This window comes from Pseudomonas sp. PS01298 (assembly GCF_029959745.1).
GTDB classification, from domain to species: domain Bacteria; phylum Pseudomonadota; class Gammaproteobacteria; order Pseudomonadales; family Pseudomonadaceae; genus Aquipseudomonas; species Aquipseudomonas aylmerensis.
The window spans coordinates 1-47,279 of record NZ_JASCPP010000048.1; the positions used below are offsets into that span (position 1 = coordinate 1).

Genomic DNA, 47,279 nt, shown 5'->3' on the forward strand with positions numbered 1-47,279 from the left:
GGGCTTGCTCGCGAAGGCGGCGGGTCAGTCAACACATCGACTGCTGACAGATCGCTTTCGCGAGCAAGCCCGCTCCCACAGTGGATCTGTGGTGCCCAGCCTTACTTCTGTTTTTCCAGCTGATGGTATTTACCGTCTTTGTCCCACTGGTAAACCACGTAGTCGGAGACTTTCAGGTCACCCTTCGCGTCCCAGGCTTTTTCACCCATCACGGTTTTCACCGGGTGCGCCTTGAGCCACTTGGCGGCGTCTTCGCCCTTGTTGGACTTGGCGCCATTGAAACCAGCGGCCAGGGCCTGGATCGAGGCGTAGGCGTACAGGGTGTAGCCTTCTGGCTCGGTGCCGTTTTTGCGGAACTCTTCAACCACGGCCTTGCTGTCCGGCAGCAGGCGCGGGTCGGCGCCGAAGGTCATGTACACGCCATCCACGTACTGCTTGCCACCAGCGGTCGCGACCAGTTCGTCGGTAACCACGCCGTCATCGGACATGAACTTCACGTCCTTGAGGCCGGCTTCACGGATCTGGCGAACCAGAGGACCGGCTTCCGGGTGCAGGCCGCCGAAGTACACGACGTCAGCACCGGTGGAACGGATCTTGGTGACCAGGGCGCTGAAGTCTTTCTCGCCACGGGTCAGGCCTTCTTCCAGCACCGGCTTGACGCCGCGCTTGGTCAACTGCGCCGCAGTGGCGTCGGCCAGGCCTTTGCCGTAGGTGTCCTTGTCGTTGATGACCGCGACTTTCTTGCCCTTGAGCACGTCGACGATGTAGTCGCCAGCAACGATGCCTTGCTGGTCGTCACGCCCGCACATACGGAACATGGCGCCCAGGCCGCGTTCGGTCACTTGTGGGTTGGTGGAGCCTGGGGTGATCGCGATGATGCCCGCCTCGTCATACACCTCGGACGCCGGGATGGTGTTGGACGAGCAGAAGTGCCCGACCACGCCGATGACTTTGTCCTGGTCTGCCAGGCGGTTGGCCACGGCTACGGCTTGCTTGGGTTCGCAGGCGTCGTCGCCGGCGACCAGCACGATTTTCTCGCCGTTGATGCCACCGGCCTTGTTGACCACATCGGCTGCCGCCTGGGCACCCTTCATGTACTGCTCACCGAAAGCGGCGTTGGCGCCCGTCATCGGCCCCGCCACGCCAATCTTCACATCAGCTTGAACAAACGTAGAAACACCCAGCGCCGCTGCAACGGCGAGGGCCAGAAAACCTTTCTTGTAAAACGTCTGGGACATGAGTGGTGCTCCGATATTTTTGATTTTTGGCACGACAACTTGCATTCAAACCTTTCACTGAAAGCCCAGAGCAAGGCGCGTGCCATTACGTTTTTATTCTTCAAAAAGACACGGTGTCATTGGGATTGCTGGCGTTTCGACTCCTTTTGCCAGGACGTGCAACCCTCTAGCGTCAAGAGGTGCAACCGGTGGATCTAAAAAGTACAACCTTGGCAGGTCGCACCTGCAACCAGACGGATAAACGACAGTTCCTGCACCTGTAACAACGTGCGTAACGGAACTGCACATTTACAGTGCGTGATTGCTACGACTTGCACCAATACAGATTAGTAGCCTGCTAAGAAAATGCAGGCTTCTGAGCAGTATTTCGCTGATCAGATCACGATCCTCAGGCATTGTCCGGCGTGATACAGCGAGAATCCGGCTTCATACAGGCAACTGCGCAGGCCCACTCCGGCCAGCGGTTGCATGGGCGCGAACGGAATCGGCAAGGCCTGGGGATTCTGGTGACACAGGTAATCGGCAAACGCCTTGCCGACCACACTGCCGGTGGTCACGCCGCGCCCGTTATAGCCCGTTACTGCCACAAGGCCAGGGGCCGGTTCGAACAGGCGCATCAGGTGATCCGGGGTGAAGGCGATGCAGCCGGTCCAGGTGTACTCCCACTGCACCGATTTGAGGTACGGGAAGTAATGCTGCTGCACCCGATCGGCCCACGCCTTGAGGAACCAGGCCGGTTTCTGGTTCCCGTTGCCCAGGCTGCCGAGCAACAGGCGGCCATCAGCATCGCGGCGGATGCTGCTCAAGACCTGGCGCGTGTCCCAGGAACCCTGGCCGCCGGGCAGGATTTGCTTGGCGGCGTCGTCGGTGAGGGGCGCCGAGGCCACTTGGTAGTAATAGCCGGGGAAAAAGTTGCGGCGCAGTTCGGTCCATTCGCCTTCGGTGTAGGCGTTGGATGCGATCACCACCTGTGCAGCCTGCACCGCACCGTTGGCGGTCTGCACCGACCAATGCGCGCCTTGGCGCTCCAGTTGGGTGACGGGGGAATGGTCAAACAGTTGTCCGCCCAAACCCGCCGCCGCATTGGCCAGGCCACTGGTGTAGGCCATCGGGTTGAGGGTGCCGGCGCGCCTATCCAGCAGGGCGGCGGCGATCTTCTGGGTGCCGGTGGCTTGCTCGCAGGCCTGGCCGGTGAGTAATTCGACCGGCGCCCCACGGCGCTTCCACTGCTCTTCGCGACTGCGCAGATCCGCCTCGCCCCGGGCGTTGTGCGCCATGTGCAAGGTGCCTTCGCGGCGCAATTGGCAATCGATGTTGTATTTGTCGATCAGGCTGAACACCAGCGACGGCGCGGCGCCCAACATGCGGTTGAGCTGGCTGCCCACCGCCTCGCCGAAACCGGCTTCGATCTCGTCCGGTGGAATCCACATGCCGGCATTCACCAGCCCGACGTTGCGCCCCGAACCGCCGTGGCCGGTGCGATGGGCCTCGAGTACGGCGACACTTTTGCCTTGTTCCAGCAAGTGAATGGCGGCCGACAAACCGGTGATCCCGGCGCCGATCACGCACACATCCACCTTGACCTCGCCCGCCAGCGCCGCACGCTCCGGCCGGCCGGGGGTGAGGTGTTCCCACAAACATGTTTCGCGCAATGCCATTGCCAGACTCCGATGAGACCTAACAAACATCTAAATTCAGTTTCGACTTGGTAATCCAATCAACTGTGGGAGCGGGCTTGCTCGCTCCCACATTTTTTCCGCGTTCCGGCAGGTATTTAGTCGAAAGTAATGCCTTGGGCCAGCGGCAATTCCAGCGAGTAGTTCACGGTATTGGTCTGGCGACGCATATACCCGCGCCACGCATCCGAACCCGACTCACGTCCGCCGCCGGTCTCTTTCTCACCGCCAAACGCGCCGCCGATTTCCGCACCACTCGGGCCGATGTTGACGTTGGCGATCCCGCAGTCGCTGCCGACCGCCGACATGAACTGCTCGGCTTCACGCACGTCGGTGGTGAAGATGCACGACGACAAGCCTTGCGGCACGGCGTTGTTCAGGCGCAGGGCTTCGGCGAAGTCGGTGTAGCCGATCACGTACAGAATCGGCGCGAAGGTTTCGGTGCACACCACGTCGCTTTGCTCGGGCATTTCCACAATCGCCGGCGACACGTAGTAGGCGTTGGGGAAGGTGTCTTCCAGTTGGCGCTTGCCGCCGAATACCTTGCCGCCTTCGCTCAGGGCTTGCTCCAGGGCGTCCTGCATGTTGTCGAAGCCGTGCTTGTCGATCAGCGGACCGATCAGGTTGCCTTCCAGCGGGTGGCCGATGCGCACCTTGGAATAGGCGGCCTTGAGACGGGTGACGATTTCTGCCTTGACCGACTCGTGGGCGATCAGGCGGCGCAGTGTGGTGCAACGCTGGCCGGCGGTGCCCACCGCACTGAACAGGATGGCGCGCACGGCCATGTCCAGGTCGGCGCTCGGGCCGAGGATCATCGCGTTGTTGCCGCCCAGTTCGAGGATGCTGCGCGCGAAACGCGCGGCGACTTTCGGGGCGACTTCCCGGCCCATGCGCGTGCTGCCGGTGGCGCTGATCAGGGCCACGCGCGGGTCGTCCACCAGCGCGGCGCCCGCATCGCGGCCGCCGATGATGACTTGGCTGAGGTATTGCGGGGCGTCAGTGAATTTTTTCAGCACGCGCTCGAACAGCGCCTGGCAGGCCAGGGCGGTGAGCGGGGTCTTTTCCGAAGGTTTCCAGATCACCGCGTTGCCGCACACCAGCGCCAGGGTGGTGTTCCACGCCCACACCGCCACCGGGAAGTTGAAGGCGCTGATCACACCGACCACGCCCAGCGGGTGCCAGGTTTCACGCATGTGATGGCCGGGGCGCTCGGAGGCGATGGTCAAGCCATACAGCTGGCGGGACAGGCCGACGGCGAAGTCGCAGATGTCGATCATTTCCTGCACTTCGCCCAGGCCTTCCTGGGTGATCTTGCCGGCTTCCCACGAGACGAGTTCGCCAAGGTCGGCCTTGTATTCGCGCAGCACATCACCGAACTGGCGCACCAGCTCACCACGACGCGGTGCCGGCACTTTGCGCCAGGCCTCGAATGCATGCTCGGCGCGACTGACCTGCTGCTCCACCTCGGCGGCGCCCTCCCAGTGCACACTGCCGATACGGCTGCCATCAATCGGCGAATGCACGGGCTGTTTACCCGCCTGGTACAGCGCCGGGTTTACCCCGAGACGATCAAGCAATGCAGCAACCATGGGTCACTCCTTCAATCTGCAGACAGAAAAATTGCGCCGCGGCCCACACGGCGATCCTGAGCTTATTTGTAGCTGGCCCAAGACTTGCCAACAAACGACGATTAGGCGAGATATCATTCCGTTTATTCATGCAAAGAATAAAAAGAGGCGTGCCGTGCTGAACAAAAGACATTTGCCCTCGATCACCGCCCTGCAGTGTTTCGAAGCCGCCACCCGCCACCTGAGCTTCACCCGCGCCGCCGAGGAGCTGAACCTCACGCAAAGCGCGGTGAGCAAACAAGTGGCGCAGCTCGAAGAACTGCTGCAGCACCTGCTGTTTCGCCGCGTGCGCCGCCGCTTGCAGATGACCCCGGCGGGCGACCTGTACCTGGTGGAAGTGCGCAAGATCCTCACGCAGGTGGAGATGTCCACCCACTACCTGCGCTCCTACGGCGGCGAGACCGAAGTGCTGCGCGTGTCCACGCCATACACGTTCGGCGCCCGCTGGCTGGTGCCGCGCCTCAAGGGCTGGCGCCTGCGTCACCCGCAGATCCACCTGGACCTGTGCAACGAGCAGGAGCCGGACGAGTTGCTGCAAGGCAAGGCCGACATGGCCTTCTACTTCGGCCAGGGCTCACGCCCTGGCACCGAGAGCCTGAAGCTGTTCAGCGAAGAACTGGTACCGGTGTGCGCGCCGGAGAGCCTGCCAGTCCAGCCCTTCACCGACCCGACCCAACTCAGCGAGCTGGTGTTGCTGCAGAACGCCTCGCGGCCCCAGGGCTGGCACGACTGGTTCGCGAGCCAAGGTTTCCACACCGAGCACAGCTACCACGGGCCGCGTTTCGACACGTTCTATATGTGCATCCGCGCCGCGCAGGTGGGCTGTGGCGTGGCCCTGCTGCCGCGCTTTCTGGTGGAGGAGGAGTTGGCCGAGGGCAAGCTGGTGATTCCTTGGCCGCATGCAATGCCGAGCCAGGATGCGTATTACCTGGCGTATCCGGAGCATTCGGCGGAGGTGCCAAAGGTGCGCGAGTTTGTGAAGTGGATGATGGAGCAAGTTGAACCTGTTTGAGCCCCGTCGCCTGACATGCCGCCTTCGCGAGCAAGCCCGCTCCCACATTTAAAATGCATTCCAAATGTGGGAGCGGGCTTGCTCGCGAAGGCGCCAGTGGCCACAACAAAGATCCCAAGATGAAAAAACGCTGGCAAAACCCCACAGGTCTATGCGCCACTAGCCCCCTTCCTTAATTGTGCGTAAAGGTCGGCGCCGATCGCCGACCCGTCTGGAGATTCCCGTTATGAGCGAGAGTGTGTTTGCCGATCGCATCGTGCAGAACCTGCTCGACACCGACTTCTACAAGCTGACCATGATGCAGGCGGTGCTGCACAACTACCCGAACGTGGAAGTTGAATGGGAATTTCGTTGCCGTAACAGCGAAGACTTGCGCCCGTATCTGGCGGAGATCCGCTACCAGATCGAGCGCCTTGCCGAGTTGAGCTTGAGCCCGGACCAACTGGGCTTCCTGGAGCGCATCAGCTTCATGAAGCCGGATTTCCTGCGCTTCCTCGGGCTGTTCCGCTTCAACCTGCGCTACGTGCAGACCGGTATCGAGAATGGCGAGCTGTTTATCCGCCTGCGCGGCCCGTGGCTGCATGTGATCCTGTTTGAAGTGCCGATGCTGGCCATCGTCAGCGAAGTGCGCAACCGCTACCGCTACCAGACCGTGATCCTCGAACAGGCCCGCGAGCAGCTGTACCGCAAGTTCGACTGGCTGACCGCCAACGCCAGCAGCGACGAGCTGTCTGAGCTGCAAGTGGCCGACTTCGGCACGCGCCGGCGCTTTTCCTACCGAGTCCAGGAAGAAGTGGTCAGCGTGCTCAAGCATGACTTCCCCGGGCGTTTTGTCGGTACCAGCAACGTGCACCTGGCCCGCGAGTTCGATATGAAGCCGCTTGGCACCATGGCCCATGAATGGATCATGGCCCACCAGCAACTGGGCCCGCGCCTGATCGACAGCCAGATCGCCGCCCTCGACTGCTGGGTCCGCGAATACCGTGGCCTGCTGGGCATCGCCTTGACCGATTGCATCACCACCGACGCGTTCCTCGGCGACTTCGACTTGTACTTCGCCAAGCTCTTCGACGGCCTGCGCCACGACTCCGGTGACCCGGTGCAGTGGGCGGAAAAAGCCATCGCCCACTACCACAAGCTCGGCATCGAGCCGATGAGCAAGACCCTGGTGTTCTCCGACAGCCTGTCGTTGCCCAAGGCGCTGGAGATTTTCCGTGCGCTGCGCGGTCGGATCAATGTGAGCTTCGGCATCGGCACTAACCTGACCTGTGACATTCCAGGGGTGGAACCGATGAGCATCGTGCTTAAAATGACCGCCTGCAATGGCCAGCCCGTCGCGAAAATCTCCGATGAAGCGGGCAAGACCCACTGCACCGATCCGAATTTCGTCGCCTATTTGCGTCACGTTTTCAAAGTACCTGCCCTTTCCAGCAAGGAGTGAATCATGCAAGCCGTACAGCGTGAGATTGCGCAGCAGCTCAAGGTCCAAGCACCGTTCAAAGACCAGGCGGCCCTTGAAGCCGAAGTTGCGAGGCGTGTGGCATTTATCCAGGACTGCCTGCGCAATTCCGGGCTCAAGACATTGGTGCTGGGCATCAGCGGCGGCGTCGACTCCCTGACCGCCGGCCTGTTGGCCCAACGCGCGATGCAGGAGCTGCGCACCCGCACCGGGGATGAAGCCTACCGGTTTATCGCGGTGCGCCTGCCCTATGAAACCCAGTTCGATGAAATCGACGCCCAGGCATCGGTGGACTTTATCGAGCCGGACGAGCGCCACACCGTCAACATCGGCCCGGCGGTGAAGTCGCTGGCCAATGAAGTCGCGGCATTCGAAGGCAAGGCCGCGGTGTCCCGCGATTTCGTGCTGGGCAATACCAAGGCGCGCATGCGCATGGTGGCGCAGTACACCATCGCCGGCGCGGCCGGTGGCCTGGTGATCGGCACCGACCATGCGGCGGAAGCCGTGATGGGCTTTTTCACCAAGTTTGGTGACGGCGCCTGCGACCTCGCCCCCCTGAGTGGCCTGGTGAAAAACCAGGTCCGCGCGATTGCGCGGCACTTTGGTGCGCCGGAGTCGCTGGTCGAGAAAATCCCGACTGCCGACCTCGAAGACCTGTCACCAGGCAAGCCTGACGAAGCCTCCCATGGGGTGACCTACGCCGAGATCGATGCGTTCCTGCACGGCGAGCCGGTGCGTGAGGAAGCGTTCAAGATCATCTGCGACACCTACCGCAAGACCGAGCACAAGCGGGTCATGCCGTTCGCGCCGTGAACACTGTGGTGAATGGGCCGTTGTGGCGAGCGGGCTTGCCCCGCGTTGGGCCGCGCAGCGGCCCCAGTGAGTTGAACGCGGTCATTCACACAAGCCATGTGGCAGTTTTTGGGGCCGCTTCGCAGCCCAACGCGGGGCAAGCCCGCTCGCCACAGGTTTTCGCCGCCTACAAAAAAAGCGCCTGAAAAGGCGCTTTTTTTCCGACCGGAGTCGGCTTACTTCACGACAACAGTGCCTTTCATCATCGAGATGTGGCCTGGGAACGAGCAGAAGAACGCGTAATCCGTACCGGCGGCCAGTTTCGACACATCGAAGGTTACGGAATCTTTCTCGCCAGCACCGATGATCTTGGTGTGGGCGATGATGCGGGTGTCGCCGTCTTTCAGGTAGTTCTTGTCGATGCCGGCAGCCATGCCGTCGCTGGCGACGCCAGGCATGTCGGCGGCGGAGCTCAGCACCCAGTTGTGGCCCATGACGTTTTTCGGCAGGTTGCCGGAGTGAGTCAGCTCGACGGTGAATGTCTTGCAGCTTTTGTCGATTTCAATGGCCTTGGTGTTGAAGGACATTTGATCAGTGGAGTCGACGGTGACCTTGCACTCTGCAGCAAGCAACTGGCCGCTCGCCAGAGTCAGCAGGGAAACAGCAACGAGTTTGGCAAACATGTGAATCTCCAAGGCAGGGTTAAAAAACGCGTATTGCGACAAGGGTGCCTCATGCAGGCGTAAATTCTTATGATCTGAATCAACAGATTGTATACAACTTTAGGCTATCAGACTTATCAACACAATCTACCAGCTAAAGTAGCGACACCTGCCTATGATCGGCCCATCACCCTTTGGAGTCCGAACCATGCGCCTCAATCACCTGTTCAACGGCCTGCTGGCCGCGTACGCCTGCGGTAAGTGAAGGCCAAGCGCCCCTTGAAGCTGCTACCATGACGGCCCAAGGCAGCTGCGCGCCGCCCACCCTCACCTTCGACCCTAGAGGATCGCCCATGGCCAAACCTAATTACTCCTTCGCCAAACGTCAGAGAGACTTGGCCAAGGAGCAGAAGAAAGAGGAAAAGCTGCAACGCAAGAAAGCCGCTGCAGATGAAGAAGCCGGCGCACTGAACCCGGATGCCGAAGGCGAAGTAGCGACTGACGACACCGAGACACCGAAAGACCCGGCTGAATAATTGATCTGTTGCGCCAGGTCGCGAGCGGGCTTGTCGTGGCTATCGGACTTGCCGTGACAAGCGGGCTTGTTGTGGCGAGCGGGCTTGCCCCGCGTTGGGCTGCGAAGCGGCCCCAATATATCCCCCGTTAGTTCAGATAGACCGCAGTTTCAGGCTTCAGGGCTGCTGCGCAGCCCAACGCGGGGCAAGCCCGCTCGCCACAAATTAAGAAGCCCGATACTCACTCCAGCGGCATCACCGTCACCCGCACTTCCGGGTCATGGCTGCCTCCCCCCAGGATCACCCCGCGCAACGGCGATACATCGGAAAAGTCCCGGCCCCAGGCCAGGGTGATGTGTTCCAGTGCCGGCTGTACATTGTTCGTCGGATCAAAATCCACCCACCCCGCGACCGGGCAATACACCGAAACCCACGCATGTGACGCATCGGCGCCGATCAGCCGTGGCTGGCCAGGCGGTGGCTGGGTCAACAGGTAGCCGCTGATATACCGCGCCGCCAGGCCCCGCGAGCGCAGGCACGCGAGCATCAGGTGGGCGAAGTCCTGGCACACGCCGCGCCGGCGCTCCAGCACTTCCACCAGCGGCGTGGCGACCTGGGTGGCTTCGGCATCGAAGGTGAATTCGCTGAAGATCTTTTCCATCAAGGCCTGCACGCCCAACAGCAACGGCTTGCCGGGAGGGAAACAGCTCTCGGAAAACTCGACGAAGGTTTTCTTCAGGTGCACATAGGGCGATTCGAAGCGATAGCGGCACGCTTCAACCAGCTGTGGCGACAGCGGCTGGCTGCTGTAGGTCAGGCTGTCACGGGTCTGGTCCCAAGGCGGTGACTGCTGGAAATCCAGCGTCGGCCGCGCCAGCACTTCGACGGTGAGCCCGGCATTCACCAGCAATTCATCGTGGGGCCGCTCGAACGCCAGCCGTGTGATCGGGTTGCCGAACACGTCCAGCTCATCGCGACGCGAAGACGGCGGCGGGCTGATCTCCAGCTGCTGCGCGCTGCAGCGCTGCCAGGCACAGGGGCGCGGCCACAGGTGCGCCAACTGCTGGGCCAGGGACACCGGGCTGTCGTAGTGGTAGTGGGTATCGTGGAAAATCTGGTAGCGCGCACTCATCACACCGACACCGTTTGCTGACTGACATCATCCACATGGGCAAAGTGACGCAACGCCAGGCGATCCGACACTTGCCCGCTTTCATCGGCGACCGCCTGCAACAGGTCGGCCAGCCCCTCCAGCGCGGCGCGCACGCTGGACTCGCCAAACAGCGGGTTTTCCAGGCAGCCCAGGTCGAAACGCGCGAGGCGCTCGACCAACGGCGCCAGGCCGGTTTCGCGCGGCACACCGAAGTCGTCGTTGAGGCGACGCAAGGTGCGGCTCACCAGTTTCAGCTGGAACAGCACGGCGTGGGGGTTCTGCTCATCCAGCAGCAACAAGTCCAGCACCGGGATCAGTTGCGGCACCGCCAGGTAGCGCGAACGATAGGTGATGCTGCTGTTGCCTAACTCCAGCAACCACTCCAGCCCCGCCTGGTCGAACACCGCCACGCCGCGCAGGAATGCCGCCAGGCTGCTGCTGAGAAATTGCAGGCGCTCGATGCGCCGGCCCATCATCAAAAAGCGCCAGCCTTCATCGCGGGTCATGTCGTCCAGCGCAAAGCCGGACAGCGCCGCCAGGGACATCACCAGGCGGTTGAGAAAATCCAGTAATTCGCCAAAATCCGGGCTTTCGCTTTCCAGCTCCAAGGCTTCGCGCTGCAGCTCGACCAAGGCCTGCCAGTTCTCGCGGGACAACTTGCCGCGCACCTGCGACGCCGCCCACTGCAGGCGCTGCAGGTTGGCACGCAGGCTCGACGGCCAGTCATCGCCGAGCAACGCCGCGAGCAGGCGCTCGGGCAGCTCGCCTTCCTCAGGCAACAAACGCAAGTTCTCGCCCAGCTCGACCGCGGCCTGCAGTGCCAGCGGATCGTCGCCATCGACGTAGCGTGCCAGCACAATGCGCAGCCAGCGCGCACTGTCATCGCAGCGCTCGCAATAACGCCCGAACCAGAACAGGTTTTCCACCACCCGTGACGGCAGATACGGGTCGCGGCGCACCAGATCATGCGCGCCAATCGCCCGTTGCGCGCGCCAGTGCTCGGCACCAGCAGCCCGTTCACCGAGGACCCAGGTGTCCTTACTGGCACCACCGCGTTGCATCGACACCACCTCGGCATCGGCTTCGGCCGCCACGCGGGTCAGGCCACCGGGCAGCACACGATAGCCATCCTCACTGGCCACCGCATACACACGCATGCCGATGGCGCGGTGTTGCAGGTGATCATCCACGGTGTGCCACACCGGCGCCTGGGACAGCTGCGCCAGCTCTTGGGCGACATACGCGTAAGGCCGCGCGCGCATGCGTTCGGCGAGGGCCTGGCGCTGCTGGTCATTCAAGTCGCGGCCAAATACCGGGGTGAAGCTTTGCGACGGAAACGCCGGTTTGATCAGCAGCTCCGGCAATTTCTCCAGGGCTTCGGCCAGCACCGGCGCTTCACCGCACCACCAGGTGGCGATGGACGGCAGGATCAGCTCTTCGCCAAACAGGAACTGGTTGATCTTCGGCAGGAAACCGAGCAACCCCGGCGACTCCAGCACGCCGCTGCCCAGGGCATTGGCCACCAGCACATTGCCCTGACGCACGGCGTCGAGCAGGCCGGGCACGCCGAGGGCCGAGTCGGTACGCAGCTCCAGCGGGTCGCAGAAGTCGTCATCCAGGCGCCGCATGATGGCGTGCACCCGGCGCAGGCCGCTGAGGGTCTTCAGGAAGACGGTGCTGTCGCGCACGGTGAGGTCGCCGCCCTCCACCAGCGGGTAGCCGAGCTGGCGCGCGAGGTAGAGGTGTTCGAAATAGCTCTCGTTGAAACGCCCGGGTGTGAGCAGCACGATCAGCGGCGGCTGGTCATCGCCGGGCGCTTGGCGGGCCAGAGTTTCCTGCAGCGTGCGGAAGAAACCGGTGAGGTGCTGCACCTGCAGGTCGCGGTACAGGTCCGGGAACGCCCGCGACACGATGGTACGGTTTTCCAGGGCATAACCGGCCCCCGACGGCGCTTGCGTGCGGTCGGCCGTCACCCACCAACGGCCATCCGGGGTGCGCGCCAGATCCACCGCATACAGGTGCAGGAACGCGCCGTCCGGCGGCTGGATACCCTGGCACGGCCACAGGAAGTTGTTGTGCCCGAACACCAGCTCGGCGGGCAGCAAGCCCTCGGTGATCAAGCGTTGCGGCCCGTACAGGTCAGCCAGCACCGCATTGAGCAGGCGCGCCCGCTGGGCGATACCCGCTGCCAGCTGCTGCCACTCATCGGCAGCCAGCACGTGCGGCAACAGGTCCAATTCCCACGGACGGTCGGCGCCCTTGGGGTCGGCGTAAACGTTGTAGGTCACGCCATTTTCCTGGATCTGCCGGGTCAGCAGCGCCTGGCGCTGGGCCAGTTGCGCGGGTGTGCTGCGCTGCAGGTGATCGAGCAGGCGCCGCCAATGGGCACGCACCGCGCCGCTGTCGTCGAGCAGTTCGTGATAAGTGCCCGCAGTCAGCGGGTAACGGTCGAGCAAGTCGGGCATGGAACGCTCGGCAGAGGCAAGGGAAGTCAGATTAACTCAAATTTACTGCGATCCAATGTGGGAGCAGGCTTACCTGCGACAGCGGTTTTCCAGTCATCTTATTGGCTGGCTGATACACCGCTATCGCAGGCAAGCCAGCGCCCACATTTTCCAACCGCGTTCAGTCATTTTTATTGGGGAAACGCCGTAAATCCAGGGTCATCGGTAGCTCATCGTTGATGATCATCGTCGGTACCTGCAGCTTCCCAGGCGTATGCCCCAACCTGAAAAACCGCGCCATCCGCCGGCTCTCGGCTTCATTGGCATTCACCGGCAAGCTGTCGTAGTTGCGCCCGCCCGGATGGGCCACGTGGTACTGGCAGCCGCCCAGGGAGCGCTGCATCCAGGTGTCGAGCAGATCGAATACCAACGGCGCATGCACCGCGATGGTCGGTTGCAGACAGTTGGCCGGTTGCCAGGCGCGGTAACGCACGCCGGCAACGAACTCGCCGACGCGCCCGGTGGGTTGCAGCGGCACCGGGATGCCATTGCAGGTCAGCAGATAACGCTGCGGCGGCAAGCCGCTCAACTTCACCTGCAAGCGCTCCAGCGATGAATCGACATAACGCACGGTGCCGCCCACCGCGCCCTCTTCACCGAGTACATGCCAGGGCTCCAGGGCCTGGCGCAGTTCCAGTTCGATGCCGCTGACTGCGTAGTCGCCGACCTTGGGAAAACGGAATTCCAGGTGCGCGGCAAACCATTCGGCGCGCAGTGGGTAACCGGCGGCATTGAGTTCGACGATCACATCGGCAAAGTCCTGCTCGATAAAGTGCGGCAGCAGGAAACGGTCGTGCAGTTCGGTGCCCCAGCGCGCCAGTTTTGGCGGTGCATAGGGCTCACGCCAGAAGCGCGCGACCAACGCGCGCAGCAACAGCTGCTGGGTCAAGCTCATGCGCGCATGGGGCGGCATTTCAAAGGCGCGCAATTCCAGCAGGCCCAGGCGGCCGGTGGCCCCATCCGGCGAGTAGAGTTTGTCGATGCAGAATTCGGCGCGGTGGGTGTTGCCAGTCACGTCGATCAGCAGGTTGCGCAGCAAGCGGTCCACCAACCACGGCGGACACTCCTCGCCCGGTTCGGGCATTTGCGCGAAGGCGATTTCCAGCTCGTACAGCGCATCGTTGCGTGCTTCGTCGACCCGTGGCGCCTGGGAAGTCGGGCCGATGAACAGGCCGGAAAACAGGTACGAGAGCGAAGGATGGTTATGCCAGTAGCTGATCAGACTGCGCAGCAAATCCGGCCTGCGCAGGAACGGTGAATCCTTGGGCGTCGCGCCGCCGAGTACAAAGTGGTTACCGCCGCCGGTGCCGGTGTGACGGCCGTCGATCATGAATTTCTCGGTGGTCAGCCGGGTTTGCCGAGCCTCTTCGTAGAGGAATTCGGTGCGCTCCACCAACTCGTCCCAGGTGGCGGACGGCTGCACGTTGACCTCGATCACACCAGGGTCCGGCGTAACGCGGAAGTTGCTCAGGCGCGTATCCGCCGGCGGCTCGTAGCCTTCGAGCAGCACCGGGCAATGCAGCTCTTCGGCGGTGGCTTCGATGGCGGCCACCAGCTCCAGGTAATCCTCGACGCGCTCCAGCGGCGGCATAAACAGGTACAGGCGCCCTTCCCTGGCCTCGGCGCACAGGGCGGTACGGGTCAGCCAGTCGGCTGACTCGTCTACCTTCGGCACGCGCTCGTCGCTCGGCGCAGGTTCACCGTGGCTCTGCAGTTGCGCGGTTGTCGGCAGCCCCGGCTGATCCTGGTTCGGGTCGGTGGGATGCACAAAGGGATATTCCGCCGCCGTCACCCACGGTTGCGAGGCCAAGGGCAGGCGATAGCCCAGCGGCGAATCGCCTGGCACCAGACGGCAATGGTTATCGCGCAAGTACCAGCGCCCGCTCTGCCAGCGATCATTGGCGGCGGTGCGCGCCAGCGGCAGCACCTGGCCGATGACTTTATCCAGGCCCTGGCTGAACACTTTGCGCAGGCGTTCGCGCTCAAGGTCATCACTCAGGCGCGGGTCTTGGGCGGTGACGTTTTGCGGCAGCGCGCCTTCGCGCCACAGGTAATAGAAATTGTCTTCGAAGGCCGGGAACACGAAACGCGCCGACAGCTTCAGACGCTCGGCGACGCTGGCCAGAAAACGCCCGGCCAGCGCGCCATCGGCGCCGTAGTCCTGTTGTTCATCGGCGATCAGCGCGCTGTTGTGCCAGATCGGCACGCCGTCGCGGCGCCAGTAACAATTGAGCGACCAACGCGGCAGTTGCTCGCCGGGGTACCACTTGCCCTGGCCAAAGTGCACCAGGCCTTTGGGCGCATAGTGCTTGCGCATGCGCTGGAACAGCTCGGCGGACAGCCGTCGCTTGTCGGGCCCGAGGGCGGCGGTGTTCCACTCGGCGCCGTCGGGGTCGTCGATGGACACGAAGGTCGGCTCGCCGCCCATGGTCAGGCGCACGTCATCCTTGAGCAGGTCGCCGTCAATCTGCCGGCCCAGGGCCTGGATCGCCAGCCATTGCTCTTCGGTGTAGGGCTTGGTGACGCGTGGCGCTTCCCAAATGCGTTCAACCGACATCTCGTGGGTAAATTCGCACTCGCAGGGTTCCACCAACCCACTGATTGGCGCGGCGGATGATGGATCGGGACTGCAAGCGAGCGGGATATGCCCTTCACCGGCGAACAGCCCGGAGGTGGCATCCAGGCCAATCCAGCCGGCACCGGGCAAATACACCTCGCACCAGGCGTGCAAGTCGGTGAAGTCCACCTCCGTGCCGGACGGGCCGTCGAGGGCTTTGACGTCGGCGGTGAGCTGGATCAGATAGCCGGACACAAACCGCGCCGCCAAGCCCAGGTTGCGCAGCAATTGCACCAGCAGCCAGGCCGAATCGCGGCAGGAACCGGAGGCGTTTTCCAGGGTAAATTCCGGGGTCTGCACGCCCGGCTCCATGCGGATCAGATAACCGATATCGGCAGCCAGGCGCTGGTTGAGGCCGACCAGGAAATCCACGGCCGGCAGCGGAGTACGGTCGATGCCGGCAAGGTAGGCGGCAAATCTCGGCGTCAGCGGCAGGGTTTCCAGGTACGGCGCCAGCTCGCGGTGCTCATCGGCGGCGTAGGTGAACGGGATTTTTTCGGCGTAGGGTTCGAGGAAAAAGTCGAATGGGTTGAACACCGCCATCTCGGCGACCAGGTCGACTTCGATGCGCAACTCGTCGGTCTTTTCCGGAAACACCAGGCGCGCCAGGTAATTGCCCTGGGGGTCCTGCTGCCAATTGATGAAGTGCTGCTCGGGCAGCACTTTCAGCGCGTAGGACAAAATCCGCGTGCGGCTATGAGCCGCCGGGCGCAAACGCACGATCTGTGGGCCGAGTTCGACAGCGCGGTCATAGCGGTAATGCGTAACGTGGTGCAACGCGACATGAATCGACACGGCGGCCTCCTGCGAGCCAGGGCATGGACACAACGCGCGCAAGACTTATGCCAGAGCGGCGGTCATTGCGCTTTATCGTGGGACCCGGTGCAGTACAGCACCAAAACGGCGCCGTGGCTGCGGTAATGGTGCGAGGGTTGCACATTTATGTGGCGGTCATGTGAGCGGGGGTGGTGAATCTACCCAGTCAGCGAGCTTTTTGGCGGGCGCTGATGGCTTCGCGCAGGAGGCGAACTTCGACCAGTTTCTGGCGCATTTCACGGTGACGCTTGCTGTTGAACAGCAATAGCCCAAGCAATGGGAACAACAGGCTCAAGGCATACATCAGCGCATTCGGTTGATCATTTAGGGTTGGCAGTACACTCAGAAAGCACACCCCCAAAAGCACCACGACCGGCCACGTCCATTGGGGATGCCCGCGGGCGATCATGAAATTGCAGTGCACGATGATTAGCGTGAGCGCGATACCCACCAGGAAGGCGTACTTGGCGTTATCTGCCATGGACAGGCTGGGCATATAACTGTCGAAGAACACCGGAACCGTAAACACGAGGGTGAAAATCGAGGCAAATATCGCCCCCATGAAGACCGGGAAATACGTCGACAGAAAACTGCGAATGCTGGGCAGTTCGTTCATTGCTCGGCCTCCTCATACAGCCCTACGGCAATTGTGCGCACGTTCCCCGACACTGCGCTGCCGGTAAACCCAATGACTGCGCCCAAGGCATCCTTGATCTGCGTGACTGTTGCATGTTTGACCTCGGTGGGCGTGAACCGCTTAGGCAACTCGCCCGACAACTGCTTCAGCTTGATCATCTTGGACGTCAGGCGTGGATCGTTGATGCTCAACAGTTCTTTGGTCAACTTGGCGCGCTCCTGTCGATTCAGGCCCCTGAGCACCTCCCTCACACTTTTTCCGGTGGCGGCCTTATTCAGCCGCACCAGCTTGACCGTTGCCAGCGCCGATGAACCTACCCCGACCAACGACGCCGCATCCAGGGCAATCATGGTGTATTGGTACCACTCCTCACTGTCGAGCTGATCATTGCGCGCGGGGTTACGGATCTCATTGACCGTGCGATAGCCGCTGGCAAAACACTGCACGGAACTGGCTGCCGCAGCCGTGTAGCCGAGCGCCACGACCACCGAACTGGCGCCTGCCGAAAACGGGACCGCGACGGAACCACTGAGCACCACAATCCAACCGATGACCGCGCCGGCACACGACAGCGTGGTATTGACCGCTTCGCCCACCAGCCGGGACTCCCGCGGGTTGTCTTGCACCTGTTGGGCGAATTGCGTTGGCGCGATGTACTTCTGTGCCTCACGCAGGATCAACCGCTTGGGTGCGATGCTGCAGATAGGCTGGAATTCGCGCAGAGTGACGACGTTGAACTCGGCATCGATATACACAACACCGGCACCAACAATAGCGGGGTCGGCATCGATGGCAGCGAACAGGCGCGGCAGGTTGATCTGGCTTTCGATGCGCTGGCGCGCCATGAATTGGGAGCGGTTGGAGTCCATGCCAATGTTGAGCAGGGGGTTGCTCATGGGTGTTCTTCCTTGAAATGAAGGGTGCCTGAACTGACGCCTTCGCGAGCAAGCCCGCTCCCACATTCGAGCGCATTCTCATGCTGGAACTCGGACAAATGTGGGAGCGGGCTTGCTCGCGAAGGCGATTCAATGGGCGCCACCTTAACAAACAGGTACGCCAGCGAATAGAAAGCAAAACGCCAGCACGAGGCTGGCGTTTGGCATATTCAGGTTGCGATCAGCGCGGCACGACCGGCTTGCGCGCAGGCTTGCCGCCCTTGCCCTTGGCCGCATCCGCGCGCTCCTTGGCTGCCTGCTTGTTGCGCGCCTGGGCAGCGGCCTTGGCTTGCTCGCGCTTGTCCCACGGGTTGCTGCCGTCGCTGCCACGCGGTGGCAGGCCGGTATGTTGGGTGAGGATCCGGGTGGTGGTTTCCTTGGCGACCTTGTGGCTGCCGGCCGGCGTCGAGTTCTTGCGACGCGCGCTCTGGTAGCTGTCGGTGCTCGGCTGATGCAGCGGGATCAGTTGGTCCTTGCCCGGGCCGATCAAATCGGCACGGCCCATGCGGGTCAGCGCTTCACGCAGCATCGGCCAGCCTTTCGGGTCGTGGTAGCGCAAGAAGGCCTTGTGCAGGCGGCGCTGCTCTTCGCTCTTGACGATGGTGACCGCGTCGCTCTTGTAGGTGACCTTGCGCAGCGGGTTCTTGCCCGAGTGGTACATCGCGGTGGCGGTGGCCATCGGCGACGGGTAGAACGCCTGCACCTGGTCGGCGCGGAAGCCGTTGCCCTTGAGCCACAGGGCCAGGTTCATCATGTCTTCATCGGTGGTGCCCGGGTGGGCGGCGATGAAGTACGGGATCAGGTACTGCTCCTTGCCCGCTTCCTTGGTGTACTTCTCGAACATGCGCTTGAACTTGTCATAGCTGCCAATGCCCGGCTTCATCATCTGGTTGAGCGGACCTTCCTCGGTGTGTTCCGGGGCGATCTTCAGGTAACCACCGACGTGGTGGGTGACCAGCTCCTTGACGTACTCCGGCGACTCGACCGCGAGGTCGTAGCGCAGGCCGGAAGCGATCAAAATCTTCTTCACCCCCGGCAACGCACGGGCGCTGCGGTACAGCTGGATCAAGGAGGAGTGGTCGGTGTTCAGGTTCGGGCAGATACCCGGGAACACGCACGACGGCTTGCGGCACGCGGATTCGATTTCCGGGCTCTTGCAGGCGATGCGGTACATGTTCGCGGTCGGGCCGCCGAGGTCGGAGATCACGCCGGTGAAACCCGGCACTTTGTCGCGGATCTCTTCGATTTCGCGGATGATCGACTCTTCGGAACGGTTCTGGATGATGCGACCTTCGTGCTCGGTGATCGAGCAGAAGGTGCAGCCGCCGAAGCAGCCACGCATGATGTTCACCGAGAAACGGATCATGTCGTAGGCCGGGATCTTTTCCTTGCCGTACACCGGGTGCGGAACGCGGGCGTAAGGCATGCCAAACACGTAGTCCATTTCTTCGGTGGTCATCGGAATCGGCGGCGGGTTGAACCACACGTCCACTTCACCGTGCTTCTGCACCAGCGCGCGGGCGTTGCCCGGGTTGGTTTCCAAGTGCAGCACGCGGTTGGCGTGTGCATACAGCACCGCGTCGCCACGGACCTTTTCCACCGATGGCAGGCGGATCACGGTCTTGTCGCGGGTCATCTTCGGGCTGGCCAGGATCTGCACGACCTTGGCTTCTTCCGGATCGTCCTGCGGGCCTTTTTCCTGCTCGATGGCGCAGGCCTGGGTGTCCTGGGTGTTCACGTACGGGTTGATGATCTTGTCGATCTTGCCCGGACGGTCGATCCGCGTGGAGTCCACTTCATACCAGCCTGCCGGCGTATCACGACGAATGAACGCGGTGCCGCGCACGTCGGTGATGTCTTCGATCTTGTGACCCCACGACAGGCGCTGTGCCACTTCGACGATAGCGCGCTCGGCGTTGCCGTACAGCAGGATATCGGCGGTGGCGTCGATCAGGATCGAGTTGCGCACACGGTCCTGCCAGTAGTCGTAATGGGCGATGCGACGCAGGGAGGCTTCGATGCCACCGAGCACGATCGGCACGTTCTTGTAGGCTTCCTTGCAACGCTGGCTGTACACCAAGCTCGCGCGGTCCGGGCGTTTGCCGGCCATGCCGCCAGGGGTGTAGGCGTCGTCGGAACGGATTTTCTTGTCGGCGGTGTAGCGGTTGATCATCGAGTCCATGTTGCCGGCCGCGACGCCGAAGAACAGGTTCGGCTCGCCAAGCTTCATGAAGTCGTCTTTGGACTGCCAGTTCGGCTGGGCAATGATCCCGACGCGAAAGCCCTGGGACTCCAGCAGCCGGCCGATGATGGCCATGCCGAACGATGGGTGGTCCACGTACGCATCACCGGTGACGATGATGATGTCGCAGGAATCCCAGCCAAGCTGATCCATCTCCTCCCTGCTCATTGGCAGGAATGGCGCAGGACCGAAACATTCGGCCCAGTACTTGGGATAGTCAAATAACGGCTTGGCTGTTTGCATGACGGTGACCGGTGTTGAGATGAAAAATCGCGGGCGCGGAATATAGCACAAATTTTGACCAATTCCGACGGCAATAGTCGGAATTGTGCTGAAGCCATCGCGGGCAGGCCCGCTCCCACACTGATTAGTGAATACATCCAGATGTGGCCGCTGGCGTGCCGGCGATCAGGCCCTTGAAGGCGCTGAGGCTTACTCGTCGTCGTCGAAGTTGTAACTGCCCGGAGCCAGGTTCTCGAAACGCGTGTACTTGCCGATGAACGCCAGGCGGATAAAGCCGATCGGCCCGTTCCGCTGCTTGCCGATGATGATCTCGGCAATGCCCTTGTGCTCGGTCTCGGGGTGGTACACCTCGTCGCGGTACACGAACATGATGACGTCGGCGTCCTGCTCGATCGCTCCGGATTCACGCAAGTCGGAGTTCACCGGGCGCTTGTTGGGACGTTGTTCCAGGGAACGGTTGAGCTGGGACAGCGCCACCACCGGGCAGTTGAATTCCTTGGCCAGGGCCTTCAGGGACCGCGAGATTTCGGAAATCTCGTTGGTCCGATTGTCGCCGCTGGAGCCCGGGATCTGCATCAACTGCAGGTAGTCGATCATGATCAGGGCGATGTCGCCGTGCTCGCGCACCAGGCGGCGGGTACGTGCGCGCATCTCGGACGGGCTGATACCGGCGGTGTCATCGATGAACAACTTGCGGTCGTTGAGCAGGTTGACCGCCGAGGTCAGGCGCGGCCAATCGTCGTCTTCCAGGCGACCGGCACGCACCTTGGTCTGGTCGATACGGCCGAGCGAGGAGAGCATACGCATGACCAGCGATTCGCCTGGCATCTCGAGGGAGTACACCAGTACCGTCTTGTCGCTGCGCAACACCGCGTTTTCCACCAGGTTCATCGCAAAGGTGGTTTTACCCATGGATGGACGGCCGGCGACGATGATCAAGTCAGCCGGCTGCAGGCCACTGGTTTTCTCGTCGAGGTCGGTGTAGCCGGTGGAGATACCGGTGATCGCGTTGTCGGTGTTGAACAACGTGTCGATACGGTCGATGGCCTTGGTCAACAGCTCGTTGACGCCTACCGGGCCGCCGGTCTTGGGACGCGCTTCGGCGATCTGGAAGATCTGGCGCTCGGCTTCGTCGAGAATCTCGGCGGCGGTACGGCCTTCGGGGTTGAAGGCACTGTCGGCGATCTCGGTGCTGATGCCGATCAGTTGGCGCAGCGTGGCGCGCTCGCGGACGATCTGCGCATACGCCTTGATGTTGGCGACGGACGGCGTGTTTTTCGCCAACTCGCCGAGATAACCCAGGCCGCCGACCTGGGAGGTCTGGCCTTCCTTGTCCAGCTGTTCGGCCAGGGTCACCACGTCGATCGGCGAGTTCTGGTCGGCCAGCTTGGCAATGGCACGGAAGATTAGGCGATGGTCATGCCGATAGAAATCACCGTCCGAGACTTGATCCAGCACGCGTTCCCAGGCGTTGTTATCCAGCATCAGGCCACCGAGCACGGCCTGTTCGGCCTCGATGGAATGCGGCGGCACCTTCAGGGCAGCGGTTTGCAGATCGTATTGCTCAGGAGCTGAAATATCGTTCATGGCCACTTGGAATTAGGGGTTTGTAGAAAAACAAAAGGCACGACCTGTAAACAGGATCGTGCCCGATGTTAACCGCCTGGCACGCGAGGTGCCAGTCAGTTAGGTGCTGCTTAAGCTGCTACCACGACAACGCGTACGGTGGCTTCAACTTCAGCGTGCAGGTGCACGGCTACGTCGAATTCGCCTACGTTGCGGATGGTGCCGTTCGGCAGACGAACTTCGCTCTTCTGCACTTCAACGCCGGAGGCGGTCAGTGCATCAGCGATGTCGTGGGTGCCGATCGAACCGAACAGCTTGCCTTCGTCACCGGCGGTGGCAGTGATAGTCACTTCCAGCTCAGCCAGTTGGGCAGCGCGAGTTTCGGCCGACGCTTTTTTGTCTGCTGCGGCTTTTTCCAGCTCAGCACGACGCTCTTCAAACGCAGCCAGGTTGGCAGCGGTTGCAGCGGTGGCTTTGCCGTATGGCAGCAGGTAGTTACGACCGTAGCCGGCCTTAACGTTCACTTTGTCGCCCAGGTTGCCCAGGTTGGCGACTTTTTCCAGAAGGATCAGTTGCATGTGAAAATCCTCTAACTTTTAACCTTCACCGTTCGCGTTATCGGCGTCTTTCGACGCGAGACGACCGCGAAAATCAATCAGGCCGTCGACAATGGCCAAGACCACGAGTAACGGATAGATCAGCTGCATGAACAGCAACAGCGTGACGTACAACCCCACCAGCCAGAACTTGGCCAGGCGCTTTCGCGCAACCAGCCCGTGAATCAGGGCCAGTCCGGCAAACACCAGCGGTACGCTGCAAATCGGCGCCAGCAAGGCCATCTGTGGACCGAAGTTCGGTCCGACAACCATGCACGCCAGCAGCAACATCGCCGGCCCCGCAGGGATTCTGATACTGCGAAATTCGCGACCAAAACCACCCGGGTTGTACAACAACGCCTGCCAATAACGCCCAAGAATCAGGCTCAGCACGCTGACGATCTGCAACAGTGCCGCTATCAGGCCGGTCAGGACCGGTGCAATCAGTGCCGCAAGGCGCGCTCGCTCATCTACCGTCAACTGCTGGTAGAGATCCCCGAGGGCCAGCGGCAGGATCTTGACGATCTCCTGCGCCAGCGCCTCGATATGCGGGCGGAAAGCCGCGCCAAGCATTACTGAGTACACCAACCCCAATGCCACGCTGACCAGCAGCGTGCGGACCCAGGACTCGCTTGCGCGTAAAACCAACGCAAGGCTCGATGACCCCAGCAGTACCAGAAGCACGCGTGGATCGTCGAATTGCAGCCACCAGACCAAGGCCGGCAGCAGTCCCAGGGCAAGAACGCCAAGGGCGTCCTTCAAACCGCGCCGCAGGAGCACAAGGCAACCTGCGGCAGCACCCAACCAATAAAGCAACGGCAATGCCGCACATCCAGCCACTACCAGAGTGGCCTGCACACGACCGCGCATGATGAACTCAGCTAAGGCGCGCATGCATTCAATCCCTTACTACTTGTCGACTGCCCGGTCTCAGCGGCCGTGGCTGTCGGTGTAGGCCAGCAGGGCCAGGAAGCGGGCGCGCTTGATAGCGGTGGCCAGCTGACGCTGATAACGTGCTTTGGTACCGGTGATACGGCTTGGAACGATTTTGCCGGTCTCGGATACGTAGGCTTTCAGAGTGTTGAGATCTTTGTAATCGATCTCTTTCACGTCTTCAGCGGTGAAGCGGCAGAATTTACGACGACGGAAGAAACGTGCCATTTGATAGGCTCCTTAAAAGGTCCGTGGATTACTCGTCAGCGTTATCGCTGTTGTCGCTGTCATCACTGTCAGCGCTATCAGCGCCTTCGTGCTCAGGACGGTCGCGACGCTCACGGCGCTCACTGCGGTTTTCTTCAGCCTTGAGCATCTCGGATTGGCCGGTAACGGCTTCTTCGCGACGGATGACCAGGTTACGGATCACTGCATCGTTGTAGCGGAAGTTGTCTTCCAGCTCGGCCAGGGCCTTGCCAGTGCACTCAACGTTCAGCATCACGTAGTGAGCCTTGTGAACATTGTTGATTGCGTAGGCCAGTTGACGACGGCCCCAATCTTCCAGACGGTGGATTTTGCCGCCGTCTTCTTCGATCAGCTTGGTGTAACGCTCAACCATGCCGCCGACTTGCTCGCTTTGATCCGGGTGGACCAAAAAGATGATTTCGTAATGACGCATGAATGCTCCTTACGGGTTGTAGCCTGCCGCTCAAAAACGGTCAGACAAGGAGTGAATGACACTTATGGATCTTGCCGCAGGGAGGCACATCGGTGCCTGCCAGGAAGGCAAGGGGCGCAATTGTAGAGAAGGGGGAGAAAGGGTGCAAGGTGATTGGTGATTATTTGAACAGCGCCCATACACCACTAAAACAAATGTGGGAGGTGGCTTGCTCCCGAAAGCGGTGTGCCAGTCACCCAATGCACTGGCTGATACACCGTATTCGGGAGCAAGCCCCCTCCCACATTTTGACCTGCGCCAGACTTGGTTATTTCTTGGCTTTAGCCTTGGCACCGCGCTGGCGCTGGGCTTCGAACAGGCAGACGCCCGTTGCGACCGATACGTTGAGACTGCTGACGCTGCCGGCCATCGGCAGGTGCACCAGGTAGTCGCAATGCTCACGGGTCAGGCGACGCATGCCTTTGCCTTCGGCGCCCATGATCAGGATGGTCGGGCCGGTGAGGTCCTGGTCATAGATGCTGACCTCGGCCTCTCCCGCCGTGCCCACGACCCACAGGCCGCGCTGCTGGAGTTTCTCCAGGGTACGCGCGAGGTTGGTCACGGCTACCAGCGGAATCACTTCCGCCGCGCCACAGGCGACTTTACGTACAACCGGCGTCAAGGTCGCCGACTTGTCCTTGGGCACGATCACTGCCAGCGCGCCGGCGGCATCCGCCGAACGCAGGCAGGCACCGAGGTTGTGCGGGTCGGTCACGCCGTCCAGCACCAGCAGCAGCGGCGCACCTTCGGTACGGTCGAGCAGCTCGTCAAGCATGGCTTCGCCCCAGACCTGGCTCGGGCTCACGTCCGCGACCACGCCCTGGTGGACACCTTCCACCCACACATCCATTTCACGCCGCTCGGCCTGGCCGATCGCGACCTTATTGGCAGTGGCCAGCTCGACCAGCGCTTGCACGCGCGGCTCGCTGCGACCTTCGGCCAACCAGACTTGCTTGACGCGCTTGGGATGGTGACGCAGCAATGCTTCTACGGCGTGTACGCCGTAGATTTTTTCCAGACTCATGACTTGGCCTTAGGTTTGCGCGACCCGCCGCTTTTCGCGGGGGCCGAACCCGCTTTTGGCGGGCCTTTACGGTGTTTACTCGGCTTGCTCGACGGCTTTTCCGCCCCGTGGGACTTTCCCCCAGACGCCGCTTTACCACCGCTTTTGGCTTCGTTGAGCAACTGCTGCTTCAACTCACGGCTCTTGCGCAGTTCGGCGTTTTTCGCCGCTGCGTCACTTGGGCGGTAGGCTTCGGGGGCCTTGTCCTTGGCAGACGAACGACGACCCGCCTTGGCCGGCGCAGGCTCGGTGGCTGCCGCTTTCGCAGGAGCCCCCTTGCCCTTGGCGGCCGGGGCTGCGGTGTCGCTGCCACGTTTTTTCCGGCCAGTCGGTTCGGCCGGTTTGTCAGGCATGCCGAAGTCGATCTTGCGCTCGTCGAGATCGACGCGCATGACCTGCACTTCCACCGTGTCGCCCAAGCGGAAGCTGCGACCGGTACGCTCGCCCGCCAGGCGGTGATGCACAGGATCGAAGTGGTAGTAGTCGCCCGGCAAGGCGGTGACGTGCACCAGGCCCTCGACGTAGATGTCGGTCAGCTCGACGAACAGGCCAAAGCCGGTCACGGCAGTGATCACACCCGGGAACGACTCGCCCACGCGGTCTTTCATGAACTCGCACTTGAGCCAGTTCACCACGTCGCGGGTGGCTTCGTCGGCGCGGCGCTCGCTCATGGAGCACTGCTCGCCCAACTGTTCCAGGGCCGCTTCGTCGTACGGATAGATCCGCGCCTTCGGAATGGTCATGGCACCGGCGCGCTTGACGTGCGGGGTGTTCTGCTTGGAGTGGATCACGCTGCGGATCGCCCGGTGCGTGAGCAAGTCCGGGTAACGGCGGATCGGCGAAGTAAAGTGGGTGTACGCCTCGTAATTCAGGCCGAAGTGGCCCTGATTATCGGCGCTGTACACCGCCTGGCTCAGGGAGCGCAGCATCACGGTCTGGATCACGTGGTAATCCGGACGGTCCTTGATGCTCGCAAGCAGAGCCTGGTAGTCCTTCGGCGTCGGGCCGTCCTTGCCTTTGTGCAGGGACAGGCCGAGTTCGCCGAGGAACGCGCGCAGTTTTTCCAGGCGCTCCGGCGGCGGACCGTCGTGCACACGGTACAACGCAGGGATTTCGTGCTTTTTCAGGAATTCAGCAGTGGCCACGTTGGCCGCCAGCATGCATTCCTCGATCAGCTTGTGCGCGTCGTTGCGGGTGGTCGGGGTGATCGCGGCGATCTTGCGCTCGGAACCGAAGACAATCCGGGTTTCCTGGGTTTCAAAATCGATCGCGCCACGCACATGACGTGCGCCCAGCAACACCTTGTACAACGCATACAGCTGCTTGAGGTGCGGCACGACGCCGGCGTATTCAGTACGCAGGGCCTTGGCTTCGCTGGTCTTCGGCGTTTCCAGGATGGTGCTGACCTTGTTGTAGGTCAGGCGCGCCTGGGAGTGGATCACCGCTTCGTAGAACTGGTAATCGGTCATTTCGCCGGTTTTCGAGATAGTCATCTCGCACACCATGGCCAAACGGTCGACTTTCGGATTCAGCGAGCACAGGCCGTTGGACAATTCTTCCGGCAGCATCGGGATCACGCGCTCGGGGAAGTACACCGAGTTGCCGCGCACCTGGGCTTCGTTGTCCAGTGCCGAGCCGATTTTCACGTAGCTGGAAACGTCGGCGATCGCCACGTACAACTTCCAACCGCCGGAGAACAGGCGCAACTTGCCAGGCTTGGCTTCGCAGTAGACCGCGTCGTCGAAGTCGCGGGCGTCTTCGCCGTCGATGGTGACGAACGGCAGATGGCGCAAGTCGATACGCTTCTCTTTGTCCTTCTCTTCCACTTCGGGCTTGAGCTTGCGGGCTTCTTTCACGACGGCTTCAGGCCATACGTGAGGGATGTCGTAGGTGCGCAGCGCGACATCGATTTCCATGCCCGGCGCCATGTAGTTGCCGACCACTTCGATCACGTCGCCCTGCGGCTGGAAGCGCGGGGTTGGCCAGTGGGTGATCTTCACCTCGACGAACTGGCCGATCTTGGCGTTGGCGTTGCGGCCCGGGGTGATCAGCACTTCCTGCTGCACCTTGGGGTTATCCGGCACCACAAAGCCGATACCGCCTTCTTCGAAGTAACGGCCGACGATGGTCTCGTGACCACGGGACACCACTTCGACGATCACGCCTTCACGGCGACCGCGACGGTCGAGGCCGGAAACGCGTGCCAGGGCACGGTCGCCATCGAACACCAGGCGCATCTGCGCCGGGCTCATGAACAGGTCGTCACTGCCGTCATCCGGGATCAGGAAGCCGAAGCCGTCACGGTGGCCGGCAATGCGGCCAAGGATCAGGTCGAGCTTGTCCACAGGCGCATAGGTGCCACGGCGGGTGTAGATCAGTTGAGCGTCGCGCTCCATGGCGCGCAGGCGGCGGCGCAGGGCTTCGAGCTGGTCTTCGGTGGTCAGACCGAATTCTTCGACCAACTGCTCGCGGCTAGCAGGCGAACCCCGATCGGCGAGATGCGCCAGGATCAGTTCGCGGCTAGGAATAGGGTTTTCATATTTTTCCGCTTCACGAGCGGCCTCGGGATCGAGGGACTGCCAATCGGCCATTAGAGAGTTTTCACCTTGTCTATATGCGGGTTAGTTTGGCATACGCGTATTGAAACGGGAAATTTCAGGCATCAACAAGCGTTTTAAAGGCCTTTGCAGCCCTCGGAACGCACCTTGCACGACCACTGGCGAAATTTTCCAGGTTTTTTTGATAGCAGGGCTTTACAGCCAAAATAGCGCTGCGTATAGTGCGCGCCATCGACGACGGCAACGTTGTCAGATAATGCCCAGGTGGTGAAATTGGTAGACACGCCAGCTTCAGGTGCTGGTGATCGCAAGGTCGTGGAAGTTCGAGTCTTCTCCTGGGCACCAAATTCAGATCAAACCCGCGAAAGCGGGTTTTTTCGTTTCAGGCCTTTGATTTTAAACGTGAATCCCGATTTATATTTTTGATATCAGGGGTTTACAGATCAAAAAGCCCTCCGTATAGTTCGCTCCATCAACAGCGCAAGCGTTGTTGATAATGCCCAGGTGGTGAAATTGGTAGACACGCCAGCTTCAGGTGCTGGTGATCGCAAGGTCGTGGAAGTTCGAGTCTTCTCCTGGGCACCAAATTCAGATCAAACCCGCGAAAGCGGGTTTTTTCGTTTCCGGGGTTTGAAAACATCAGCCTGGAAACTTTCCCGCCCGATTTACCCTCCCGTCCGCACCTGAGAAACTTTATCGTTTATCCTTGCAATGATTTGTTGCACTCAAGTGAGGAAAACCCCGGATGATGATCCGCGATACCCGTCTCAAGACATCCCTTCTGCGTGGCCTGACCATCACTCTGCTCGGCCTGACCCTGCTCTCGCCCAGTGCCTATTCCGCCGACAAGGTCTCCCTGACCCTGTACAACGGCCAACACAAAGAAGTCGGCGATGAACTCGCCAAGGCCTTCGAAGCCAAGACCGGCATCCACGTCAATGTGCGCAAAGGCAGCAGCAACCAGCTGGCCAGCCAGGTCGTGGAAGAAGGCGAGCGCTCCCCTGCCGACGTGATCTACACCGAAGAGTCACCGCCCCTGAACAAGCTCGGCGAGCAAGGCCTGCTGGCGAAGATCGATGCCAGCACGCTCGCGGTGCTGCCCAAGGACTACGTTGGCAGCAACGGCGACTGGATGGGCGTGACCGCACGTACCCGCGTCGTGGCGTTCAACCCCAAACTGATCGCCGAAAAAGACCTGCCCAAGTCGGTACTGGACTTCGCCGGCCCCGAGTGGCAAGGCAAGGTCGGCTTCGTGCCCACCAGCGGCGCGTTCCAGGAACAGGCCGTGGCGATCATCAAGCTGCACGGCCGCGAAGCCGCCGAAGAATGGCTGACCGGCCTGCGCGCCTTCGGCAAGGTGTACAGCAACAACATGGTCGCCCTCAAAGCTGTGGAAAATGGCGAAGTGGCTACCGTGCTGGTGAACAACTACTACTGGTTTGCCCTGAAGAAGGAAAAAACCAACCTGGATTCCCAGCTGCATTACTTCACCAATGGCGATGCCGGCGGCCTGATCACCGTGTCTTCGGCAGCGGCACTGAAATCCAGCAAACACCCCCAGGAAGCACAGCAGCTGCTGGCGTTCATGGCCAGTGAAGAAGGCCAGCGTGTGATTACCAACACCTCGGCCGAATACCCACTGCGCAAGGGCATGGAATCCAACCGTGGCCTCAAGCCCTTCAGCGAGCTGCAACCGCCGAAAGTCACGCCTGCCGACCTGGGTAACGCCGAAGAGGCCCTGGACCTGGAACGTGACGTTGGCTTGAACTGATGAACCCATCGCTACCCGCCCCCGCCCTGCGCGGGGGTTTCACTCCAAGACGCAAGCGCCCCTCGATCTGGTTGTTGCTCCCCGTCCTGCTCCTGGTGGGCCTGAGCCTGCTGCCGCTGGTGTATGTCGGGCTGAAGGCCTGGCAGGCGGGCTGGGCGGAGGCGGTGCACCTGCTGTGGCGGCCTTACGTGTTTGGACTGCTGCGCAACACCTTGGCGCTGATGGTCGGGGTGACGGTCGCGTGCGCCGTGATCGGCCTGTCCCTGGCGTGGCTGCTGGAGCGCAGCAACCTGCCGGGACGGCGCATCTGGGGCGTGATCCTGTGCCTGCCGTTTGCGGTGCCGGCGTTTGTCAGCAGCTTTACCTGGGTGTCGCTGAGCGCCCAATTCGAAGGGCTCGGCGGGGCGATCCTGGTGATGAGCCTGTCCAAATACCCGCTGGTGTTCTTGCCGGTGGCGGCGACCCTGCGCAATCTTGACCCCTCGCTGGAAGAGTCGGCCCGCACCCTGGGACTCAACCGCTGGGGCATATTCTTCCGGGTGACATTGCCGCTGCTGTGGCCATCGCTGCTGGCCGGGGCCCTGTTGATTGCCCTGCACATGCTGGTGGAATTCGGTGCGCTGTCGATCATCGGATTGCAGACGTTCACCACCGCGATCTACCAACAGTTCGAACTGGAATTCAGCAATGCGAATGCCGCGATGCTCTCGGCGGTGCTGCTGGTGATGTGCCTGACGCTCCTGTGGCTGGAGTTGCGCGTGCGCGGCAAGGGCCGGCACGTGCGTATCGGCCAGGGCGCGGCGCGGCACGCGGAGCAGGTTCGACTGGGTAAATGGGCGCCACTGGGCCAAGTGTATTGCTTGCTGCTGGCGATCATCGGCAGCGGCATTCCCCTGGGCATGCTCGGGTATTGGCTGGCAGTTGGTTCGTCGGCGGCGTTTCCAGCGGCCGAAATTGGCGAGGCGCTGCTGTCTTCCCTGGCACTCTCGCTGGGCGGCGCCGCGCTGTGCCTGGTGCTGGCAGTGCCGGTGGGGCTGCTGGTGGTGCGCTACAAAGGCCAACTGGCGCTCTGGGCCGAACGCCTGCCCTACCTGCTGCACGCCCTGCCCGGCCTGGTGATTGCGCTGACGCTGGTGTATTTCGCCCTGCATTACGTGCCGGCGCTGTACCAGACCTCGGCGTTGCTGTTGATTGCTTATGCGCTGCTGTTTCTGCCGCTGGCGCAGGCGCCGATCCGTACCGCCCTGAACAAGGCGGCACCGCAGCTGGAAGAGGCCGCACGTACGCTGGGCGCGTCGTCGTTCAGCGCGTTTTGCCGAGTGACCTTGCCGATTATTTTCCCGGCATTGGGCGCGGCGTTTGCGCTGGTGTTCCTGGATGCGATGAAGGAATTGACGGCGACGCTGCTGCTCAGCCCGACCGGGCTGAACACCTTGGCCACGGCGGTGTGGGCGCATACCTCGAATGTGGAATTCGCGGCGGCGGCGCCCTATGCGGCGTTGTTGATTTTGGTGTCGGGACTGCCGGTGTATTTGCTTACGACGCGGATGTACTTGAGCCGCTGAAGCCGCCATCGCAGGCAAGCCAGCTCCCACACTTGACCGTATTCCAATGTTGTAACGCGATCGAGTGTGGGAGCTGGCTTGCCTGCGATGAGGCCGAAACAGGCGACATCAAGCCCGGAACTGCCCCAGGCTCGCCTTCAACTGTGCAGCCAACCCATCCAGCACCTTGCCACTGGCCGTGGTCTCCACCACCGCCTGCGCCGCACGTTCGGCCTGGGCATGGATCACCTCGACCCGCCCACGCACCGCATGCGCGCCCTGCGCCTGATGCTCGGCCGCGCGCGTGGCGAGGCCGATGGCAGCGTGCACCTGCTCGACCGAGGCCTGCACCGACTGCTGCAGGCGCACGCTGTCGCGTAATACCAGCAAACCTTCGTTGGCCTGGCGTCCGGCCTTGCCAATGGTTTCCACCGCCTCGCGCGCGCCCTGCTGCAGGGCCGCGATATGCGCCTGAATGTCACCAGTAGAGCTTTGAGTCTTGCTGGCCAGCGCACGCACTTCGTCCGCCACCACTGCAAAACCACGCCCGGTCTCGCCGGCGCGCGCCGCTTCAATGGCCGCGTTAAGCGCCAACAGGTTGGTCTGTTCGGCAATACCATGGATCACCGTCAACACCACTTCGATCTGCTCGCTTTGCTGCGCCAGGCGCTCAATCACCTGCGAACCGGCTTGCACCTGCCCAGCCAGCGCTTCGATCAGGCTGCCGACTTCGGCCGAGGTGCGCGAGTTCTCATCGGTGGCCTGGCGAATATCCACCACCTGCTGCAATGCGGCCTGCATCGCATGACTTTCGGCCTGGGCCTCGTCGGCCATTTGCGACAGCGCGCGCAGGCTTTCGGCGACTTCGTCACGCTGCAGGCCGGCGGCGGCATCGGCACCCGCATTGCGCAAGGTCATGGCGCCGATTTCCACACCGGTACGCTGCGCCACGTCACCGGCCTCACGCACGATGGGCTGCAACTTATCCACAAAGCGATTGACCGCCGAGGCCATGTCGCCGATTTCGTCCTTGCTGCTGATCTGCACACGCTTGGTCAGGTCGCCCTCGCCTGCCGCAAGGTCATCCATGGCCGCAATCAACAGCTTCAGGCGATTGACCACGCGCCGCCCAAGCACGATCGCGATCAGCAGCAATACGCCGAAGCCAACCACCGCGAGCCCCATGCCGATGCGCCAGCGCAAGGTGCCGGCAGCCTCCTGGACAGCGCTGGAGGTGTTGGCCGTCATCTGGGTCGCAGTGGCTTGCGCCGACTGCAACCGCGCGCCCATGGCGGCCGCGCTATCGGCAGCGGCGCCCTTGAGGCTGTCGCCCACCAACTGGTCACCGCTGGCAATCAGTGCAGCAAAACGCTTGTCCAGCGCGGCCAGGTCAGCCTCGACCGAGGCAGTCGAAACCCCCATGCGGACCTTGCCGATCTCTACGCCGTTGGGGCTGATGGACGCCTCGACGTAATACACCGACGGATCGGTCTTGGCCGCATTCAACACTTTGTCCAACGCGCGTTCGCCCTGGCCCTTTTCCAGCAGCGCCTGGTTGATCGGGTTTTCACGATTGAGGTAACGGGTCAGGTGCTCGCCAGCCGCATCGTCATACACCACAAACAACACGTTGGGATTGCGCTGGGCACGGCGGGCAAACTCCGACAGCGTCGGCACGTCGCTGTCCCACATGGCGCGCGGCGCCACCGAGGCGAGCAGTTGAGCCATATCGTTAGCGGAGTCCTGCAGGTCTTTTTCCAGGGTCGCACGCAGTTGCTTCTGCTCTTCCTGCAGACGCGTGGACAACCCGGCGGTAAGGCGCTGGCGAGTACTGGACGACAAGCTGTCGAGGCTGGAAGTCACCTCTTTGCCAGCCTGGGCCAATTCGCCGGACAGTTTCTGGCTGTCGATACCCAGGCGATTGCCCAAATCAGCTTCCAGCGCCGTGACTGTGCTCCGGGTCAGAGCGACTGCCACCAGCACTTGCACCAAAAGAGCGATACCTAGGGTAACGAACACCGGCCGCAACAGACGGCTTTGTAACAATGAGAGAACGGCAGACATCTGGGAATCCCTCCACCACGGGTGCCATTAATTTGATAGCACCGCGAAAGAGAGAACCAAAGCAAGGGTCGTGCCGTTTGCCCGGCAGAAACGACAAAGGGCTCCCGAAGGAGCCCTTTGCTTTTTACATCAACAGCTTATTACGCGAACGGGTGACGCAGAACGATGGTTTCGTTGCGGTCCGGGCCCGTCGAAATAATGTCGATCGGAGCACCGATCAGCGTTTCAACGCGCTTGATGTACGCGCGCGCATTGGCTGGCAGCTCTTCCAGGGTCTTGGCGCCCACGGTCGATTCGGTCCAGCCCGGCACTTCTTCGTACACAGGCTGCAGGCCCACGTAGCTGTCAGCGTCAGTCGGGGCAACGTCGTTGCCTTCCGCATCTTTGTAACCGATGCAGATGTTGATGGTTTCCAGACCGTCGAGTACGTCCAGCTTGGTCAGGCAGATGCCCGAGATGCTGTTCACATCGATAGCGCGACGCAGGATAACGGCGTCGAACCAACCACAACGACGGGCACGGCCGGTAGTTGCGCCGAACTCGTGACCTTGCTTGGCCAGGTGTGCACCGACTTCGTCGAACAGTTCAGTCGGGAATGGACCCGAACCTACGCGCGTGGTGTAAGCCTTGGTGATGCCCAGGATGTAGTCCAGGAACATCGGGCCAACGCCCGAACCGGTCGCAACGCCACCCGCGGTGGTGTTGGAACTGGTCACGTACGGGTAGGTACCGTGGTCGATGTCGAGCAACGAACCTTGGGCGCCTTCGAACATGATGTCTTTGCCAGCGCGACGCAGGTCGTGCAGCTCGGCAGTCACATCCAGCATCAGCGGCTTGAGCAGCTCGGCGTATTCCTTGCACTCAGCCAGGGTCTTTTCAAATTCGATGGCTGGCTCTTTGTAGTAACCGACCAGCATGAAGTTGTGGTAGTCCACCAACTCACGCAGCTTGTCTTCAAAGCGCGGCATGTTGAGCAGGTCGCCCACACGCAGGCCACGACGCGCAACCTTGTCTTCGTACGCCGGGCCGATGCCGCGACCGGTAGTACCGATCTTCAGCTCGCCACGGGCCTTTTCACGGGCCTGGTCCAGCGCAACGTGGAAGGACAGGATCAGCGGGCAGGACGGGCTGATACGCAGGCGCTCGCGCACCGGTACGCCTTTCTCTTCCAGCTTGGTGATCTCGCGCAGCAGGGCGTCAGGTGCGACCACCACGCCGTTGCCGATCAGGCACTGCACGCCTTCGCGCAGTACACCCGACGGGATCAGGTGCAAGACGGTTTTTTCGCCATCGATGACCAGGGTGTGGCCAGCGTTGTGGCCACCTTGGTAGCGCACTACGGCGGCAGCATGTTCGGTCAGCAGATCAACGATCTTGCCTTTGCCCTCATCACCCCATTGGGTGCCCAGGACTACGACATTCTTACCCATAACACTTGTCCTCATTCGCGCAAACTTGGTGCCGGCGATGGCCGGCAGGAAAACTCAAGAAGCCAGTGGCGATACTTGCCAAAGCCCGTTCTGCAGAATCAATTGCCGGTCGCAGTCCGCTTCACGGGCGGCGGCCAATGGCTGCCCAGGCAAGGCCTGGACAACACGCTGACCCTCACTGCGCAACTGGCAAACCTGCTGCCAGAGTGCTGCGTCCGTACTGTCGGGCATCCAGATGCCACCAGACGGCAGCTCGACCTCAGCACGCCCCAGGGTCACCAGGGTTTTCAAATCGGTGGAAAAGCCGGTGGCCGGACGCGCACGACCGAAGTCGGCGCCGATATCGTCGTAACGACCACCCTGGGCGATGGCTTGGCCAACACCCGGTACAAACACCGCGAACACCACACCCGTGTGGTAGTGGTAGCCACGCAACTCACCCAGGTCGAAATACAGCGGCAACTCGGGGAAGCGCGCCGACAACTGCTCGGCGATCGCAAACACATCATCCAGGGCAGCCAATACCGGCGCCGGCGCATTGGCCAGGCGCTCACGCGCCGCCGCCAGCACTTCACGGCCGCCGCACAGGTTGACCAGCGCGCGCAGCATGCCGGCCAAATCCGCAGGCACGCCTTCGGTCAGGGCGATGACTTCATCGATGGCCTTGCGTTGCAGGGCATCGAATAACTGTTGTTCCACTTCACCGGACAGACCGGCCGCACGGGCCAGGCCACGGTAGATACCGACGTGGCCGAGATCCATGTGGACATCCGGCACATCGGCCAGTTGCAGCATGGCCAGCATCAGGCTGATCACTTCGACGTCGCTGCTCGGGCTGGCATCGCCGTACAACTCGGCGCCCAACTGGATCGGGCTGCGCGAAGACGACAAGGCGCGCGGTTGAGCATGCAGCACGCTACCGGCGTAGCACAGGCGACTCGGACCTTCGCGACGCAGGGTGTGCGCATCGATGCGCGCCACTTGCGGCGTGATGTCGGCACGGAAACCCATTTGCCGACCCGACTGCGGGTCGATGACCTTGAAGGTGCGCAGATCCAGGTCCTGGCCCGCGCCGGTCAGCAGGGATTCCAGGTACTCGATATGGGGGGTCACGACGAACTCGTAACCCCAGCTCTGGAACAGATCCAACACCTGGCGACGCGCTACTTCAATGCGCGCAGCTTCTGGTGGCAGTACTTCTTCGATGCCATCTGGCAGCAGCCAGCGGTCTACCGTTGCCATTACGCCATTCCCCTATGATCCGGGCGGCCAGCCCTCGGCCGAGCCTTGAGTGAAGCAGAAAATACCCGGCCCCTGCATAAACAACGCGCAAGAACGACGTGACGAACGGCCTGCAAACGGCCTCGTCGGGCACTTTCCTCGAAAAACTGTGGCGTCTGCGCGGCCAAACAACAATCAAACATGCAGACGCAAAAAAGCCGGGAATTTCCCGGCTGCCGCATCATACACCCGTTTTCTGAAAGGATCACCCCGCCAGGCGTTTTAGCCGCCCGACGGAGTCACCCCTACAGAATCACCGGCTGGTTACTTGGACTTTTCCAGGTAGCGGAAGAAGTCGCTGCTTGGGTCCAGCACCATGACGTCGGTTTTGTTCGCGAAGCTTTCACGGTAGGCGCGCAGGCTACGGTAGAACGCGTAGAACTCCTGGTCCTGGCCGTAGGCCTTGGCGTAGATCGCCGCGGCTTGAGCATCACCATCACCACGTGCCTCTTCAGACTCGCGGTAGGCTTCGGCCAGCAGTACACGACGCTGACGGTCGGCATCCGCACGGATACCCTCAGCCAGCTCGTTACCCTTGGCGCGATGCTCACGCGCTTCACGCTCACGCTCGGTGCTCATACGCTCGAACACGCTGCGGTTCACTTCCTTCGGCAGGTCGATGGCCTTGACCCGCACATCGATCACTTCGATGCCCAGCTCTTTTTCCGCCATCGCGTTCAACGAACGCGTGATGTCAGCCATCAGCGCATCACGTTCACCGGATACCACCTCGTGCAGGGTGCGCTTACCAAACTGGTCACGCAGGCCCGATTCCAGACGACGCGACAAACGCTCGTCGGCAATCTGCTTGAGGCCGGAGGTCGCGGTGTAGAAGCGCTCGGCATCCTTGACGCGCCACTTGGCGTAGGCGTCAACCATCACAGCTTTCTTTTCCAGGGTCAGGAAGCGTTGTGTCGGTGCATCCAGGGTCATCAGGCGGCCGTCGAACTTGCGCACCTGGTTGACGTAGGGGACTTTCACATGCAGGCCCGGCTGGACATCCGCCTGGACCACGCGACCGAATTGCAGCAACACCGCGCGCTCGGTCTGAGACACGATATAGAAGCAGTTCCAGGCAGCGATGACCACGACGACGCCCACAATCAGGGCGGTCAGCGATTTATTGCTCATCAACGACTCTCCCTGGTACGTGTTTGCTGTTGCAGCAAGTCAGCGGCCGCACGGGCGCTCGCTTCGTTGGCAGCGGCATTGGAACCGGTGGACGGTGCGCTGGTGCTGCTACGACCACCTTCGATCATCTTGTCCAGCGGCAGGTACAGCAGGTTGTTCTGCCCACCTTTGCTGCCGGTCACGAGCACCTTGCTGGTGTTGCTGAAGACTTCCTGCATGGTGTCCAGGTACAGACGCTCGCGGGTCACTTCGGGGGCCTTGCGATACTCGGCGACCAGCTTGGTAAAGCGATCCGCCTCACCCTTGGCACGCGAGACCACTTCGTCGCGGTAACCGTTGGCATCCTCGAGGATACGCTGGGCCTGACCACGGGCTTCCGGCACGACGCCGTTGGCGTAGGTTTCAGCCTGGTTGCGCGAACGCTGCTCGTCTTCACGGGCGCGGATCACGTCGTCGAAGGCTTCCTGCACTTCACGCGGTGCTGCTGCGCTCTGTACGTTCACCTGGGTGACAGTGATACCGGTGCGATACGTGTCGAGGAAGCGTTGCAGGCGCTCCTTGATTTCGCTGGCCATCAATTCACGACCTTCGGTCAGCACCTGGTCCATGGCGGTGGAACCCACCACGTGGCGCAGGGCGCTTTCGGTCGCGTGTTGCAGGCTGATTTCCGGCTGATCAACGTTCAGCACGAAGTCCTGCAGGTTGCTGATCTTGTACTGCACGGTCAGCGGCACTTCGACGATGTTCTCGTCTTCGGTCAGCATCTGGCCCTGCTTGGTGTAGGCACGCTCACGCGTGACGTTCTCCATGTACTTCTTGTCGATCGGCGGGAAGTAGATGTTCAGGCCAGGGCCGACTGTCTCGTAGTACTTGCCGAAGCGCAGCACCACGGCCTGCTCCTGCTCGTCCACCACGTACACGGCGCTGTACAGCCATACGGCCGCCAGCACGACAAGACCCAGGCCCAGCAAGCCATAGCCACCGCCCTTGCTTGTGCGACCGCCGTCGTCACCACCACGTTTTTTTCCACCACCGAACAACCCATTCAGGCTTTCCTGCAGCTTTCGGAAGGCCTCGTCGAGATCTGGTGGCCCCTTGCGGTCGCCATTATTGCGGCGCTTACCACCCCAAGGATCCTGATTATTCGAGTTGCCACCCGGCTCATTCCAAGCCATAGCGCTCTCCATCTGATAAAGCAAAGACGCACCCACGGCGCGCCGACCAATGCTACAGAATGCCTGCTACTGCGGCACAACCGCTTTCGGAGGCTTTTATTGCAAAGTGTGTTGTTCGATGAACTCTGTCGGTACAACACCTTCCCGACTGACCAGCCGGTTCAGCTCCGAGCGCGGCAATCGAACGGCCAGCAAGCTGACACCTTCTTCGTCGTGTTCTTCTTTCTGTACCGCGCCCAACTCGAAAAACTGTGCACGCAGTCGAGCAAAACGCTGAGGCAAGCGCAAGGTGCCGACGAACAAATCGCTGCCGAGCAGTTCGGCAATCGCTTGTTCAAGCAACTCCAGCCCCGTGCCATCTCGCGCCGACAGCCAGACCCGCTGGGGTTTGCCATTCTCGTCGCGCTGGATTTGTGGCTCTACGCCTTCAAGCAAATCGAGTTTGTTATAGACCTCGAGGATCGGCAAGTCCTGGGCACCAATCTCGCCCAGCACCACCATCACCTGTTCAATCTGCAGCATGCGATCCGGTTCAGCCGCATCGATCACGTGCAACAACAGGTCGGAATTGCTCGACTCTTCGAGCGTAGACCGAAATGCCTCGACCAGCTTGTGGGGCAAGTGACGAATGAACCCCACGGTGTCGGCCAGGACAATCGGCCCCAGGTCGTCAAGGTCCAGACGGCGCAAGGTCGGGTCGAGGGTGGCGAACAGTTGGTCAGCGGCGTACACGTCCGACTTGGTCACGTTGTTGAACAGCGTGGATTTGCCGGCGTTGGTATAGCCCACCAGGGACACGGTAGGGATATCCGCGCGCGAACGGCCACGACGCGATTGCTCGCGCTGGCTGCGGACTTTCTCGAGACGCCCCTTGATCTGGCGCAGGCGTACCCGCAACAGGCGTCGGTCGGTTTCCAACTGGGTTTCACCCGGGCCACGCATGCCGATACCCCCCCCTTGACGCTCAAGGTGAGTCCAGCCACGCACCAGGCGGGTGCTCATGTGGTCAAGCTGGGCCAGTTCGACCTGGAGCTTGCCTTCATGGGTACGGGCGCGTTGGGCGAAAATATCGAGAATCAGACCGGTGCGGTCGATCACGCGACACTCGAAGACACGTTCGAGGTTACGTTCCTGACTGGGCGTGAGGGTGTGATTGAAGATCACCAGATCGGCTTCTTCGGCGTGAACCAGATCGCGCAACTCCTCGACCTTGCCGCTGCCAATCAGGAATTTGGCGGTTGGCCGATGACGCGGTACGTTAAAAAACGCAACGGTCTCGGCGCCGGCCGAATTTGCCAACTCCTGAAACTCCTGCGGATCTTCGCGCGCCTCAGGGTCCTGTCCATCCAAGTGAACGAGGATTACCCGTTCACCACCACCGTGGCGCTCAAAGAACAAAGGAGACTCCTATCAGGCGTTACCTGGCTCAGCGTCACCCTGTTCGTCACCCGCTGCGCTAGGCAGGCGGATCGGACGTACTGGCACTACTGTCGAGATAGCGTGTTTGTAAACCATCTGGCTGACGGTGTTCTTCAGCAGGATCACGAACTGGTCGAACGACTCGATCGTGCCTTGCAGCTTGATACCGTTGACCAGGTAGATGGAAACCCCCACTTTCTCTTTACGTAAAGTATTCAAGTAAGGGTCTTGTAGCGAATGCCCTTTTGACATGTGCCGCACTCCTTTAAGGATCAATAATAAAAATCGGAAAATAGATAGCTCATGGCCGTCACACCCCCAAGGATAGACGGCAATTGCAAGGACTCAGCTCAATATGGAGACCGTTCCCAAGTATTTCAAGGCGCGTGACAGATTGTCGCTGTCCAGGCTGTCCAACCAGTGCAAATCGCTCCAGCTGCGCAGCCAGGTGAACTGGCGCTTCGCCAATTGCCGCGTGGCAATGATGCCGCGCTCCTGCATTTCGGCTGACGTCAGCTTTCCATCCAGATGATCCCAGACTTGGCGGTAGCCTACAGCACGTATCGAAGGCAACCCCGGATGCAGGTCACCTCTGGAACGCAGTGCTACGACCTCCTCTACAAACCCCTGTTCCAACATAATTGTGAATCTTTGTGCAATTCGTTCATGCAGCACCTGGCGATTTGCCGGAGCGATGGCCAGATTCGCCACAGTATAGGGCAATTGTGACTGACCAGATGCGCCTGCATCAGCACTTTGCGCAGTTTGTTTCAGCCGATGTTCAGTCATGGTCTGGCCGCTGACCCTCCAGACTTCCAGCGCGCGAGTGAGCCGCTGGGGGTCATTCGGATGAATGCGCGCCGCCGACACCGGATCCACCGCCGCCAATTGGTCGTGCAGGGCTTGCCAGCCGTGGCGTGCAGCCTCGTCTTCAAGCTCGGCGCGGACCTGGGCGTCGGCGGGCGGCATATCGGCCAGGCCTTCCTGCAAAGCCTTGTAGTAGAGCATCGTACCGCCCACCAGCAGCGGAATATTGCCCCGCGCGGTGATCTCGGCCATGGCCGCCAGCGCGTCGGTACGGAAATCCGCCGCCGAATAGCTCATCGCCGGGTCAATAATGTCGATCAACCGATGCGGATACTGTGCCAACAGCGCCTTTGAAGGCTTGGCCGTACCAATGTCCATGTCCCGGTAAACCAGGGCAGAGTCGACACTGATCAGCTCGCACGGCAGCACCTTGGTCAGCTCGATGGCCAGGTCGGTCTTGCCGGCTGCAGTAGGACCCATCAGGAAGATGGCGGGGGGCAAGGCACTCATCAACGGCCGCGCAAGAACAGTTTGTCCAGGTCGTCCAGGCCCATTTGGGTCCAGGTCGGCCGGCCATGGTTGCATTGCCCGCTGCGCTCGGTGTTTTCCATGTCGCGCAGCAAACCGTTCATTTCCGGCAGGGCCAGGCGGCGATTGGCGCGGATGGCACCGTGGCAGGCCATGGTGCCAAGCAACTCGTTGATGTGCGCCTGGATGCGGTCGCTGGTGCCGTACTCCATCAGGTCAGCGAGTACGTCGGCAACCAGGCGATTGGCCTCGGCCTGCTTGAGCAGCGCGGGAATCTGGCGGATCGCCAGGGTTTCCGGGCCCAGGCGTTGCAGTTCGAAGCCCAGCTTCTGGAACACCGCGTGGTGCTCTTCGGCGCAATCGGCCTCGCGCTGGCTCACGGCCAGGGATTCCGGCACCAGCAACGGCTGGCCGCTGAGGCCTTCGCTGGCCATGGCGATTTTCAGGCGTTCGTACATGATCCGCTCGTGAGCGGCGTGCATGTCCACCAGCACCAGGCCATGGGCGTTTTCCGCGAGGATGTAGATACCCTTGAGCTGTGCCAATGCGTAGCCCAGCGGCGGGATATCTCCTCCGCCTTCCGGCAGGGCAACGGCGCCTGGCTCGGCACCCGGCAGCGGCGCGAAAAACTCGCGATAGGCCGCCTGTGCCTCGGCCACCGGCACCGCGGATTGCGGACGCGGCGTGTATTGATACTGATAACCCGCCCCCGACCCCGCGCCCGGCGCGGTGTAGCTCGGCTGCGGTTGCGACGATTGCAGCAGGTTGCCGGCCAGGCTCATCTCGCCCTGAGGGCCGAATTCCCCGGCTTCCGGTCCGCTGGGCCGTACTACAGCGGTCACAATTGGCGCGGACAGCTGGTCATCCGGGCGTACATCGCCCAAGGCGCGGTGCAGGGTGCCGTAGAGGAAGTCATGCACCATGCGCCCATCGCGAAAACGCACTTCGTGCTTGGTCGGGTGCACATTGACGTCGACCACCGACGGGTCGACCTCGAAAAACAGCACAAACGTCGGATGACGGCCGTTGAACAACACATCGCGATACGCCTGGCGCACCGCGTGAGCCACCAGCTTGTCGCGTACCGCGCGGCCGTTCACAAAGAAGTACTGCAAGTCCGCCTGGCTGCGGGAGAACGTCGGCAGACCGACCCAGCCCCACAGGCGCAAGCCATTGCGCTCGACTTCGATCGGCAGCGCCTGCTCCAGGAACCCGCCACCACACACCGCCGACACCCGCCGGGCGCGCGCGGCGTCGTCATTGGCTTCGTGCAGGCTGAGGATGGTCTTGCCGTTGTGACGCAAGTGGAACGCCACATCAAAACGCGCTAAAGCCAAGCGCTTGATGACTTCTTGCAGGTGATCGAATTCGGTTTTCTCGGCCTTGAGGAATTTGCGCCGCGCCGGGGTGTTGAAGAACAGGTCACGCACTTCCACCGAAGTGCCCACCGGGTGCGCAGCTGGCTGGACCCGCGGCGCCATGTCGCGGCCTTCGGTTTCAACTTGCCAGGCCTGCTCGGCGCCGCGCGTGCGTGAGGTCAGGGTCAGGCGGGCCACCGAGCTGATGGAAGCCAGGGCCTCACCCCGAAACCCCAGGCTCATGACTCGCTCGAGGTCTTCCAGGTCGCGGATCTTGCTGGTGGCGTGACGGGCCAGGGCCAGCGGCAGGTCATCCGAGGAGATGCCGCTGCCATCGTCACGCACGCGCAGCAGCTTGACGCCGCCCTGTTCCACGTCGACATCAATGCGCTTGGCGCCGGAGTCGATGCTGTTTTCCAGCAACTCCTTGATCACCGAGGCCGGGCGTTCAACCACCTCGCCCGCCGCAATCTGGTTGGCAAGGCGCGGACTGAGCAGCTCGATGCGCGAACCACTATTCAAGACTGATTCGCTCATTACTGTGCCGCCAGTTCAGTGCCGGGGATGGTCAACACCTGGCCGACTTTCAGCTCGTCGGTCTTCAGGTTGTTGGCGCTGCGCAAGGTCGCTGCCGACACCTGGAAGCGCACGGCCAGCATGGCCAGCGTATCGCCAGGCTGCACGCGATGATCACGCGGACCCTGGGCGATTTTCCCGGAGTCGCGCAGCCAGGCGATATACGTGCCCGGCGGCGGGTTCTGCTGGAAGAATTGGCGCACGCCGGCGCTGATCGAACGCGCCAGTGCCTGCTGGTGGCTGGCACTGGCCAGCTTCGACGCCTCGTTGGAGTTGGAGATAAACCCGGTTTCCACCAGGATTGACGGGATATCCGGCGACTTCAACACCATGAACCCGGCCTGTTCCACCCGCTGTTTGTGCAACGAGGTCACCCGGCCGATATTGCTCAAGACCTTCTGACCGACGTTCAGGCTGGAGGTCAGCGAGGCGGTCATCGACAGGTCGAGCAGCACGCCAGCGAGCATCTTGTCCTTGTCGTCGAGAGACACGTTGCCGGCCCCGCCGATCAAGTCGGAACGGTTTTCGCTGTCGGCCAGCCAACGCGCGGTCTCGGACGTAGCGCCGCGATCCGACAAGGCAAACACCGAGGCGCCGAAGGCCGCCGCTGAAGGGGCGGCGTCGGCGTGGATCGAGACGAACAGGTCGGCGCCCTTCTTGCGTGCGATTTCGGTACGGCCGCGCAACGGGATGAAGTAGTCGCCGGTACGGGTCAATTCAGCGCGATAGCCTTTCATGCCGTTGATCTGGCGCTGCAGCTCACGGGCGATGGCGAGTACCACGTCTTTTTCATGCTGGCCGCGCGAACCGGAAGCGCCCGGGTCTTCGCCGCCGTGGCCGGCGTCGATCACCACGATAATGTCACGCTTGCCAGCCGGGGCTGGCGGCGGTGGTGGCAGCTTGACCTGCGGTTGCGACGGGTTGACCGGCACTGCCGGCACCGTGGCCACGCTTGGCGTCGGCGCCGGTGGAGGCGCAGCATCGGCAGCGTTGTCGAACAGGTCGACCACCAGTCGGTTGCCGTACTGGGCATTCGGGGCCAGGGAGAAACTTTTAGGCGTCACGACTTTTTTCAGGTCGATGACCACGCGCAGGTCGGTCGGCGTGCGTTGTGCCGAGCGCATGGCGGTAATCGGGGTATTGGCGGTGGAGACTTTCAGCGGCGCGGCCAGGGTCGCTCCGTTGATATCGATCACCAGGCGATCAGGCGACGTCAGGGTAAAGACACTGTGCTGGACCGGGCCAGACAGGTCGAACACCAGTCGCGTGTTATCCGGCGCTCGCCACAGGCGCACACTTTTCACCTGTGAAGCCGCCAGAGCATTGACAGTCATTGCCGCAAGCAACACCCCTACGACACTAACCAACGCGCGAAAGCGCATACCTAACCCCATCAATTATTTGAATTCCAATGCCAAAGCGGCGCACCACGACTGGCCGCGCGCGCTCTGGGGCAACAACTTCAGCTGACGTCCATGCTCATGCGGCGTAATGGTAATGGTCAGGTCCGGCTTTGGCAAAAAGCCTGTGCCTTTATCTGGCCACTCGATCAGGCACAACGCATCTTCATCGAAGTAATCACGGATACCCATGTACTCCAGCTCTTCGGGGTCCACCAGGCGATAGAGGTCGAAGTGGAACGCGCGAATCGCGCCGATCTCGTAAGGCTCGACCAGGGTGAATGTCGGGCTCTTGACCGCGCCCGTGTGGCCCAGGCCACGAATAATCCCACGCGACAAGGTAGTCTTGCCCGCCCCCAGGTCGCCTTCGAGAAAGATCAACCCGGCCCCGGCCGTGACCTGGGCGATGCGCTGACCGAAAGCAACCATGGCCTCTTCATCGGCCAGGAAAAGGATTACTTCAGACACGGCGACTGTTCCTCCAGCAATTGACGAATGGCAGGGATCAGGTCACTGGCAGCCAGCCCCCGACCAAAGGTGCCCTGGCGATCCCCCGCCGTGGCATGCAGCCACACGGCCAGGCAGCTGGCTTCATAAGCCGGCATGCCCTGGGCCAGCAGAGCGCCGACCAGGCCAGCGAGTACATCCCCCAGGCCCGCCGTCGCCATGGCCGGGTGACCTTGATCGCAGCGCGACACACGCCCGTCCGGACTGGCGATCAAACTGCCAGCCCCCTTGAGGATAGCCACTGCATTGAATTTCTGGCTCAACGCGCGCGCCACCTTAAGACGATCGGCCTGAACCTCGGCTGTCGAAATGCCCATCAAGCGGGCCGCTTCGCCAGGGTGTGGAGTGATCACGCAGTTGACCGGCAGGCTAACGCTGCCGGTGGCCAGCTGATTGAGCGCATCGGCGTCCCAGACCTGCGGCAGCCGGGCATTCGCCGCGACTGACAACAGGCTTTTGCCCCAGGACGCCTCGCCCAGCCCCGGCCCAATGACGATCACCGAGATTTTTTCCAGCAAGCCCATCAATTGGTTGGCCGAACTGACGCCGACGGTCATGACTTCCGGCAAGCGGGCCAGTGCGGCGGGCACGTGCTCCAGGCGAGTCGCCAGGGACACCATGCCCGCGCCGCTGCGCAAGGCACTTTCGGCGCTCAGCAAGGCAGCGCCGCCAAAACCGCGGTCGCCACCGATCATCAGCAGGTGGCCGAACTGGCCTTTATGGGCGTCAGGGGAACGTGCAGCCAGTTGCGGCAATTGGCCGTGCAACAGCGGCTGAACGTCGGTTATTTCGTGTTTTGTCTGCGGCATGCGTCTTCAAGCTCCGATGTCTGGCAGAATTATACCCATCTAACCCGTGGTTTCCCGTGTCTCATGCCTGCTATTACCTCCGATCTGCCCGCCCTCGCCCAATCGATCAAAGACTGGGGCCGCGAGCTGGGCTTTCAACAAGTCGGCATCAGCGGCCTGGACCTGGCCGAGCATGAGCAGCACCTGCAACGCTGGCTCGACGCGGGCTATCACGGCGAGATGGAGTACATGGCCGCCCATGGCAGCAAACGCTCCCATCCCGATGAACTGGTGCCCGGCACCTTGCGCGTGGTGTCGCTGCGCATGGATTACCTGCCCGGCGACACCCAGATGGCGCAACTGCTGGCCAAGCCGGAAAAAGCCTACATCTCGCGCTACGCCCTGGGCCGCGACTACCACAAGCTGATCCGCAAACGCGTGCAGCAACTGGCCGACCGCATTCAGGCGCAGATCGGCCCGTTCGGCTTTCGCGCTTTTGTCGACAGCGCGCCGGTGCTGGAAAAAGCCATCGCCGAGAAGGCCGGCCTCGGCTGGATCGGCAAGAACACCCTGGTACTCAACCGCAAGGCCGGCAGCTATTTCTTCCTGAGCGAACTGTTTGTCGATCTGCCGCTCCCCGTGGACCCGCCGCACAGCACCGAACACTGCGGGCGCTGCACGGCGTGCCTGGACATCTGCCCCACCAATGCCTTCGTCGGGCCCTATGTGCTGGACGCCCGACGGTGCATTTCCTACCTGACCATCGAACTCAAGAGCGCGATCCCTGAGGACCTGCGCCCGCTGATCGGCAACCGGGTATTCGGCTGCGATGACTGTCAGATCGTTTGCCCGTGGAATCGTTTCGCCCGCTCCACCGCCGAAAGTGATTTCAAGCCACGGCACAACCTGGACAACGCCGAGCTGGCCGAGCTGTTTATGTGGGATGAAGATAAATTCCTCAGCAGCACCGAAGGCTCGCCGCTACGCCGCGCCGGTTACGAACGCTGGCTGCGCAACCTGGCCGTCGGCCTGGGCAACGCACCGTCGAGCATTCCGGTGCTGGAAGCCCTGAAGGCGCGCCGCGACTACCCCTCCGACCTGGTGCGCGAACACGTGGAATGGGCGCTCAAACAGCACGCCGAGCGCTAGTGCACGTCGTCGTTGTAGACGAACTTGGGCATTTCCCAGTGAAAACGGATCGCCAGCAGGCGCAATAGAAAGCCGCTGAACAGGGTCAGCAGAATCGCCTGCTCGCTCGGCAGCTCCAGGTAGAGGCAGAGCATGTAGAACCAGGCGGCGAGGAACGACACGCTGGCGTACAGCTCCCGGCGGAAGATCAGCGGGATGTCGTTGCAGAAGATATCCCGCAGGATGCCGCCGAACACGCCGGTGATCACCCCGCTGACCGACGCCACCAGCATGCCGTGGCCCATTTCCAGGGCGGTCATGCAGCCAATCAGGGTAAAGGCCACCAGGCCGACGGCATCCAGCGCCAGGAACAGCGAGCGCAGGTGGCGCATCAGCGGCGCGATAAAGATCGTCACCAGTGCGGCGACGGAGGTCAGCACCAGGTATTCGGGATGCTTGACCCAGGTCAGCGGATAGTGGCCGAGCAGCACATCGCGCACCGAGCCGCCGCCCAACGCCGTCACACATGCGATCAACACCACGCCAAACCAGTCCATGCCACGCCGACCGGCAGACAGCGCACCGGTCATGGCTTCGGCGGTGATGGCGATGAGGTAGAGCATCAGCAGCATGATGGCGATCCTTGCAGAGAGGCCGGCAGTCTAATCATTTGCTGATGGCACCAAAAGAGGGCGCGTGGCGAAAGACCGCGTCGCGCCCTTCGCGAGCAAGCCCGCTCCCACATTTAACCGAGTTCCACCTTTGGAATGCAGTCGAATGTGGGAGCGGGCTTGCTCGCGAAGGCGCCG

At 61.8% G+C, this 47,279-nt stretch carries 37 protein-coding genes and 2 tRNA genes; 9 read left to right on the top strand and 30 right to left on the bottom strand.

Features of this window, described 5'->3' with window-relative positions; all coding sequences use genetic code 11:
* Positions 1-101 precede the first annotated feature (101 nt).
* The 3 genes from QMX97_RS17550 to QMX97_RS17560 form a co-directional block, all read right to left on the bottom strand.
* Positions 102-1,238, bottom strand: a complete 1,137-nt coding sequence (locus tag QMX97_RS17550) for a branched-chain amino acid ABC transporter substrate-binding protein (RefSeq protein WP_065900167.1) — start codon at positions 1,236-1,238, stop codon at positions 102-104.
* Between the two features lie 374 nt (positions 1,239-1,612).
* Positions 1,613-2,896, bottom strand: a complete 1,284-nt coding sequence (locus QMX97_RS17555) for an FAD-binding oxidoreductase (protein ID WP_120447503.1) — start codon at positions 2,894-2,896, stop codon at positions 1,613-1,615.
* Between the two features lie 116 nt (positions 2,897-3,012).
* Positions 3,013-4,503: an aldehyde dehydrogenase family protein gene (locus QMX97_RS17560; RefSeq protein WP_065900163.1), complete on the bottom strand. Its 1,491-nt coding sequence runs from the start codon at positions 4,501-4,503 to the stop codon at positions 3,013-3,015.
* A gap of 154 nt (positions 4,504-4,657) precedes the next feature.
* Here QMX97_RS17560 and QMX97_RS17565 point away from each other — a divergent pair, with 154 nt between their 5' ends.
* The 3 genes from QMX97_RS17565 (at position 4,658) to nadE (ending at position 7,826) form a co-directional block, all read left to right on the top strand.
* A complete protein-coding gene (locus QMX97_RS17565) occupies positions 4,658-5,554 on the top strand; it encodes a LysR family transcriptional regulator (RefSeq protein ID WP_120447502.1) in 897 nt (298 codons plus the stop codon).
* 226 nt (positions 5,555-5,780) lie between these two features.
* Positions 5,781-6,995, top strand: a complete 1,215-nt coding sequence (gene pncB, locus QMX97_RS17570; RefSeq protein WP_065900159.1) for a nicotinate phosphoribosyltransferase — start codon at positions 5,781-5,783, stop codon at positions 6,993-6,995.
* Positions 6,996-6,998: 3 nt separating this feature from the next.
* Positions 6,999-7,826, top strand: a complete 828-nt coding sequence (gene nadE / locus QMX97_RS17575) for an ammonia-dependent NAD(+) synthetase (protein ID WP_065900157.1) — start codon at positions 6,999-7,001, stop codon at positions 7,824-7,826.
* Between the two features lie 215 nt (positions 7,827-8,041).
* Here nadE and azu read toward each other — a convergent pair whose 3' ends face one another.
* The gene (gene azu, locus QMX97_RS17580; RefSeq protein ID WP_120447501.1) at positions 8,042-8,488 is read right to left on the bottom strand and encodes an azurin; all 447 of its coding nucleotides are present in this window, start codon (positions 8,486-8,488) and stop codon (positions 8,042-8,044) included.
* Positions 8,489-8,820: 332 nt separating this feature from the next.
* Between azu and QMX97_RS17585 the strand changes: the two genes are divergently transcribed.
* Positions 8,821-9,003: a hypothetical protein gene (locus tag QMX97_RS17585; protein ID WP_065900153.1), complete on the top strand. Its 183-nt coding sequence runs from the start codon at positions 8,821-8,823 to the stop codon at positions 9,001-9,003.
* Between the two features lie 220 nt (positions 9,004-9,223).
* Here the strand turns inward: QMX97_RS17585 and QMX97_RS17590 are convergent, their stop codons facing one another.
* From QMX97_RS17590 to rnr, 13 genes are all read right to left on the bottom strand, one after another.
* Positions 9,224-10,114, bottom strand: a complete 891-nt coding sequence (locus tag QMX97_RS17590) for a transglutaminase family protein (RefSeq protein ID WP_065900151.1) — start codon at positions 10,112-10,114, stop codon at positions 9,224-9,226.
* A complete protein-coding gene (locus QMX97_RS17595; RefSeq protein WP_282397330.1) occupies positions 10,114-12,600 on the bottom strand; it encodes a circularly permuted type 2 ATP-grasp protein in 2,487 nt (828 codons plus the stop codon). Before QMX97_RS17595 ends, QMX97_RS17590 begins: the two co-directional genes overlap by 1 nt.
* Positions 12,601-12,760: 160 nt before the next feature.
* Positions 12,761-16,051, bottom strand: coding sequence for a transglutaminase family protein (locus QMX97_RS17600; protein WP_282397331.1), 3,291 nt, complete (start codon positions 16,049-16,051; stop codon positions 12,761-12,763).
* Positions 16,052-16,238: 187 nt separating this feature from the next.
* Positions 16,239-16,688: a hypothetical protein gene (locus QMX97_RS17605; protein ID WP_282397332.1), complete on the bottom strand. Its 450-nt coding sequence runs from the start codon at positions 16,686-16,688 to the stop codon at positions 16,239-16,241.
* Complete coding sequence (locus QMX97_RS17610; protein WP_065900142.1) at positions 16,685-17,605, bottom strand: NAD synthetase; 921 nt, start codon at positions 17,603-17,605, stop codon at positions 16,685-16,687. The genes QMX97_RS17605 and QMX97_RS17610 overlap by 4 nt, the downstream gene beginning before the upstream one ends.
* Positions 17,606-17,825: 220 nt before the next feature.
* A complete protein-coding gene (locus QMX97_RS17615; RefSeq protein ID WP_065900141.1) occupies positions 17,826-20,129 on the bottom strand; it encodes a YgiQ family radical SAM protein in 2,304 nt (767 codons plus the stop codon).
* A 189-nt stretch (positions 20,130-20,318) separates the two neighbouring features.
* Entirely contained in the window at positions 20,319-21,716 is a 1,398-nt protein-coding gene (dnaB, locus tag QMX97_RS17620) for a replicative DNA helicase (protein ID WP_065900140.1), read from the bottom strand.
* Positions 21,717-21,826: 110 nt separating this feature from the next.
* The gene (gene rplI, locus QMX97_RS17625; protein WP_003171376.1) at positions 21,827-22,273 is read right to left on the bottom strand and encodes a 50S ribosomal protein L9; all 447 of its coding nucleotides are present in this window, start codon (positions 22,271-22,273) and stop codon (positions 21,827-21,829) included.
* Between the two features lie 18 nt (positions 22,274-22,291).
* Positions 22,292-23,185 (bottom strand): hypothetical protein, encoded by an 894-nt coding sequence (locus QMX97_RS17630; RefSeq protein WP_065900138.1) that lies wholly within the window; start codon positions 23,183-23,185, stop codon positions 22,292-22,294.
* A gap of 36 nt (positions 23,186-23,221) precedes the next feature.
* Complete coding sequence (gene rpsR / locus QMX97_RS17635; RefSeq protein ID WP_002551829.1) at positions 23,222-23,452, bottom strand: 30S ribosomal protein S18; 231 nt, start codon at positions 23,450-23,452, stop codon at positions 23,222-23,224.
* A 28-nt stretch (positions 23,453-23,480) separates the two neighbouring features.
* A complete protein-coding gene (rpsF, locus tag QMX97_RS17640) occupies positions 23,481-23,903 on the bottom strand; it encodes a 30S ribosomal protein S6 (protein WP_003236224.1) in 423 nt (140 codons plus the stop codon).
* Positions 23,904-24,210: 307 nt separating this feature from the next.
* Positions 24,211-24,966 carry a 23S rRNA (guanosine(2251)-2'-O)-methyltransferase RlmB gene (gene rlmB / locus QMX97_RS17645; protein ID WP_065900136.1) on the bottom strand — a complete coding sequence of 252 codons (756 nt, stop codon included), beginning with the start codon at positions 24,964-24,966 and terminating at the stop codon, positions 24,211-24,213.
* The gene (gene rnr, locus QMX97_RS17650) at positions 24,963-27,596 is read right to left on the bottom strand and encodes a ribonuclease R (RefSeq protein ID WP_065900134.1); all 2,634 of its coding nucleotides are present in this window, start codon (positions 27,594-27,596) and stop codon (positions 24,963-24,965) included. The genes rlmB and rnr overlap by 4 nt, the downstream gene beginning before the upstream one ends.
* A 225-nt stretch (positions 27,597-27,821) precedes the next feature.
* Here rnr and QMX97_RS17655 point away from each other — a divergent pair.
* The 4 genes from QMX97_RS17655 (at position 27,822) to QMX97_RS17670 (ending at position 30,899) form a co-directional block, all read left to right on the top strand.
* Positions 27,822-27,908 (top strand) — tRNA-Leu (locus QMX97_RS17655).
* A gap of 153 nt (positions 27,909-28,061) precedes the next feature.
* Positions 28,062-28,148: transfer RNA gene (locus QMX97_RS17660), tRNA-Leu, on the top strand.
* Positions 28,149-28,308: 160 nt separating this feature from the next.
* On the top strand, positions 28,309-29,334 hold the full coding sequence (locus QMX97_RS17665; RefSeq protein WP_065900132.1) for an iron ABC transporter substrate-binding protein: 1,026 nt from the start codon (positions 28,309-28,311) through the stop codon (positions 29,332-29,334).
* Entirely contained in the window at positions 29,334-30,899 is a 1,566-nt protein-coding gene (locus QMX97_RS17670; protein WP_106805315.1) for an iron ABC transporter permease, read from the top strand. Before QMX97_RS17665 ends, QMX97_RS17670 begins: the two co-directional genes overlap by 1 nt.
* A gap of 108 nt (positions 30,900-31,007) precedes the next feature.
* Here QMX97_RS17670 and QMX97_RS17675 read toward each other — a convergent pair whose 3' ends face one another.
* From QMX97_RS17675 to QMX97_RS17730, 12 genes are all read right to left on the bottom strand, one after another.
* Positions 31,008-32,942 (bottom strand): methyl-accepting chemotaxis protein, encoded by a 1,935-nt coding sequence (locus QMX97_RS17675; RefSeq protein ID WP_282397333.1) that lies wholly within the window; start codon positions 32,940-32,942, stop codon positions 31,008-31,010.
* A gap of 140 nt (positions 32,943-33,082) precedes the next feature.
* On the bottom strand, positions 33,083-34,372 hold the full coding sequence (locus QMX97_RS17680) for an adenylosuccinate synthase (protein WP_120447494.1): 1,290 nt from the start codon (positions 34,370-34,372) through the stop codon (positions 33,083-33,085).
* A gap of 54 nt (positions 34,373-34,426) precedes the next feature.
* Positions 34,427-35,614 (bottom strand): ATP phosphoribosyltransferase regulatory subunit, encoded by a 1,188-nt coding sequence (locus QMX97_RS17685; protein WP_106805318.1) that lies wholly within the window; start codon positions 35,612-35,614, stop codon positions 34,427-34,429.
* Between the two features lie 303 nt (positions 35,615-35,917).
* Positions 35,918-36,784 (bottom strand): protease modulator HflC, encoded by an 867-nt coding sequence (hflC, locus tag QMX97_RS17690; RefSeq protein ID WP_065900122.1) that lies wholly within the window; start codon positions 36,782-36,784, stop codon positions 35,918-35,920.
* A complete protein-coding gene (gene hflK / locus QMX97_RS17695; protein WP_028615515.1) occupies positions 36,784-37,959 on the bottom strand; it encodes an FtsH protease activity modulator HflK in 1,176 nt (391 codons plus the stop codon). The genes hflC and hflK overlap by 1 nt, the downstream gene beginning before the upstream one ends.
* A 96-nt stretch (positions 37,960-38,055) precedes the next feature.
* On the bottom strand, positions 38,056-39,357 hold the full coding sequence (hflX, locus tag QMX97_RS17700; protein ID WP_065900120.1) for a ribosome rescue GTPase HflX: 1,302 nt from the start codon (positions 39,355-39,357) through the stop codon (positions 38,056-38,058).
* Positions 39,358-39,369: 12 nt separating this feature from the next.
* A complete protein-coding gene (hfq, locus tag QMX97_RS17705; RefSeq protein ID WP_003188059.1) occupies positions 39,370-39,630 on the bottom strand; it encodes an RNA chaperone Hfq in 261 nt (86 codons plus the stop codon).
* A 93-nt stretch (positions 39,631-39,723) separates the two neighbouring features.
* The gene (gene miaA / locus QMX97_RS17710; RefSeq protein ID WP_065900118.1) at positions 39,724-40,695 is read right to left on the bottom strand and encodes a tRNA (adenosine(37)-N6)-dimethylallyltransferase MiaA; all 972 of its coding nucleotides are present in this window, start codon (positions 40,693-40,695) and stop codon (positions 39,724-39,726) included.
* Positions 40,695-42,593 (bottom strand): DNA mismatch repair endonuclease MutL, encoded by a 1,899-nt coding sequence (mutL, locus tag QMX97_RS17715; RefSeq protein ID WP_162946139.1) that lies wholly within the window; start codon positions 42,591-42,593, stop codon positions 40,695-40,697. Before mutL ends, miaA begins: the two co-directional genes overlap by 1 nt.
* 14 nt (positions 42,594-42,607) lie before the next feature.
* Positions 42,608-44,041, bottom strand: coding sequence for an N-acetylmuramoyl-L-alanine amidase (locus QMX97_RS17720; protein ID WP_201143427.1), 1,434 nt, complete (start codon positions 44,039-44,041; stop codon positions 42,608-42,610).
* Between the two features lie 3 nt (positions 44,042-44,044).
* Positions 44,045-44,515, bottom strand: a complete 471-nt coding sequence (gene tsaE / locus QMX97_RS17725) for a tRNA (adenosine(37)-N6)-threonylcarbamoyltransferase complex ATPase subunit type 1 TsaE (protein WP_065900112.1) — start codon at positions 44,513-44,515, stop codon at positions 44,045-44,047.
* On the bottom strand, positions 44,503-45,363 hold the full coding sequence (locus tag QMX97_RS17730) for an NAD(P)H-hydrate dehydratase (protein WP_282397334.1): 861 nt from the start codon (positions 45,361-45,363) through the stop codon (positions 44,503-44,505). Before QMX97_RS17730 ends, tsaE begins: the two co-directional genes overlap by 13 nt.
* 63 nt (positions 45,364-45,426) lie before the next feature.
* Here QMX97_RS17730 and queG point away from each other — a divergent pair, with 63 nt between their 5' ends.
* On the top strand, positions 45,427-46,491 hold the full coding sequence (gene queG / locus QMX97_RS17735) for a tRNA epoxyqueuosine(34) reductase QueG (RefSeq protein WP_065900109.1): 1,065 nt from the start codon (positions 45,427-45,429) through the stop codon (positions 46,489-46,491).
* Here the strand turns inward: queG and QMX97_RS17740 are convergent.
* Entirely contained in the window at positions 46,488-47,105 is a 618-nt protein-coding gene (locus QMX97_RS17740) for a trimeric intracellular cation channel family protein (protein WP_174555870.1), read from the bottom strand. The genes queG and QMX97_RS17740 overlap by 4 nt on opposite strands.
* Between the last annotated feature and the right edge of the window lie 174 nt (positions 47,106-47,279).

What these genes read in the sequence shown, in the direction of transcription:
- rlmB (WP_065900136.1), bottom strand. Translation starts at nt 24,966, where the DNA reads ATGAGTCTGGAAAAAATCTACGGCGTACACGCCGTAGAAGCATTGCTG.
- QMX97_RS17595 (WP_282397330.1), bottom strand. Translation starts at nt 12,600, where the DNA reads ATGCCCGACTTGCTCGACCGTTACCCGCTGACTGCGGGCACTTATCAC.
- rpsR (WP_002551829.1), bottom strand. Translation starts at nt 23,452, where the DNA reads ATGGCACGTTTCTTCCGTCGTCGTAAATTCTGCCGCTTCACCGCTGAA.
- queG (WP_065900109.1), top strand. Translation starts at nt 45,427, where the DNA reads ATGCCTGCTATTACCTCCGATCTGCCCGCCCTCGCCCAATCGATCAAA.
- hflC (WP_065900122.1), bottom strand. Translation starts at nt 36,784, where the DNA reads ATGAGCAATAAATCGCTGACCGCCCTGATTGTGGGCGTCGTCGTGGTC.
- QMX97_RS17550 (WP_065900167.1), bottom strand. Translation starts at nt 1,238, where the DNA reads ATGTCCCAGACGTTTTACAAGAAAGGTTTTCTGGCCCTCGCCGTTGCA.
- miaA (WP_065900118.1), bottom strand. Translation starts at nt 40,695, where the DNA reads ATGAGTGCCTTGCCCCCCGCCATCTTCCTGATGGGTCCTACTGCAGCC.
- QMX97_RS17665 (WP_065900132.1), top strand. Translation starts at nt 28,309, where the DNA reads ATGATGATCCGCGATACCCGTCTCAAGACATCCCTTCTGCGTGGCCTG.
- QMX97_RS17555 (WP_120447503.1), bottom strand. Translation starts at nt 2,896, where the DNA reads ATGGCATTGCGCGAAACATGTTTGTGGGAACACCTCACCCCCGGCCGG.
- QMX97_RS17675 (WP_282397333.1), bottom strand. Translation starts at nt 32,942, where the DNA reads ATGTCTGCCGTTCTCTCATTGTTACAAAGCCGTCTGTTGCGGCCGGTG.
- azu (WP_120447501.1), bottom strand. Translation starts at nt 8,488, where the DNA reads ATGTTTGCCAAACTCGTTGCTGTTTCCCTGCTGACTCTGGCGAGCGGC.
- QMX97_RS17670 (WP_106805315.1), top strand. Translation starts at nt 29,334, where the DNA reads ATGAACCCATCGCTACCCGCCCCCGCCCTGCGCGGGGGTTTCACTCCA.
- rnr (WP_065900134.1), bottom strand. Translation starts at nt 27,596, where the DNA reads ATGGCCGATTGGCAGTCCCTCGATCCCGAGGCCGCTCGTGAAGCGGAA.
- hflK (WP_028615515.1), bottom strand. Translation starts at nt 37,959, where the DNA reads ATGGCTTGGAATGAGCCGGGTGGCAACTCGAATAATCAGGATCCTTGG.
- QMX97_RS17610 (WP_065900142.1), bottom strand. Translation starts at nt 17,605, where the DNA reads ATGAGCAACCCCCTGCTCAACATTGGCATGGACTCCAACCGCTCCCAA.
- QMX97_RS17615 (WP_065900141.1), bottom strand. Translation starts at nt 20,129, where the DNA reads ATGCAAACAGCCAAGCCGTTATTTGACTATCCCAAGTACTGGGCCGAA.
- QMX97_RS17560 (WP_065900163.1), bottom strand. Translation starts at nt 4,503, where the DNA reads ATGGTTGCTGCATTGCTTGATCGTCTCGGGGTAAACCCGGCGCTGTAC.
- QMX97_RS17630 (WP_065900138.1), bottom strand. Translation starts at nt 23,185, where the DNA reads ATGCGCGCCTTAGCTGAGTTCATCATGCGCGGTCGTGTGCAGGCCACT.
- QMX97_RS17590 (WP_065900151.1), bottom strand. Translation starts at nt 10,114, where the DNA reads ATGAGTGCGCGCTACCAGATTTTCCACGATACCCACTACCACTACGAC.
- rpsF (WP_003236224.1), bottom strand. Translation starts at nt 23,903, where the DNA reads ATGCGTCATTACGAAATCATCTTTTTGGTCCACCCGGATCAAAGCGAG.
- rplI (WP_003171376.1), bottom strand. Translation starts at nt 22,273, where the DNA reads ATGCAACTGATCCTTCTGGAAAAAGTCGCCAACCTGGGCAACCTGGGC.
- nadE (WP_065900157.1), top strand. Translation starts at nt 6,999, where the DNA reads ATGCAAGCCGTACAGCGTGAGATTGCGCAGCAGCTCAAGGTCCAAGCA.
- hfq (WP_003188059.1), bottom strand. Translation starts at nt 39,630, where the DNA reads ATGTCAAAAGGGCATTCGCTACAAGACCCTTACTTGAATACTTTACGT.
- QMX97_RS17680 (WP_120447494.1), bottom strand. Translation starts at nt 34,372, where the DNA reads ATGGGTAAGAATGTCGTAGTCCTGGGCACCCAATGGGGTGATGAGGGC.
- QMX97_RS17730 (WP_282397334.1), bottom strand. Translation starts at nt 45,363, where the DNA reads ATGCCGCAGACAAAACACGAAATAACCGACGTTCAGCCGCTGTTGCAC.
- QMX97_RS17720 (WP_201143427.1), bottom strand. Translation starts at nt 44,041, where the DNA reads ATGGGGTTAGGTATGCGCTTTCGCGCGTTGGTTAGTGTCGTAGGGGTG.
- QMX97_RS17685 (WP_106805318.1), bottom strand. Translation starts at nt 35,614, where the DNA reads ATGGCAACGGTAGACCGCTGGCTGCTGCCAGATGGCATCGAAGAAGTA.
- dnaB (WP_065900140.1), bottom strand. Translation starts at nt 21,716, where the DNA reads ATGAACGATATTTCAGCTCCTGAGCAATACGATCTGCAAACCGCTGCC.
- QMX97_RS17585 (WP_065900153.1), top strand. Translation starts at nt 8,821, where the DNA reads ATGGCCAAACCTAATTACTCCTTCGCCAAACGTCAGAGAGACTTGGCC.
- pncB (WP_065900159.1), top strand. Translation starts at nt 5,781, where the DNA reads ATGAGCGAGAGTGTGTTTGCCGATCGCATCGTGCAGAACCTGCTCGAC.
- QMX97_RS17605 (WP_282397332.1), bottom strand. Translation starts at nt 16,688, where the DNA reads ATGAACGAACTGCCCAGCATTCGCAGTTTTCTGTCGACGTATTTCCCG.